The 57,671-nt window shown below is 71.3% G+C and carries 49 protein-coding genes (2 of these 49 running past the window's edge); 34 read left to right on the forward strand and 15 right to left on the reverse strand.

The window, feature by feature from the left end; genetic code table 11:
* Positions 1–116 carry the final stretch of a DNA polymerase III subunit delta gene (gene holA, locus ACFYXM_RS14960; RefSeq protein WP_389289409.1) on the forward strand. Its footprint begins 871 nt before the window's first position, so only the last 116 of its 987 coding nucleotides appear in the window; its start codon lies off the left edge, out of view; the stop codon is at positions 114–116.
* 624 nt (positions 117–740) lie between these two features.
* On the opposite strand, the gene rpsT is transcribed toward holA, so the two are convergent.
* Positions 741–1,007, reverse strand: coding sequence for a 30S ribosomal protein S20 (rpsT, locus tag ACFYXM_RS14965; protein ID WP_073787504.1), 267 nt, complete (start codon positions 1,005–1,007; stop codon positions 741–743).
* A 215-nt stretch (positions 1,008–1,222) separates the two neighbouring features.
* On the opposite strand from rpsT, the gene lepA reads away from it, so the two are divergent.
* The 4 genes from lepA (at position 1,223) to hemW (ending at position 9,238) form a co-directional block, all read left to right on the forward strand.
* The gene (gene lepA / locus ACFYXM_RS14970) at positions 1,223–3,097 is read left to right on the forward strand and encodes a translation elongation factor 4 (protein WP_389289410.1); all 1,875 of its coding nucleotides are present in this window, start codon (positions 1,223–1,225) and stop codon (positions 3,095–3,097) included.
* Between the two features lie 489 nt (positions 3,098–3,586).
* Entirely contained in the window at positions 3,587–5,476 is a 1,890-nt protein-coding gene (locus ACFYXM_RS14975) for an AMP-dependent synthetase/ligase (RefSeq protein ID WP_389289411.1), read from the forward strand.
* A 501-nt stretch (positions 5,477–5,977) separates the two neighbouring features.
* Positions 5,978–7,903: a SpoIIE family protein phosphatase gene (locus ACFYXM_RS14980; RefSeq protein ID WP_389289498.1), complete on the forward strand. Its 1,926-nt coding sequence runs from the start codon at positions 5,978–5,980 to the stop codon at positions 7,901–7,903.
* Positions 7,904–7,996: 93 nt separating this feature from the next.
* Positions 7,997–9,238 (forward strand): radical SAM family heme chaperone HemW, encoded by a 1,242-nt coding sequence (hemW, locus tag ACFYXM_RS14985; protein ID WP_389289412.1) that lies wholly within the window; start codon positions 7,997–7,999, stop codon positions 9,236–9,238.
* Between the two features lie 52 nt (positions 9,239–9,290).
* Here hemW and ACFYXM_RS14990 read toward each other — a convergent pair whose 3' ends face one another.
* Both ACFYXM_RS14990 and ACFYXM_RS14995 read right to left on the reverse strand, forming a co-directional pair.
* Positions 9,291–10,109 carry a DUF3097 domain-containing protein gene (locus ACFYXM_RS14990; protein WP_389289413.1) on the reverse strand — a complete coding sequence of 273 codons (819 nt, stop codon included), beginning with the start codon at positions 10,107–10,109 and terminating at the stop codon, positions 9,291–9,293.
* 107 nt (positions 10,110–10,216) lie between these two features.
* Positions 10,217–10,972, reverse strand: a complete 756-nt coding sequence (locus ACFYXM_RS14995) for an MBL fold metallo-hydrolase (RefSeq protein WP_389289414.1) — start codon at positions 10,970–10,972, stop codon at positions 10,217–10,219.
* Positions 10,973–11,174: 202 nt separating this feature from the next.
* Between ACFYXM_RS14995 and hrcA the strand changes: the two genes are divergently transcribed.
* The 9 genes from hrcA to ACFYXM_RS15040 all read left to right on the forward strand — a co-directional run bounded on the left by hrcA (position 11,175) and on the right by ACFYXM_RS15040 (position 22,422).
* The gene (gene hrcA, locus ACFYXM_RS15000) at positions 11,175–12,191 is read left to right on the forward strand and encodes a heat-inducible transcriptional repressor HrcA (RefSeq protein ID WP_389289415.1); all 1,017 of its coding nucleotides are present in this window, start codon (positions 11,175–11,177) and stop codon (positions 12,189–12,191) included.
* Positions 12,192–13,331 carry a molecular chaperone DnaJ gene (gene dnaJ / locus ACFYXM_RS15005; protein WP_362624429.1) on the forward strand — a complete coding sequence of 380 codons (1,140 nt, stop codon included), beginning with the start codon at positions 12,192–12,194 and terminating at the stop codon, positions 13,329–13,331.
* A 136-nt stretch (positions 13,332–13,467) separates the two neighbouring features.
* Entirely contained in the window at positions 13,468–14,544 is a 1,077-nt protein-coding gene (locus ACFYXM_RS15010) for a nitronate monooxygenase (RefSeq protein WP_389289416.1), read from the forward strand.
* Complete coding sequence (locus ACFYXM_RS15015) at positions 14,541–15,287, forward strand: 16S rRNA (uracil(1498)-N(3))-methyltransferase (RefSeq protein WP_389289417.1); 747 nt, start codon at positions 14,541–14,543, stop codon at positions 15,285–15,287. The genes ACFYXM_RS15010 and ACFYXM_RS15015 overlap by 4 nt, the downstream gene beginning before the upstream one ends.
* Before the next feature lie 84 nt (positions 15,288–15,371).
* Positions 15,372–15,911, forward strand: a complete 540-nt coding sequence (locus ACFYXM_RS15020; protein WP_389289418.1) for a hypothetical protein — start codon at positions 15,372–15,374, stop codon at positions 15,909–15,911.
* 459 nt (positions 15,912–16,370) lie between these two features.
* Positions 16,371–19,610, forward strand: coding sequence for a S41 family peptidase (locus ACFYXM_RS15025; RefSeq protein WP_389289419.1), 3,240 nt, complete (start codon positions 16,371–16,373; stop codon positions 19,608–19,610).
* 344 nt (positions 19,611–19,954) lie between these two features.
* Positions 19,955–20,314, forward strand: coding sequence for a histidine triad nucleotide-binding protein (locus tag ACFYXM_RS15030; protein WP_389289420.1), 360 nt, complete (start codon positions 19,955–19,957; stop codon positions 20,312–20,314).
* 43 nt (positions 20,315–20,357) lie between these two features.
* Positions 20,358–21,281 (forward strand): ribonuclease Z, encoded by a 924-nt coding sequence (locus ACFYXM_RS15035; RefSeq protein ID WP_389289422.1) that lies wholly within the window; start codon positions 20,358–20,360, stop codon positions 21,279–21,281.
* Between the two features lie 145 nt (positions 21,282–21,426).
* A complete protein-coding gene (locus tag ACFYXM_RS15040; RefSeq protein WP_389289500.1) occupies positions 21,427–22,422 on the forward strand; it encodes an adenosine deaminase in 996 nt (331 codons plus the stop codon).
* A 239-nt stretch (positions 22,423–22,661) separates the two neighbouring features.
* Here the strand turns inward: ACFYXM_RS15040 and ACFYXM_RS15045 are convergent, their stop codons facing one another.
* A complete protein-coding gene (locus ACFYXM_RS15045; protein WP_389289424.1) occupies positions 22,662–24,008 on the reverse strand; it encodes an MFS transporter in 1,347 nt (448 codons plus the stop codon).
* 353 nt (positions 24,009–24,361) lie between these two features.
* Between ACFYXM_RS15045 and ACFYXM_RS15050 the strand changes: the two genes are divergently transcribed.
* The 9 genes from ACFYXM_RS15050 to era all read left to right on the forward strand — a co-directional run bounded on the left by ACFYXM_RS15050 (position 24,362) and on the right by era (position 33,118).
* Positions 24,362–25,573, forward strand: coding sequence for a carbohydrate kinase family protein (locus ACFYXM_RS15050; protein ID WP_389289502.1), 1,212 nt, complete (start codon positions 24,362–24,364; stop codon positions 25,571–25,573).
* 139 nt (positions 25,574–25,712) lie between these two features.
* Positions 25,713–26,735, forward strand: a complete 1,023-nt coding sequence (locus ACFYXM_RS15055) for a PhoH family protein (protein ID WP_389289426.1) — start codon at positions 25,713–25,715, stop codon at positions 26,733–26,735.
* Between the two features lie 12 nt (positions 26,736–26,747).
* Complete coding sequence (ybeY, locus tag ACFYXM_RS15060; protein WP_389289428.1) at positions 26,748–27,245, forward strand: rRNA maturation RNase YbeY; 498 nt, start codon at positions 26,748–26,750, stop codon at positions 27,243–27,245.
* Positions 27,242–28,534, forward strand: a complete 1,293-nt coding sequence (locus ACFYXM_RS15065) for a hemolysin family protein (protein WP_389289430.1) — start codon at positions 27,242–27,244, stop codon at positions 28,532–28,534. Before ybeY ends, ACFYXM_RS15065 begins: the two co-directional genes overlap by 4 nt.
* Positions 28,531–28,884: an MmcQ/YjbR family DNA-binding protein gene (locus ACFYXM_RS15070; RefSeq protein WP_389289431.1), complete on the forward strand. Its 354-nt coding sequence runs from the start codon at positions 28,531–28,533 to the stop codon at positions 28,882–28,884. Before ACFYXM_RS15065 ends, ACFYXM_RS15070 begins: the two co-directional genes overlap by 4 nt.
* A 209-nt stretch (positions 28,885–29,093) precedes the next feature.
* Positions 29,094–29,447 carry a cytidine deaminase gene (locus tag ACFYXM_RS15075; protein WP_351522015.1) on the forward strand — a complete coding sequence of 118 codons (354 nt, stop codon included), beginning with the start codon at positions 29,094–29,096 and terminating at the stop codon, positions 29,445–29,447.
* Positions 29,448–29,613: 166 nt separating this feature from the next.
* Positions 29,614–30,990, forward strand: coding sequence for a beta-xylosidase (locus ACFYXM_RS15080; RefSeq protein WP_389289433.1), 1,377 nt, complete (start codon positions 29,614–29,616; stop codon positions 30,988–30,990).
* A 144-nt stretch (positions 30,991–31,134) separates the two neighbouring features.
* On the forward strand, positions 31,135–32,082 hold the full coding sequence (locus ACFYXM_RS15085; protein WP_389289434.1) for a WxL protein peptidoglycan domain-containing protein: 948 nt from the start codon (positions 31,135–31,137) through the stop codon (positions 32,080–32,082).
* A 61-nt stretch (positions 32,083–32,143) separates the two neighbouring features.
* On the forward strand, positions 32,144–33,118 hold the full coding sequence (gene era / locus ACFYXM_RS15090) for a GTPase Era (RefSeq protein ID WP_384420039.1): 975 nt from the start codon (positions 32,144–32,146) through the stop codon (positions 33,116–33,118).
* A gap of 107 nt (positions 33,119–33,225) precedes the next feature.
* Here the strand turns inward: era and ACFYXM_RS15095 are convergent, their stop codons facing one another.
* Both ACFYXM_RS15095 and ACFYXM_RS15100 read right to left on the reverse strand, forming a co-directional pair.
* Positions 33,226–33,492, reverse strand: coding sequence for a protealysin inhibitor emfourin (locus ACFYXM_RS15095; protein ID WP_389289436.1), 267 nt, complete (start codon positions 33,490–33,492; stop codon positions 33,226–33,228).
* Between the two features lie 72 nt (positions 33,493–33,564).
* Complete coding sequence (locus ACFYXM_RS15100; protein ID WP_389289438.1) at positions 33,565–34,635, reverse strand: M4 family metallopeptidase; 1,071 nt, start codon at positions 34,633–34,635, stop codon at positions 33,565–33,567.
* 366 nt (positions 34,636–35,001) lie between these two features.
* Between ACFYXM_RS15100 and leuA the strand changes: the two genes are divergently transcribed.
* The 4 genes from leuA (at position 35,002) to ACFYXM_RS15120 (ending at position 39,415) form a co-directional block, all read left to right on the forward strand.
* Positions 35,002–36,789: a 2-isopropylmalate synthase gene (gene leuA, locus ACFYXM_RS15105; protein ID WP_389289439.1), complete on the forward strand. Its 1,788-nt coding sequence runs from the start codon at positions 35,002–35,004 to the stop codon at positions 36,787–36,789.
* A 240-nt stretch (positions 36,790–37,029) separates the two neighbouring features.
* On the forward strand, positions 37,030–37,707 hold the full coding sequence (locus tag ACFYXM_RS15110; RefSeq protein ID WP_389289503.1) for a TerB family tellurite resistance protein: 678 nt from the start codon (positions 37,030–37,032) through the stop codon (positions 37,705–37,707).
* Between the two features lie 82 nt (positions 37,708–37,789).
* Positions 37,790–38,536: a DNA repair protein RecO gene (gene recO / locus ACFYXM_RS15115; protein WP_362023033.1), complete on the forward strand. Its 747-nt coding sequence runs from the start codon at positions 37,790–37,792 to the stop codon at positions 38,534–38,536.
* A 57-nt stretch (positions 38,537–38,593) separates the two neighbouring features.
* Entirely contained in the window at positions 38,594–39,415 is an 822-nt protein-coding gene (locus tag ACFYXM_RS15120; protein ID WP_389289442.1) for an isoprenyl transferase, read from the forward strand.
* Between the two features lie 49 nt (positions 39,416–39,464).
* On the opposite strand, the gene ACFYXM_RS15125 is transcribed toward ACFYXM_RS15120, so the two are convergent.
* The 4 genes from ACFYXM_RS15125 to ACFYXM_RS15140 all read right to left on the reverse strand — a co-directional run bounded on the left by ACFYXM_RS15125 (position 39,465) and on the right by ACFYXM_RS15140 (position 42,756).
* Positions 39,465–39,908, reverse strand: a complete 444-nt coding sequence (locus ACFYXM_RS15125; RefSeq protein ID WP_389289443.1) for a Fur family transcriptional regulator — start codon at positions 39,906–39,908, stop codon at positions 39,465–39,467.
* A 66-nt stretch (positions 39,909–39,974) separates the two neighbouring features.
* Positions 39,975–40,868, reverse strand: a complete 894-nt coding sequence (locus tag ACFYXM_RS15130; RefSeq protein WP_389289445.1) for a metal ABC transporter permease — start codon at positions 40,866–40,868, stop codon at positions 39,975–39,977.
* 2 nt (positions 40,869–40,870) lie between these two features.
* The gene (locus ACFYXM_RS15135) at positions 40,871–41,653 is read right to left on the reverse strand and encodes a metal ABC transporter ATP-binding protein (RefSeq protein WP_389289447.1); all 783 of its coding nucleotides are present in this window, start codon (positions 41,651–41,653) and stop codon (positions 40,871–40,873) included.
* Positions 41,654–41,790: 137 nt separating this feature from the next.
* The gene (locus ACFYXM_RS15140) at positions 41,791–42,756 is read right to left on the reverse strand and encodes a metal ABC transporter substrate-binding protein (protein WP_389289449.1); all 966 of its coding nucleotides are present in this window, start codon (positions 42,754–42,756) and stop codon (positions 41,791–41,793) included.
* Positions 42,757–42,908: 152 nt separating this feature from the next.
* On the opposite strand from ACFYXM_RS15140, the gene ACFYXM_RS15145 reads away from it, so the two are divergent.
* Entirely contained in the window at positions 42,909–44,291 is a 1,383-nt protein-coding gene (locus tag ACFYXM_RS15145) for a glycine--tRNA ligase (protein ID WP_362023021.1), read from the forward strand.
* Between the two features lie 316 nt (positions 44,292–44,607).
* The gene (locus tag ACFYXM_RS15150) at positions 44,608–44,856 is read left to right on the forward strand and encodes a DUF6243 family protein (protein ID WP_389289450.1); all 249 of its coding nucleotides are present in this window, start codon (positions 44,608–44,610) and stop codon (positions 44,854–44,856) included.
* A gap of 187 nt (positions 44,857–45,043) precedes the next feature.
* On the opposite strand, the gene ACFYXM_RS15155 is transcribed toward ACFYXM_RS15150, so the two are convergent.
* From ACFYXM_RS15155 to ACFYXM_RS15175, 5 genes are all read right to left on the reverse strand, one after another.
* Positions 45,044–45,826 carry an ABC transporter permease gene (locus tag ACFYXM_RS15155; protein ID WP_389289451.1) on the reverse strand — a complete coding sequence of 261 codons (783 nt, stop codon included), beginning with the start codon at positions 45,824–45,826 and terminating at the stop codon, positions 45,044–45,046.
* On the reverse strand, positions 45,823–46,839 hold the full coding sequence (locus ACFYXM_RS15160; RefSeq protein ID WP_389289453.1) for an ATP-binding cassette domain-containing protein: 1,017 nt from the start codon (positions 46,837–46,839) through the stop codon (positions 45,823–45,825). The genes ACFYXM_RS15155 and ACFYXM_RS15160 overlap by 4 nt, the downstream gene beginning before the upstream one ends.
* Positions 46,840–46,899: 60 nt before the next feature.
* The gene (locus tag ACFYXM_RS15165) at positions 46,900–47,745 is read right to left on the reverse strand and encodes a DUF4097 domain-containing protein (RefSeq protein ID WP_389289455.1); all 846 of its coding nucleotides are present in this window, start codon (positions 47,743–47,745) and stop codon (positions 46,900–46,902) included.
* 240 nt (positions 47,746–47,985) lie between these two features.
* Positions 47,986–48,498 (reverse strand): toxin-antitoxin system HicB family antitoxin, encoded by a 513-nt coding sequence (locus tag ACFYXM_RS15170; RefSeq protein ID WP_389289457.1) that lies wholly within the window; start codon positions 48,496–48,498, stop codon positions 47,986–47,988.
* A 235-nt stretch (positions 48,499–48,733) separates the two neighbouring features.
* Positions 48,734–50,218 carry an MFS transporter gene (locus tag ACFYXM_RS15175; protein WP_389289460.1) on the reverse strand — a complete coding sequence of 495 codons (1,485 nt, stop codon included), beginning with the start codon at positions 50,216–50,218 and terminating at the stop codon, positions 48,734–48,736.
* A 124-nt stretch (positions 50,219–50,342) separates the two neighbouring features.
* Here ACFYXM_RS15175 and dusB point away from each other — a divergent pair, with 124 nt between their 5' ends.
* The 5 genes from dusB to ACFYXM_RS15200 form a co-directional block, all read left to right on the forward strand.
* Positions 50,343–51,491 (forward strand): tRNA dihydrouridine synthase DusB, encoded by a 1,149-nt coding sequence (gene dusB / locus ACFYXM_RS15180; RefSeq protein WP_389289461.1) that lies wholly within the window; start codon positions 50,343–50,345, stop codon positions 51,489–51,491.
* A 693-nt stretch (positions 51,492–52,184) separates the two neighbouring features.
* The gene (ppdK, locus tag ACFYXM_RS15185) at positions 52,185–54,932 is read left to right on the forward strand and encodes a pyruvate, phosphate dikinase (protein WP_389289463.1); all 2,748 of its coding nucleotides are present in this window, start codon (positions 52,185–52,187) and stop codon (positions 54,930–54,932) included.
* A 725-nt stretch (positions 54,933–55,657) separates the two neighbouring features.
* Positions 55,658–56,632, forward strand: coding sequence for an ArsR/SmtB family transcription factor (locus ACFYXM_RS15190; RefSeq protein WP_389289465.1), 975 nt, complete (start codon positions 55,658–55,660; stop codon positions 56,630–56,632).
* 191 nt (positions 56,633–56,823) lie between these two features.
* Positions 56,824–57,237, forward strand: coding sequence for a VOC family protein (locus ACFYXM_RS15195; RefSeq protein WP_073787424.1), 414 nt, complete (start codon positions 56,824–56,826; stop codon positions 57,235–57,237).
* Between the two features lie 205 nt (positions 57,238–57,442).
* Positions 57,443–57,671 carry the 5' end (the start) of a TSUP family transporter gene (locus tag ACFYXM_RS15200; protein WP_389289467.1) on the forward strand. Its footprint extends 566 nt past the window's final position, so 229 of the gene's 795 nt are visible here — the first part of the coding sequence; it begins with the start codon at positions 57,443–57,445; its stop codon lies off the right edge, out of view.

Raw genomic sequence — 57,671 nt, forward strand, 5'->3', positions numbered from 1 at the left:
CGCTGCGGGCGGTCGCGGACGCGGACGCCGGGGTAAAGGGCGGCGGCGACGACCCGGAGTACGCGTTGGAGAAGGCCGTCGTGGCAGTCGCCAGGGCGGCGCGGTCGAGGCGCTGACCGGTACGGACGCGCCGACAGACGCCGACACGGGCCGGTCGCTCGCGGGGCCCGGTTCGAGGCGCCGCCGGGTACGGGACGGCCGGCCGTTCGCGGGGCCGGGCACGAGGCGCTGACCGGAGCGAACACCGGAACCGGGCCGGCTGACGGCACACAAGGGACCGGGGGCGGGCCGGGGCGTGGCCCCGGGCCGCGCCTCGACGACGCCGGGCCCGGGCGGGGGAGGGCGGAGCCTCCGAGTGAGCGGGACCAGAACCTTGCGGGGAGTGGAGCGCGGGAGCGGCCCCCCCCCGGGCACGCGAAAGGCCGTACCACCGGGCGCTCAGAAAGTCCGAAGCGCAGAAGCGCAGAAGCGCAGAAGCGCAGAAGCGCAGAAGGGAAGAAGCGCAGAAGCGCAGAAGCGCAGAAGGGAAGAAGCGCAGAAGTAACGCCGAAAAGCAGAGAAGCACGGAAACACCGAGGGCCCCGGTCCCGCTCCGGGGAAGAGCGGGACCGGGGCCCTCGGGTCACATCTGGTGCGCCGCACCCGCGTGGCGAACGCAGGTTCGGTGTGCGGCGCGGGGGCCGGGCAGGGGCGGGAGAGAGGGCCCGCTGATCCGTTCCGGCAGGTGGATCTCAGACAGCTCAGCCCTGGAGGGAGGCAACCTTGGAGGCCAGCGCCGACTTCTTGTTGGCGGCGGCGTTCTTGTGGATGACACCCTTCGAGACGGCCTTGTCGAGCGCACGGGAGGCGTCGCGAGCGGCCGTGGTGGCCTTCTCGACGTCACCGGCGGCGACGGCCTCACGGGCCTTGCGGATAGCGGTCTTGAGCGAGGACTTGACGGCCTTGTTGCGCAGGCGCGCCTTCTCGTTCGTCTTGTTCCGCTTGATCTGGGACTTGATGTTCGCCACGAAAGAGCCTTTTCAGGTTCGTTGGATCTTCGATGCGTGCCCCGTGGCCCGGGAGAGCCGCGAAGCACAGCTGTCAACGGTACCAGCCGTGCTCCGACCGGCCCAAACCGGTCTCCGCCCCGCAACCATGGGACGATGGAGGCTACGTATCGATCCGACCGAACCGACATCGACCCGAGACACGGCGTTCGGCGTCTCAAGAATCAGGACCCTGCGTGCCCGCGACTCCTACCAACGTGCCCGAGCCGAGCCGTACCGACCCGGCGCTGATCCGCAACTTCTGCATCATCGCGCACATCGACCACGGCAAGTCGACCCTTGCCGACCGGATGCTCCAGCTGACGGGCGTGGTCGACCAGCGGCAGATGCGCGCCCAGTACCTCGACCGCATGGACATCGAGCGCGAGCGCGGCATCACCATCAAGTCCCAGGCGGTCCGTCTGCCCTGGGCCCCGACCACGGGCGAGGACCAGGGCCGCACCCACGTCCTCAACATGATCGACACCCCGGGCCACGTGGACTTCACCTACGAGGTCTCCCGCTCGCTCGCCGCCTGCGAGGGCACGGTCCTGCTGGTCGACGCCGCGCAGGGGATCGAGGCCCAGACGCTGGCCAACCTCTACCTGGCGATGGAGAACGACCTCACCATCGTCCCGGTGCTCAACAAGATCGACCTCCCGGCCGCGCAGCCGGAGAAGTTCTCCGAGGAGCTGGCCAACCTCATCGGCTGCCAGCCGGAGGACGTGCTCAAGGTCTCCGCGAAGACCGGCGTCGGCGTGGACGCGCTGCTCGACCGGGTGGTCCAGGACATCCCGGCCCCGGTCGGCCGGGCCGACGCCCCCGCCCGCGCGATGATCTTCGACTCGGTCTACGACTCGTACCGCGGCGTGGTCACGTATGTCCGTGTCGTCGACGGCCAGCTCAACAAGCGCGAGCGGATCCGGATGATGTCCACCGGCGCCACCCACGAGCTGCTGGAGATCGGGGTCTCCTCCCCGGAGATGACCGCGGCCGACGGCCTCGGCGTCGGTGAGGTGGGATACCTCATCACCGGTGTGAAGGATGTCCGGCAGTCCAAGGTCGGTGACACGATCACCTCCCAGAGCAAGGGCGCGGACGAGCCGCTGGGCGGTTACAAGGACCCCAAGCCGATGGTGTTCTCGGGGCTGTACCCGCTGGACGGCTCGGACTACCCGGACCTGCGCGAGGCGCTCGACAAGCTCCAGCTCAACGACGCCGCCCTCGTGTACGAGCCGGAGACCTCCGCCGCGCTCGGCTTCGGCTTCCGCGTCGGCTTCCTCGGCCTGCTCCACCTCGACGTGATCCGCGAGCGCCTGGAGCGCGAGTTCGGGCTCGAACTCATCGCCACCGCGCCCAACGTGGTCTACCGCGTCGACATGGAGGACGGCACCGAGCACACCGTCACCAACCCGAGCGAATTCCCCGAGGGCAAGATCGACCAGGTGCACGAGCCCGTCGTGCGCGCCACGATCCTCGCGCCCAGCGAGTTCATCGGCGCGATCATGGAGCTCTGCCAGAGCCGGCGCGGCACCCTGCTCGGCATGGACTACCTCTCCGAGGACCGGGTCGAGATCCGCTACACCCTGCCGCTGGCCGAGATCGTCTTCGACTTCTTCGACCAGCTGAAGTCCAAGACGCGCGGCTACGCCTCCCTCGACTACGAGCCCACCGGCGAGCAGACCGCCCAGCTCGTCAAGGTCGACATCCTGCTGCACGGCGACAAGGTCGACGCGTTCTCCGCCGTCACGCACAAGGACAAGGCGTACGCGTACGGCGTGCGGCTGGTCGCCAAGCTGCGTGAGCTGATCCCGCGGCAGAACTTCGAGGTGCCGATCCAGGCGGCCATCGGTTCCCGGGTGATCGCCCGTGAGACCGTCCGCGCCATCCGCAAGGACGTCCTCGCCAAGTGCTACGGCGGTGACATCTCCCGTAAGCGGAAGCTGCTGGAGAAGCAGAAGGAAGGCAAGAAGCGGATGAAGATGGTCGGCAGCGTGGAGGTGCCGCAGGAGGCCTTCATCGCGGTGCTGTCCACGGACGAGTCCGGCGGGGAGAGCAAGGGCAAGAAGTAGCCCCCGCCCTTCCCCCGCCCGGGGTGGCACCCCGTGAGGTCCCGACGGGCCCCCGTGTCGCCGCGCACCGCGCGACACGGGGGCCCGTTCGTTATGAAGCGGCGGCCCCTTGCCTCTTACGCGGCGGACGCGGGCGCTCTACCCTGATCACGGCCTCGTAGTTACTCACCAGTTAAACAAGTGGGACCGGGTAGCGCGGGGTGAGCAGCGCGGGACGGGTGTCGCGGCCGCGCGGAACGCGTCCGGCTCGCGCGGGACGTGCGCCCCACGTGGACGTGCGGCCCGGGCGGGACGGCGAGCACGCGGACGCACGAAGGAACGCGGTACCGGCCCGAGGGAACGGAACAGCAGCCCGCAGGAAACAAACAGCCCCCAGGAAACAAGCAGTTCAGCAGGAAACAAGCTCAGCAGGAAACAAGCAGCCACACATAGCCACCAGCAGCGACCAGCAGCCGGTCGTGAAGTACTGCCGCAGGCCCGGAGGATGTCGTGAGCGACACACAGACCCAGATCGAGAACCGACCGCCCTCCGTGGCGAACCTCTTCATCGACCGCGTGGCGGCGACTCCGAACGGGGAGGCGTACCGCTACCCGGTCCCCTCGGCCACCGGCGAGGGGCCCGATGAGTGGAAGTCGCTGAGCTGGGCCGAGGCCGCCGAGCGGGTGTACGCGATCGCGGCGGGACTCATCGACCTGGGCGTGCGGCCGGAGGAGAGGGTCGCGCTCGCCTCCAGCACCCGGGTGGAGTGGATCCTCGCCGACCTCGGCGTGATGTGCGCGGGCGCCGCCACCACCACGGTCTATCCGTCGACCAACACGGACGAGTCCGCGTTCATCCTCTCCGACTCCGAGAGCCGGGTGCTGATCGCGGAGAACGCGGAGCAGTTGGCCAAGGCCCGCGAACGCCGCGAAGGGCTGCCGAACCTCGCCCATGTCGTCGTCGTCGACCCCGAGGGCGCCGGAACCGCCGAGGGCGACCCCGAGGGCTGGGTGCTCACCCTCGCCGATCTGGAGGCCCGGGGCGCGCGGTACCTGGCCGAGCATTCCGACGCGGTCGAGAAGCGGGTCGCCTCCATCACGTCCGACCAACTGGCCACCCTGATCTACACGTCCGGCACCACCGGCCGCCCCAAGGGCGTGCGGCTGCCGCACGACAGCTGGTCGTACATGGCCAGGGCCACCGTGGCGACCGGTCTGATCACCAAGGACGACGTCCAGTACCTCTGGCTGCCGCTCGCGCACGTCTTCGGCAAGGTCCTCACTTCCGGTCAGATCGAGGTCGGTCACGTCACCGCCGTGGACGGCCGGGTCGACAAGATCATCGAGAACCTGCCGGTGGTCCAGCCGACGTACATGGCCGCCGTGCCCCGCATCTTCGAGAAGGTCTACAACGGTGTCGCCGCCAAGGCACGGGCCGGCGGAGGGGCGAAGTACAAGATCTTCCAGTGGGCGGCCGGGGTCGCCCGCGAGTACGCGATGGTCTCGCAGGACAACTTCCGGCGCACCGGAGCGTCCTCCGTCCCGTTCGCCCTCGGGGCCCGGCACAAGATCGCCGACACCCTCGTGTTCGCCAAGATCCGCGAGGCCTTCGGCGGCCGGCTGCGCGCCTGCGTCTCCGGTTCTGCGGCGCTCGCCCCCGACATCGGCTACTTCTTCGCGGGCGCCGGCATCCACATCCTGGAGGGCTACGGCCTCACCGAGACCAGCGCCGCCTCCTTCGTCAACCCGGGCGAGGCGTACCGCACCGGCACCGTCGGCAAGCCACTTCCCGGCACCGAGGTACGGATCGCCGACGACGGTGAGATCCTGCTGCGCGGCCCCGGCGTGATGCAGGGCTACCACGGGCAGCCGGAGAAGACCGCCGAGGTGCTGGAGGCGGACGGCTGGTTCCACACCGGGGACATCGGTGAACTGTCCGTGGACGGCTACCTCCGGATCACCGACCGCAAGAAGGACCTGATCAAGACGTCCGGCGGCAAGTACATCGCCCCGGCGGAGATCGAGGGGCGGTTCAAGGCGGTCTGCCCGTTCGTCTCGAACATCCTGGTGCACGGCGCGAACCGCAACTACTGCACCGCCCTCATCGCACTCGACGAGCCGACCATCCTCGGCTGGGCCGCCGAGAACGGTCTGGACGGGAAGCCGTACGCCGAGGTGGTGGCCTCGGCGCAGGTCGTCGAGCTCATCGAGGGCTATGTGCGGCGGCTCAACGAGAGGCTGCAACGCTGGCAGACCATCAAGACGTTCCGGCTGCTGCCCCGCGATCTGGACATCGAGCACGGCGAACTGACGCCGAGTCTGAAGCTGAAGCGGCCCGTCGTCGAGCGCGAGTACAAGGACCTCATCGAGGACATGTACGTGGGGGCCCGCGAGGTGTAACGACCTGGGGAGCAATAGGGGGGCGGGCTCCCGACGCCGTGCGACTCCGCCTCCCGCGTTGTCGCCGGTCACCGACGCTCGTTCCCCGAGCTCTCAGCTGCTTTCGAGCAGGGGAGGCCCCATCCGGCTCCCTCCTCCGCCTTGGATTCGAAGCCGCATGACGCCGCTCGCTGATCCACTCCCTCTTGTTCCCCAGGTCGTAACCGCGCAATCTCGCCAGGGCGCGGCGGCATCCGCAGGGCGCCCGGCGCAGCCGCCCCTCACCGCACCCCGTGAGGCCCGGTACCCGGGCCCGCAGAGTGCGGTGACAGGGGCTTTCGGACCGGCCGCGCCGTGCGGCCGGTCCGAATTCTTCTGCGCTCACTTCGGCAACTCGCCGCTTATGGACCTGGTCCATCTGTCAGTCTGTCGGTGTCGTCAGAGGCTTCCAGCGAGAACAGACAGCAACGAGAACAGCCAGAGCGAGAACAGGTCAGGAGCTGCGCCGTGGGGTCCATTCCCTTGCAGCGGGACATCGTTCAGCGTCCCGGTATCACCGTCGGCCGTGCGGATGAGCGGCCGGTGGCCCGTACATCTCTGCCCGGAAATCTCCTTGCCCCTTCCGCCGGCCGCCGGTTCGTGCGGGCCGCGCTCACCGAGTGGACCGGGAGCGGACTGCCTGCGGCCGTGGGCGTCAGCGAGCGGCTGGCCGACGACGCCTCGGTCGTCGCCAGCGAACTGGTCACCAACGCGGTGGTGCACGCCGGGACCAACGTCGAGCTGCTGTGCCGGCTGGAGGAGGCCACCGAGGACGAGGCCGCGGCCCTGGTGCTGGAGGTCTCCGACCACCACCCCGCCCGTGCCGTGCGCGGCGAACGCCCGGAGGACGGCGGCCCGGCGGACGGCCCGGCCGTCACCGGCTTCGCCGCGCCCACCGATCCCGCCGAGTACGGCCGCGGGCTCCAGCTCGTCGGCACCCTCGCCGAGCGCTGGGGCATCACGTACCGCACCGGTCTCAAGACCGTCTGGGCCCGGCTCCCCGTCGACGACTGGAACCCCTTCCCCGAACCGTCCGCCGAGACCGGGTTCCAGCACGGGCTGCGCGCCGCCGAACTGCTCGCCCCCACGGCCCGGCGCGCCCTGCGCGACGACGCGGACTGGGCCGGCCGGGGCGCGCTCTCGTTCCTCGCCGAGGCCTCGGACCTGCTCGCCGGTCAGCTCGACGAGGACATCGTCGCGGCGCTCGCCGGACAGTTACTGGTGCCCAGGCTCGCCGACTGGTGCGCGATATGGCTGGAGCCGGAGAACGGCGGCCCGGTGGCCGTGCCCCGGCTCGCCAGCGTCTGGCACCGGGACGAGACAGAGACCGCGCCGCTGCGCACGATGCTCGAACAGGACCCCATCCGGCTGCCCGAGCGGGTCGGCACCGGTCCCATCTGCCTGCCCTGGCCCTGGGGCGAGGAGGGAGGGGAGGAGCCGGAGGCGCACGCCCGGGCCGCCCTCGCCTACCGCATCACGGCGGGCGGCCGCACGCTCGGCGCCGTGCTCCTCGGCCGGGAGGGCGCGGGGCGCGTCCCCGACGAAGTGACCGCCCTGATCGAGGACTTCGTCCGCCGGGTCGGCCTCGCCGTCGGCGCCGCCCGCGCCTACAGCCGGCAGGCCACGATCAGCCGCATCCTGCAACGGGCGCTGCTGCCCGGCAAGGTCGCCGACATACCCGGGGTGACCAGCGCGCTGGTGTACGAACCCAGCGACGACGGGGTCGTCGGCGGCGACTTCTACGACATCTTCCCGTGCCCCGGCGACCGCTGGTGCTTCGTCCTCGGCGACGTTCAGGGCAGCGGCCCCGAGGCCGCCGTCGTCACCGGCCTGGCCCGGCCCTGGCTGCGGCTGCTGGCCCGCGAGGGCTTCGGCGTCGGCGAGGTGCTGGACCGGCTCAACCGGCTGCTCCTCGACGACGCGATGGAGGCCGCCGAGGCGGCCGCCCTCATGGTGGCCGCGGCGGGCGGCCAGCAGACCGCGGACACCGGGCAGTCCCGCTTCCTCTCCCTGCTGTACGGGGAGCTCGTCCCGCTGCCGGAGGGCGGCGTGCGCTGCACCCTGGCCAGCGCCGGCCATCCGCTGCCGTTGCTGCTGCGGCCCGACGGCGAGGTGCGCCCGGCCGCCGAGCCGCAGATGCTGCTCGGCCTCTTCGACGACGTCGCGTACGAGAGCCAGAGCTTCGACCTGACACCGGGCGACAGCCTGCTGTGTGTCACGGACGGGGTGACCGAGCGGCGGTCCGGAACGCTGATGTTCGACGACGGGGACGGTCTGGCCCGGGCGCTGGCCGACTGCACGGGCCTGTCGGCGGACGGCATCGCGGACCGGATCAAACGGGCCGTGCACGAGTTCGCCGAGCGCCCGCCGGACGACGACCTGGCGCTGCTGGTGCTCCGGGCGGGGTGAGCGCGGGCGCCCGCCGTCACGGTCGTGCGTCATGGGCATGCCTCTGGGCTTGCGTCATGGGCATGGCCGGGCGTTGCCGTTCGACGGGGGACAATGGGCGGTATGCCTTCCGTACTTCCCGATGGTGAACCCGTGCCCGACGACGGGGCGCTGCCCCGCCATGCCCTGGAAGGCGCCGCCGACCGTCCGCTCGGCTTCTACCTGCACGTGCCCTACTGCGCGACCCGCTGCGGCTACTGCGACTTCAACACCTACACCGCGACCGAGCTGCGCGGCTCCGGCGGCGCCCTGGCCTCCCGGGACAACTACGCCACTCATCTGATCGGCGAGGTCCGCCGGGCCCGCGAGGTCCTCGGCGACGACCCGCGCCGGGTCCGTACGGTCTTCGTCGGAGGCGGGACGCCGACCCTGCTGGCCGCCGCCGACCTGGTCCGGATGCTGGGGGCGATCCGCGACGAGTTCGGTCTCGCGGACGACGCCGAGATCACCACCGAGGCGAACCCGGAATCCGTCGGTCCGGCGTATCTCGCCGAACTGCGGGAGGGCGGCTTCAACCGGATCTCGTTCGGCATGCAGAGCGCCCGGCAGCACGTGCTGAAGGTCCTGGACCGCACACACACCCCCGGACGGCCGGAGGCGTGTGTCGCCGAGGCGCAGGCGGCGGGCTTCGACCACGTCAACCTCGACCTGATCTACGGCACGCCCGGCGAGTCCGACGACGACTGGCGGGCCTCCCTGGACGCGGCGATCGGGGCCGGTCCGGACCATGTGTCCGCGTACGCGCTGATCGTCGAGGAGGGCACCGGGCTGGCCCGACGCATCCGGCGCGGCGAGATCCCGATGACCGACGACGACGCCCACGCGGACCGGTACCTGATCGCGGACGAGGCGATGACCGCGGCGGGCTTCTCCTGGTACGAGGTGTCGAACTGGGCCCGCACGCCCGAGGCCCGCTGTCTGCACAACGAGCTGTACTGGCGCGGGGCCGACTGGTGGGGCGCTGGACCGGGGGCGCACAGCCATGTCGGAGGCGTGCGCTGGTGGAATGTGAAGCACCCCGGGGCGTACGCGCAGGCGCTGGCCGAGGGACGCTCACCCGGCGCCGGGCGCGAGATCCTCTCCGCCGAGGACCGGCGGGTCGAGCGGATCCTGCTGGAACTGCGCCTCGCGGACGGTTGCCCGCTGTCCCTGCTGAAGCCGGCGGGTCTGGCCGCGGCCGACCGCGCGGTCGAGGACGGGCTGTTGCAGCCGGAGCCGTACGAGCGGGGGAGGGCGGTGCTCACCCTGCGCGGACGGCTGCTGGCCGACGCGGTGGTGCGGGACCTGGTGGACTGAGGACCCCGCTCCTCAGCCGCCGGAGGGACCGGATCCGGGGGCCGTCACGCACTCATTCGGGCGCCGTCACAAAATCGATCAGGTGTTCCACTGAACCCAGAAGTGTCGGCTCCAGGTCCCGGTACGAGCGCACCGAGGACAGAATGCGCTGCCAGGCGGCGCCGGTGTTCTCCTCCCAGCCCAGCGCCCGGCACACGCCCGTCTTCCAGTCCTGGCCGCGCGGCACCACCGGCCAGCCGGCGATGCCCACGGACGACGGCTTCACGGCCTCCCACACGTCGATGTAGGGATGGCCGACCACCAGCACGTTCGCGTCCGACACCCGCTCCGCGATCCGGGACTCCTTGGACCCCGGTACCAGGTGGTCCACCAGGACGCCGAGCCGGGCGTCCGGGCCGGGGGAGAACTCGCGCACGACGGCCGGAAGGTCGTCGACACCCTCCAGGTACTCGACGACCACGCCCTCGATCCGCAGGTCGTCGCCCCAGACCCGCTCGACCAGTTCCGCGTCGTGCCGGCCCTCCACATAGATCCGCCCCGCCCGTGCGACCCGGGCACGCGCCCCGGGGACCGCGATCGATCCCGAGGCCGTGCGCGCGGGGCGCGCCGGTGAAGCCGCCGACGGCCGCACCAGCGTGACCACCCTGCCCTCCAGCAGGAAGCCGCGCGGCTCCATCGGAAACACCCGGTGCTTGCCGAAACGGTCCTCCAGGGTCACTGTCGGTCCTTGGGCCGTCTTCTCGCAGCGGATCACCGCACCGCAGAACCCGGTGGAGACCTCCTCCACGACCAGATCGGCTTCGGCGGGGACCTCGGGAACGGGGGCGGACCTCTTCCACGGCGGGGTCAGGTCCGGCTGGTAGCTGCGCATCGGACGACGATAGGACGGGAACGGCCCACGACACGCCGAGGGGCCGGCCCGCACGCCGAGGAGCCCGCCTCGCACGCCGACGAGGCCCCCCGTCCTCCCGCTGCCTTTCAGGGGCCCGTGAGTCCCCCGTACAGCGCCGCCAGCCGGTCGCGCTGGTCCCTGACGAACGCGGCGTCCACGACCGCTCCGTGCCCGGGGACGTACACCGCGTCCTCGCCCCCCAGCGCCAGCAGCCGGTCCAGCGCGGCCGGCCAGCGGGCCAAGGCCGCGTCCGGGCCCGCCTGAGGTTCACCGGACTCCTCGACCAGATCGCCGCAGAACACCACGGCGGGGGAACCCGGCACGACCGCCACCAGATCGTGGCCGCTGTGCGCGGGGCCCAGATTCGCCAGCAGCACCCGCCGGCCGCCGCCCAGATCGACTGTCCGTTCATCGCGCACCTCGTGATCCGGCGCCACCAGCGCGGCGACGGCCTCGGTCGCCTCGTGCTCGGGCACCCCGTGGCGTACCGCGTCGGAGCGCAGATCCGCAGCCCCGCCCGCGCTCCTCAGCAGGTCCGCCGTACCGGCCGCCCCGTAGACCCGGACGCCCCCGGCCGCCCGGACACCCGGGAACGCCGCGGTGCCCAGAACGTGATCGAAATGGGGGTGGGTGAGTGCGATATGCGTCACCTCACGGCCGAGCAGGGCTCGTGCCCCGTCCCGGATCCCGGCCCCCTCGCGGAGCGTGGACCCGGTGTCGACGAGCAGCACGCCCTCCGCCCCGGCCACCAGCGCGGTCGTCGCGTCCCAGCCGGGCAGGCGGCGCCGTCCCGTACCGTGACCGATCCGCTCCCAGCCGAACTCTTCCCAAGAGGTGTCCATACCGGGACGCTATCGGCAGCGGACCGGTACGGTCTCGCGACCGCGTGGCCGGTCGCCCTTGCTAGGTCCCCAGTCGGCCGCCGTACACTGACCGGGGGATGGCTGGCACTCGCGCTGACAGAGTGCCAGGCGGATCCCTGGGGAAAGAAGTCGGGTACGGCCCGGGAACCACCGCTGAACCAGCTACCTGGAGGTGCGCGCGATGCTCAGCGAACGCAGACTCGAAGTGCTGCGCGCCATCGTTCAGGACTACGTGGGCACCGAGGAGCCGGTCGGCTCCAAGGCGCTCACCGAGCGGCACAAGCTCGGGGTTTCCCCGGCCACCGTCCGCAACGACATGGCGGTGCTGGAGGACGAGGGCTTCATCGCCCAGCCCCACACCAGTGCCGGGCGCATCCCGACGGACAAGGGTTACCGGCTCTTCGTCGACAGGCTGGCGGGCGTCAAGCCCCTCTCGTCGCCGGAGCGCCGCGCCATCCACAATTTCCTCGACGGTGCGGTCGACCTCGACGACGTCGTGAGCCGCACCGTCCGGCTGCTCGCGCAGCTGACCCGGCAGGTCGCCATCGTGCAGTACCCCTCGCTGACCCGGTCGACGGTGCGGCACGTGGAACTGCTGTCGCTGGCCCCCGCCCGGCTGATGCTCGTGCTGATCACGGACACCGGCCGGGTCGAACAGCGCATGATCGACTGCCCCGCCCCGATGGGCGAGACCTCGCTGGCCGATCTGCGGGCCCGTCTCAACAGCCGGGTCGTCGGGCGCCGTTTCTCGGACGTCCCGCAGCTGGTGCAGGACCTGCCGGAATCCTTCGAGAGCGAGGACCGGGGGACCGTGTCCACCGTGCTCTCCACCCTGCTCGAAACCCTGGTCGAGGACACGGAGGAGCGCCTGATGATCGGCGGCACCTCCAACCTCACCCGCTTCGGACACGACTTCCCCGTGATGATCCGGCCGGTGCTGGAGGCGTTGGAGGAGCAGGTCGTGCTGCTGAAGCTGCTCGGTGAGGCCAAGGACTCGGGCATGACCGTACGCATCGGGCACGAGAACGACTACGAGGGACTGAACTCCACGTCCGTCGTCACAGTCGGCTACGGTTCGGGCGGCGAGGCAGTCGCCAAACTCGGCGTGGTCGGACCGACCCGCATGGACTACCCCGGAACGATGGGAGCGGTACGCGCAGTGGCACGTTACGTCGGACAGATCCTGGCGGAGTCGTAAGTGGCCACGGACTACTACGCCGTACTCGGCGTGCGCCGCGACGCGTCCCAGGACGAGATCAAGAAGGCATTCCGGAGGCTCGCCCGCGAGCTGCACCCGGATGTGAATCCCGATCCGAAGACACAGGAGCGGTTCAAGGAGATCAACGCCGCCTACGAAGTGCTGTCGGACCCGCAGAAGAAGCAGGTCTACGACCTCGGCGGCGACCCGCTGTCCGCTTCCGGCGGCGGTGGCGGCGCGGGCGGCTTCGGACAGGGCGGCTTCGGCAACTTCTCCGACATCATGGACGCGTTCTTCGGTACGTCGTCGCAGCGCGGGCCCCGCTCGCGCACCCGGCGCGGCCAGGACGCGATGATCCGGCTGGAGGTCGATCTCGCCGAGGCGGCGTTCGGCACCACCAAGGACATCCAGGTCGACACCGCCGTCGTCTGCACCACGTGCAGCGGCGAGGGTGCCGCTCCCGGCACCTCCGCCCAGACCTGTGACATGTGCCGCGGACGCGGCGAGGTCTCCCAGGTCACCCGGTCCTTCCTGGGCCAGGTCATGACCTCGCGGCCCTGCCCGCAGTGCCAGGGCTTCGGCACGGTCGTGCCGACCCCGTGCCCGGAGTGCGCCGGGGACGGCCGCGTCCGGTCGCGCCGCACGCTCACCGTGAAGATCCCGGCGGGTGTCGACAACGGCACCCGCATCCAGCTCGCGGGCGAGGGCGAGGTCGGCCCCGGCGGCGGCCCGGCCGGCGACCTGTACGTGGAGATCCATGAACTGCCGCACCCGGTGTTCCAGCGCCGCGGTGACGACCTGCACTGCACCGTCACGATCCCCATGACGGCGGGCGCGCTCGGCACGAAGGTGCCGCTGGAGACGCTCGACGGCCTGGAGGAGGTCGACATCAGGCCCGGCACCCAGTCCGGCCAGTCGGTCCCGCTGCACGGACGCGGCATCACTCATCTGAGGGGCGGCGGACGCGGCGACCTGGTCGTGCACGTCGAGGTGATGACCCCGACGAAGCTCGACCCGGAGCAGGAACGACTGCTGCGCGAACTGGCGAAGATGCGGGGCGAGGAGCGGCCCACCGGCCAGTTCCAGCCGGGGCAGCAGGGGCTGTTCTCCCGGCTGAAGGACGCCTTCAACGGCCGCTGACGGGCCTCGCGCGGGTCGTCGAGCGGCCCCGCGCGGGCTGACGCGGACCTTGTGGGCCGTTCTCCGTCCGACGGAGAACGGCCCACGGTCGCGTCCCGCGCGCGCCTGGGTGCACCGGACGTGACACGATGCGGTCATGTCATCCGTGTTGACCGATCTCTGCCGGTATCCGATCGTGCAGGCCCCCATGGCGGGCGGTACGTCCCGTCCGGAGCTCGCCGCAGCCGTCTCGGAAGCGGGCGGGCTGGGCTTCCTCGCCGCCGGGTACAAGACGGCCGACGGCATGTACAACGAGATCAAGCGGCTGCGCACGCTCACCGGCCGGCCCTTCGGCGTCAATCTCTTCATGCCGCAGCCCGACCTCGCCGACCCGAGCGCCGTCGACGTGTACCGGCATCAGCTCGCGGGCGAGGGTGCCTGGTACGAGACCCCGCTCGGCGACCCGGACGCCGACGGGGGCGACGACGGCTACGAGGCCAAGCTCGCCATCCTTCTGGACGACCCCGTCCCGGCCGTCTCGTTCACCTTCGGCTGCCCGACCCGCGACACCCTCGACGCGCTCGCGAACGTCGGCACGTACACCGTCGTGACGGTGACCACGCCGGAGGAGGCCCAGGCGGCCCAGTGGGCGGGCGCCGACGCGGTCTGCGCGCAGGGCGTGGAGGCGGGCGGCCACCAGTCCACCCACCGCGACGACCCGCTGAACGACGGCACCGGCATCGGCCTGCTCTCCCTGGTCGCGCAGGTCCGCGAGACCGTGGAGCTGCCGATCGTCGCCGCGGGCGGACTGATGCGCGGCTCCCAGATCGCCGCGGTGCTCGCCGCGGGCGCCCAGGCGGCGCAGCTCGGCACGGCGTTCCTCGTCTGCCCCGAGTCCGGCGCGACCCCGCTGCACAAGCAGGCGCTGACCAATCCGCTGTTCGCGGGGACCGCCCTGACCCGGGCGTTCTCCGGCCGCCCCGCCCGAGGGCTGCTCAACCGTTTCATGCGCGAACACGGTCCGTACGCCCCCGCCGCCTACCCCCAGGTCCACTACCTGACCTCCGGACTGCGCAAGGCGGCGGCCACGTCCGGGGACGCCCAGGGCATGGCACTGTGGGCGGGGCAGGGACACCGGATGGCACGCGAGGTGCCCGCCGGCCGGCTGGTCGGCCTCCTCGTCGAGGAACTGGACGCCGCGCGGGCGGCACTGAACGCGGGGGGCACGCGATGACCGCACCGGTCTTCGTCGTCGAAGCGGTCCCCGACGGGCCGGAGTTCGTGCTGGAAGGGCCCGAAGGGCGGCACGCCGTCTCGGTGAAGCGGCTGCGCCCCGGCGAGGACGTCGTGCTGACGGACGGCGCGGGCCGCTGGACCGAGGGCGTCGTCAGGGCCGCCGAGGGCAAGGACCGGCTCGTGGTCATGGATCTGACGGAGATCCACGAGGAGCCCCCGCCCGCGCCCCGGATCACCGTCGTCCAGGCGCTGCCCAAGGGTGACCGGGGCGAGGTCGCCGTGGAGACGATGACGGAGACCGGCGTCGACGCGATCGTGCCCTGGCAGGCATCGCGCTGCATCACCCAGTGGAAGGGCGAGCGCGGCCTCAAGTCCCTCGCGAAATGGCGCAACACCGCCCGCGAGGCGGGCAAGCAGTCGCGCCGGGTGCGATTCCCCGAGGTGGCGGACACGCTGACGACCAAACAGGTGGCCGCGCTCCTGGGCGCGGCGGACTTCGCCGCCGTCCTGCACGAGGACCGCGACCACGACAGCGAACCGCTGGCCACCGTTCAACTCCCCGCCCAGGGCGAGATCTTGCTCGTCGTCGGCCCCGAAGGCGGCGTGTCCCCGGACGAACTGGGCCTCTTCGCCGAGGCCGGCGCCCGCACCTGCCGTCTCGGCGCGAGCGTGCTGCGCACCTCCACGGCCGGAACGGCGGCGACGGCCCTGCTGATGGGGCGCACCGGCCGCTGGTCGTGAGCGCCCTCCCGCGCGCCGGTGCCACCCCTGAAGAGGCCGCGAGCCGTCTACCGTCTCGCGATCGAACGGTGGGAAGCTGCCCGTATGGGGACAACAAGGGCATGGTGTCGTAGCGGAATCCGTCGACTTCTGGCCGCGTCCGCACTCACGGGCGCGGCGGTCGCGGCGCTCGTCGCCTGTGACCCGGCGGGCGGTCTGAACTCCGCGTCCATTGCCGTGACCACCGACCGGACCGGCACCAGCGCCCTGGAGCGCAACGGGGTCGACGTGCGCTGGCTGAGCTGCTCGGCCGGTGTCGACCGCCTGGACGGGGGCGGGGCGGTGAACGGTTCACCGGCCGCCTCCCCGCCCCGGACGGGGCACGTCGAGTGCACCGGAAGGACCGGGGGCGGACAGGACATCTCGATCAGCGGCAAGGTGACCCAGGCCCTCGACGGGCGGTGCGTGCGGGGCGACCTGACCGCTCGGGCCGACGGCAGGGACGTGTTCCGGACAGACGTGCTCGGCGACTGCGACGCCAGACCGACGTTCGGGGCGGTGTACCCGCCCGGGAACAGCGGCCAGGGCGGCGCCCGGCCCGCGGTCACCGTGACGGTCACGGTGACCGGCACACCCTGGGGCTGAAGCCTGTTGCAGAACGGGTTCAGCGCTGGTTTCCCGCTGTGATCCGACGCACCGAGGGCTTGCTCCTGTCCGGCTTCCTGTCGACTGACCGTGCGTGTCGATCCCGCGCATGAGGTGCCGCACGATCCTCCGGGCCGTTGTGCAACAGGCGTCAGGCCCTGTCGTCGAACTGCCGTCTGCCGTGCGGCGCCTGGCCGGCACGCTCGCGGTGCTGTCGCAGTCGGCCTCGTAGGTCCTGGTACGAGGGCGAACCTCCGCCTCGCGCCCAATGGGGTCTCCCCTGTTCGAGCGGAGCCGAGAACTCGGGGAAGTACCGGACGCCGCACGGCCCGGCCTCCGGCCGGACGACGGCAGTTCGACGACAGGGCCCGGTGACCGGCGCGGTGCGCCGCCGCGGGCCCCGACGTACTCCGGCCAACCCGGTACCGCCGGGCACGCCCGCGGCCTAGGGTGATCGGTGTGACGCAGTCTGCCTATCTCCGATACCCCCATGTCCAGGGCGATGTGATCGCCTTCACCGCCGAGGACGACGTCTGGCTGGCACCGCTGGACGGCGGCCGGGCCTGGCGCGTCAGCGCCGACAACCGGCCCGTCACCCACCCGCGGATATCCCCCGACGGGACGCGGGTCGCCTGGACGTCCACCCGGGACGGGGCACCCGAGGTGCACGTCGCGCCCGTCGACGGCGGCCCGTCCCGGCGGCTCACCTACTGGGGCGACGCCACCACCTCCGTACGCGGCTGGACGCCGGAGGGCGACGTACTGGCCATCAGCGCCCACGATCAGGCGTCGTTGAGACGCAGTTGGGCCAGGGCCGTCCCGGCCGACGGCGGGCCCGCGCGGACCCTGCCGTACGGACCGGTCGGCTCCGTCGCGTACGGCCCCGGCGGACGGGTCCTGCTGCTCTCGGCCACCATGGGGCGCGAGGCCGCCGCGTGGAAGCGCTACCGGGGCGGCACCGCGGGCAAGTTGTGGCTCGAACGGGAAGAGCGACCGGAAACCGCAGACGGGGCCGCGGAGTTCATACGCGTCCACGAGGACCTCGACGGCAACATCGAGGCCCCGATGTGGGTGGGCGGCCGTCTCGCGTTCCTCTCCGACTACGAGGGCGTCGGCGCGGTCTACTCCTCCCTCCCCGACGGTTCCGACCTGCGCCGCCACACCGGCGTCGAGGGCTTCTACGCCCGGCACGCGACCACCGACGGCACCCGCGTCTGCTACGCGTCGGCCGGTGAACTGTGGCTGCTGGACGACCTCGACGGGGCCGAGCCCCGCCGCCTCGACATCCGGCTCGGCGGCCAGCGCGCCGACCTCCAGCCGCACCCCCTGCACGCGGGCGGCCACCTGGAGAGCGCGTCCCCGGACCGCACCGGCCGCGGCAGCGCGGTCGCCACGCGCGGCGCCGTCCACTGGGTCACCCACCGCGACGGCCCGGTCCGCGCGCTCGCCGTCGAACCCGGCGTACGGGCCAGGCTGCCCCGCACCTTCCAGGCCGACGGCGACCAGCACGTCGTGTGGGTCACCGACGCCGAGGGCGACGACGCCCTGGAGTGCGCCCCCGCCACCGGCATCGCGCCGGGCGCCGTGCCGCGCCGCCTCGCCGCGGGACGCCTGGGCCGGGTGCTCGGCCTCGCTGCGGCGCCGGACGGCAGCAGGTTCGCCGTCGCCGCCCACGACGGGCGGGTGCTGCTCGTCGAGCGGGAGAGCGGCGAGGTCCACGAGGTGGACCGCAGCGAACACGGCGACGTCTCCGGTCTGGTCTTCTCGCCCGACTCCGCCTGGCTCGCCTGGTCGCACCCCGGGCCCGACCCGCTCCGCCAGCTCAAGCTGGCGCACCTCGCCGACCTGTCGGTGGCCGAGGCGACCCCGCTGCGCTTCCGGGACTTCGCCCCCGCGTTCACCACCGACGGCAAGCACCTCGCGTTCCTCTCCGAGCGGTCCTTCGACCCGATCTACGACACCCACGTCTTCGACCTGGCGTTCATCGGCGCCTGCCGCCCGCACCTGCTGACGCTCGCCGCCACCACGCCCTCCCCGTTCGGGCCGCAGCGCCACGGCCGCCCGGCCGAGAAGGAGAAGGGCGGCGGGGAGGGCGAGGACAACCCGACCGCGCTGCCCGTCACCCGCATCGACCTCGAAGGGCTGGCCGACCGGATCGTGCCGGTGCCCGTCGAGGCCGCCAGGTACTCCACGCTGCGCGCCGCGAAGGACGGGCTGCTGTGGCTGTGCCACCCGGTGACCGGGGTGCTCGGCACCAGCGGCGCCACGCCCGACTCCCGCGAGCCCGAGACCGTCCTGGAGCGGTACGACCTGGAGAAGCTGCGCTGCGAGGAACTCGCCTCCGACGTCGGCGCCTTCGCGGTCAGCGGCGACGGCAGGCGCCTCGTCCTGCACACCGGGGGCAAGCTGCGCGTCGTGCCGTCCGACAGCCGGGTTTCGGCCGGGGACGACGACCACGACGGCGACACGAGCGTCACCGTCGATCTCACCCGGATCCGCCGCACCCTCGACCCGGCGGCCGAATGGCGCCAGATGTACGACGAGGCCGGGCGCGTCATGCGGGACAACTTCTGGCGCCCCGACATGGGCGGCGTCGACTGGGACGGGGTCCTGGACCGCTACCGCCCGGTGCTGGACCGCGTCGCCACCCACGACGACCTGGTCGACCTGCTGTGGGAGGTGCAGGGCGAACTCGGCGCCTCGCACGCCTATGTGAGGCCCACCGCCTGGTGGCGCGACGAGATCGCCCGCCAGGGACTGCTCGGCGCGGACATCTCCCGTACGGACGAGGGCGCGTGGCGCATCGACCGCATCCTGCCGTCCGAGACCTCCGACCCCGAAGCCCGCTCGCCGCTCGCGGCGCCGGGGGTGGCGGCGCGCGTCGGGGACACGATCCTGGCCGTCGACGGATACCCCGTCGAGCCGGTGACCGGGCCGGGACCGCTGCTCACCGGATCGGCCGGAAAGCCGGTCGAGCTGACCGTCTCGCCCGTTGACGGCGGCGACCCGCGCCATGTCGTCGTCGTGCCCGTCGCCGACGAGGAGGCGCTGCGCTACCACGCCTGGGTCGCCGACCGCCGGGCGTACGTCCACGAGCGGTCCGGCGGACGCCTGGGCTACCTCCACGTCCCCGACATGGTCGGCTCGGGCTGGGCGCAGCTCCACCGCGACCTGCGCGTCGAGGTGGCCCGCGAGGGCCTGATCGTGGACGTCCGGGAGAACCGCGGCGGCCACACCTCGCAGCTGGTCGTGGAGAAGCTCGGCCGACGCATCGTCGGCTGGGACGTGCCGCGCGACATGCAGCCGTACAGCTACCCGGGGGACGCGCCGCGCGGCCCGGTGGTCGCCGTCGCCAACGAGTTCTCCGGCTCGGACGGCGACATCGTGAACGCCGCGATCAAGGCACTGGGCATCGGTCCGGTCGTCGGCACGCGCACCTGGGGCGGTGTGATCGGCATCGACAGCCGGTACACGCTCGTCGACGGGACGCTGGTCACCCAGCCCAAGTACGCGTTCTGGTTCGAGAACTACGGCTGGGGCGTGGAGAACCACGGGGTCGACCCCGACGTCGAGGTCGTGATGGCCCCGCAGGACCACGCGGCGGGACGCGACCCGCAGTTGGACGAGGCGATCAGGATCGCGCTGGCGTCGCTGGCCGAGACCCCGGCCAAGCGCGCGCCGCAGCGGCCGGGGGCGTAGGGCGTGTTCCGAAAGTCCCGTCCGGCCTGCGACGCCTGGCACGGCGCCTCGCCACGGTGTCGGGATCGTCCACGTACGCCCAGTACGTGGACGACCCTCCGCCTTGCGATCGCACGCACCGGACGACGCTCCTTACGGGCAAACCTTGCCGGTCACGGCACTAGCGCCTCCCCGGGCGGTCCGGACCGCGGCTTCGGCCCGGACCGCCCGGTCCCCCCGACCCGTTCCGGGCGGCGACCTCCCGTGCCCCACCCGGGCTCGCGGGCGGTGTCGGCCGCCCGGATACCATGCCGTACAACGATCACCACCCCACAGCGACCAGCACCGACCGAGGAGCCGAGCCCATGGCGGGAGAACCGCAGCCCGACTGCCTGTTCTGCAAGATCGTTTCGGGTGATGTCCCGGCGACCATCGTCCGGGAGACCGAGACCACCGTGGCCTTCCGGGACATAAACCCGCAGGCACCCACCCACGTTCTCGTCATCCCGCGTCTGCACTACCCGGACGCCGCCTCGCTCGCCGCCGCCGCGCCGGAGGTCGCCGCCGACATACTCCGCGAGGCGGGGAACGTCGCCGCGGACGAGAAGCTCGTGGAGACCGGGTACCGGATCGTCCTCAACACCGGCTCCGGCGCCGGACAGACCGTGTTCCACGCGCACGCCCACATCCTGGGCGGCCGCGGCATGCAGTGGCCTCCCGGCTGACACTCCCGGCACCGGGAAACACGGGAACGAGCGAGAACACACCATGTCCGTACGCGAATTCGTGGCCCTCGGCACCGCCAGCCAGGTCCCGACCCGACACCGCAACCACAACGGCTATCTGCTGCGCTGGGACGGCGAGGGCATCCTCTTCGACCCCGGTGAGGGCACCCAGCGCCAGATGCTGCGCGCCGGTGTCGCCGCGCACGACATCGACCGGATCTGCGTGACGCACTTCCACGGCGACCACTCGCTCGGCCTGGCCGGGGTGATCCAGCGGATCAACCTCGACCAGGTGCCGCACCCGGTCACCGCGCACTACCCGGCGAGCGGCCGGCGCTTCTTCGAACGGCTGCGGTACGCCACCGCCTACCGCGAGTCCGTCGAACTGACCGAGGCGCCGGTCGCCACCGACGGCGTGCTCGCCGTCACGGACGCGTACACGCTCAGCGCCCACCGCCTCTCGCACCCCGTCGAGTCGTACGGCTACCGGCTCGTCGAACCCGACGGGCGCCGCATGCTGCCCGACCGGCTCGCCGCGCACGGCATCAAGGGCCCCGACATCGGACGGATCCAGCGCGAGGGCGCCCTCGGCGGCGTCACGCTCGACGACGTCTCCGAGCACCGGCCCGGCCAGCGGTTCGCGTTCGTCATGGACACCCGGCTCTGCGACGGCGTCCACGTCCTCGCCGAGGGGTGCGACCTGCTGGTCATCGAGTCGACCTTCCTCGACGAGGACGAGCGGCTCGCCGCCGACCACGGGCATCTGACCGCCGGACAGGCCGCCCGGGCCGCCCGGGACGCGGGCGTGCGACACCTCGTGCTGACCCACTTCTCCCAGCGGTACGACGACCCGGCCGTCTTCGAGGTCCAGGCCCGCGCCGCGGGGTTCGAGGGCGGGCTGACCATCGCCCGCGACCTCGACCGGATCCCTGTGCCCACCCGGCACCACCCGCCGGCCGCTTCGTGACCCGGCGGACCCGGGGCGATCGGGCGTCGCTCCCTGATCCACGCCCCGTCGCCCCAGGTCGATAGCCTGGTGGTGACCCGGCACCGCCTGCCGCGAACCGGCAGCCGCGGCCCCACGAGCACCAGCCCCTGTGAGCGAGAATCCCGTGCACCACCTCCCCAAGGCCGAACTCCACCTCCACATCGAGGGGACCCTCGAACCCGAGCTGGCCTTCGCGCTCGCCGAGCGCAACGGCGTGCGGCTGCCGTACGCGGACACCGAGGAGCTCCGCACCGCCTACCGCTTCGAGGACCTGCAGAGCTTCCTCGACCTGTACTACGCGCTGATGACGGTGCTCCGGACCGAGCGGGACTTCGAGGAACTCGCCGATGCCTATCTCGCCCGCGCCGCCGCCCAGGGCGTCCGGCACGCGGAGATCTTCTTCGACCCGCAGGCGCACACCGCCCGCGGCGTCCCGATCGGCACCGTCGTGGAGGGACTCGGCCGGGCGCTGGAGCGCAGCGAGGAGAGGCACGGCATCTCCACCCAGCTGATCATGTGCTTCCTGCGCGACCAGTCCGCCGAGTCGGCCATGGAGACCCTGGAGTCCGCGAAGCCGTATCTGCACCGGATCAGCGCCGTCGGCCTCGACTCGGCGGAGGTCGGGCACCCGCCCGTCAAGTTCCGAGAGGTGTACGAGGCGGCCGGGGCGCTCGGGCTGCGCAAGGTCGCCCATGCGGGCGAGGAGGGCCCCGCCGCGTACATCCGGGAGAGCCTGGACGTACTCGGCGTCGAGCGCATCGACCACGGACTGCGCTGTATGGAGGACCCGGAGCTGGTGGAGCGGCTGGTCGCGGAGCGCGTTCCGCTCACCCTCTGCCCGCTGTCCAACGTGCGGCTGCGCGCCATCGACACCCTGGAGCGGCACCCGCTGCGGGAGATGATGGCCGCCGGGCTGCTCTGCACGGTGAACTCGGACGACCCGGCCTACTTCGGCGGCTACGTCGCCGACACCTTCCACGCGGTCCACGAGGCCCTCGGCCTGGACCGCGAGCAGCTGCGCACCCTGGCCCGCAACTCCTTCGAGGCCGCCTTCCTCGACCACGACGAGGAGCGCAGGGCCCGCTACCTGGCCGAGGTCGAGGCGTACGTGTTCGACTGAGAGCCTGTCGGACGACCTTTGATCAGAAAGCGGTCACGGCACGGTGCGTGTGATCAGAAGGCGGACACGGCACGGTGCGTGCCTTGCCAAGCCGCCGGGACGTTCTTGGGCGGGGTCTCCCCTGCTCGAACTGAGCTGAGAGCTCGGGGGAAGGAGCCGCCAGGACATTTCGGCAACGCCGGCGGGGGTCCCCTGGCCCTCAAGGCCTCGGGGGAGTGCGCGCCGGCGTAGCCGCCCGGTCAGGGGTTCCCCGACAGGCTCTGGACGGCCCCGGCCGACGGGCCGGCCGTCCGGAACGCGTCCCGGTCCGGACGGCCGCCGCGCAGCGCGGGCGGGCTGATCTCCGCGACGGCCTGCTCCGGCGCGCCCAGTTCGGGTACCGGGCCGGGCACCGCGCCGCTGCTGGCGGCGAGCAGCGCGGCCGGGGCACCGCCCCTGCGGCGCACCGCGCCCGGCAGCAGCGGCCGGCCGCCGGTGTGCAGGGCGACGGCCGTGAACGGGACGGCGACCAGGAGCGTGAGGGAGCCGAGCAGCAGGCCCATGACCGGGTACCCGACGCGCTCGGACAGCACGCTGCCGAGCACCGGCCCGCAGGCCACGCCGACGGACGAGGCGGAGCCCGCGAGGACCGCCCACCGGCCGCGCACGTCCAGGGACGCGGCCAGACCGATCAGGTACGACAGGACCACCGGGTAGACGGTGTTCCACAGGATCTCGCCGGTCGCGAACGAGCCGAGGTCCCCGGCCGACGAGCTGAGCACGATGCTCGCCGCGATGACCACCGTGCCCAGGCCGACCGGCACCGCCCGGCCGAGCCGGCCCCCCAGCACCCCGGCGCCCGTCACCCCGAGCAGGCCCGCACCGAGCGCGGCGGCGAACACCGCCCCGACGGTGACTTCGGAGAGCCCGACCTGCACCGTGCCGATCCGGCCGCTGACGCCCCACAGCGCGTTCTGCGCCATGGACCAGACGAGCATGCCGCCCGCCAGCACCAGCCCGGAGCGGCGGTGCGGCAGCCGACGGGCGACCGGGGCGGCGGTCCCGCCCCGAGTGGCCCCGCCGAGCCGGGCGGTGGCGGGGCAGACGAGCAGGGCGACCAGGGCGATCGACGCGAACGGCAGCCGGTGGCCGCCGCCGAGGTGCGGGATCGTCAGATAGAGGGCGCCGGCCGTCGCGGAGACGCTCAGCAGACCGAGCGACGAGGTCCGGTGCGGGTCGTGCCGTGCGGCGATACCCGCAGCGGCCACCGCGGTCGCCGTACCGGAACCGAGTCCGCCGACCATCGCACCGGCGACCACCAGCGGCACGGAGCCCGCCAGCGCCGCGCAGCCGTAGCCCGCCGCGGCGAGCACCAGCCCGGTCCGGGCGGCCCTGCGCGGGCCGAACGACTCGACCCGGCCCGCCAGCGTGAATCCGGCGACCGCCGAACTCAGCAGCAGGGCGCTGCCCACCAGGCCCGCCCGGGCCGGGCCCAGGCCCAGATGGACGGAGAGCCGCCCGACGACGGTGGGGAGCAGGTAGGCGGCGAGGTAGCCGGCGGTGAAGACGGCGACCAGGGGCCACGCGGCGCGCGGGCGCGGGGACATGGGCGTTCCTGAGGACACGAGGGCATGCCGAGGACGGCAGGGAGACAGGGGGATGGTGGTGCGGGGGAGATAAGGGGCACGCGTCGGCAAGAGTCGCCAACCGGGCTCGCGGCCCAATTTGTATCAACTGGTTCCGGCTCCCAGGAAGTCGCCCTGATGTGATCTGGGCCACAAATTGGTTTGCGTTTCGGTTGGCCGGGTAGACGCGGACTTTTTCGCAGGTCGGGGCCCTGGTGGTGGCGCGGCCTCAGGGGAGAAGTGGCGCGGACCCCTCCGCTTGATGGCCGGGATCGGGCAGACTGGCCAGATCTGCCACGACCGGGGAGTGCAAGGTGAGCGCGGACCATCCGGATATCGCCCCGCTGGACGAGGCCGCCCGGCGCGATGGCACCGCCCCGTCGGACGGGGTCGACCCGCTGGACGGGCTGCGTGCCCCGCACGACCCCGACTGCGACGTCTTCCTCACCGGAACGGTCTTCCTCGACATCATCTTCACCGGCCTGGACAGCGCCCCGGTGCGTGGCACCGAGTCCTGGGCGCGCGGCATGGGCTCCAGCCCCGGCGGGGTCGCCAACATGGCCACCGCCCTGGCCCGGCTGGGCCTGCACACCTCCCTGGCCGCGGCGTTCGGCGACGACCACTACGGGGAGTACTGCTGGGACGCCCTGGAGCACGGCGAGGGCATCGATCTGTCCATGTCGCACACCGTTCCCGGCTGGCACTCGCCGGTGACCGTGTCGATGGCGTACGAGGGCGAGCGCACGATGGTCTCGCACGGTCACGAGGCCCCGCCCCCCGCGGTCGTCCCGGGCGCTCCCCGGGCCAGGGGGCCCGCGGGCGCTCCCGGCCCCGCCGGAGCCGTCGGCGCCGCGCCGCCCGACGCGGGAACCACGTTCCCGTGCTGCCCGCCCCGCGCCCGCGCCGCCATCGCCTCGCTCACCCCCGGACGCGGCGAGCCGTGGGTCGCCGCCGCGGCCCGCAACGGGGCCAGGATCTTCGCCGACATCGGCTGGGACGAGACCGGCCACTGGGACCTGGACGCCCTCGTCGACCTGGAGCACTGCCGGGCGTTCCTGCCCAACGCCGAGGAGGCCATGCGCTACACCCGCACCGACTGCCCCCGCGCCGCCGCCCACGCCCTGGCCGAGCGGGTGCCGCTCGCCGTGGTCACCCTCGGCGCGGAGGGCGCGTACGCGGTGGACGCGGCGACCGGGGCGAGCGCCGAGGTGCCCGCCATCGAGGTCGAGGCCCTGGACCCGACCGGCGCCGGTGACGTCTTCGTCGCCGGATTCGTCACCGGCACCCTGGCGGACTGGCCGCTGGCCGACCGGCTGGCCTTCGCCGGACTGACCGCCGCGCTCTCGGTGCAGGAGTTCGGCGGGTCGCTGTCGGCCCCGGACTGGGACGAGATCGCCGCCTGGTGGCAGCGGGTGCGCACCTTCCCCGACCAGGACCCGGCGGCGCTGAGGCGGTACGCGTTCCTGGAGGACCTGCTGCCCGCCGCCGCCCGGCCGTGGCCGCTGCGCCGGGCCGTGCCGACGATCGGCTTCCGCCACCCGGCGTGACCGGCGGCACGCGTGTTCGTGGCGGGTACGAAAAAGCTGTCGGCGTTGTCCGCGGCGAGTCGTAGTCTTGGTATTCGAGAGGTTGTCGATCGGCGAGAACCCTGCAACGGGAGGTATGTGCAGGCCACAGGGCCGGCCCATGACGCAGACACCCATAGCCCAGACCCCCGCGCCCGGGCAGGCGCGAGCCCAGTTCACCGTCCCGGCCAAGCACCCGATGGTGACCGTTCTGGGCTCCGGCGACTCCCTGTTGCGCGTGATCGAGAAAGCCTTCCCCGCGGCCGACATCCACGTCCGGGGCAATGAGGTCAGCGCCGCCGGAGACGCGAGGGAAGTCGCCCTCATCCAGCGCCTGTTCAACGAAATGATGCTGGTGCTCCGCACCGGTCAGCCGATGACGGAGGACGCAGTGGAACGCTCGATCGCCATGCTCAGGGCGAGCGAGAGCGGCGAGGCGGAGGAGACGCCGGCGGAGGTGCTCACCCAGAACATCCTCTCCAGCCGCGGTCGCACGATCCGCCCCAAGACGCTCAACCAGAAGCGGTACGTCGACGCCATCGACAAGCACACGGTCGTCTTCGGCATCGGCCCGGCGGGCACCGGAAAGACCTACCTCGCCATGGCGAAGGCGGTCCAGGCACTCCAGTCCAAGCAGGTCAACCGGATCATCCTGACCCGGCCCGCGGTCGAGGCGGGCGAACGCCTCGGCTTCCTGCCGGGCACCCTCTACGAGAAGATCGACCCCTACCTGCGCCCGCTGTACGACGCGTTGCACGACATGCTCGACCCCGACTCGATCCCCCGGCTCATGGCGGCGGGCACGATCGAGGTCGCGCCGCTGGCCTATATGCGCGGTCGGACGCTCAACGACGCCTTCATCATTCTCGACGAGGCTCAGAACACCAATCCCGAGCAGATGAAGATGTTCCTCACCCGTCTCGGCTTCGACTCGAAGATCGTCATCACCGGTGACATCACCCAGGTCGACCTGCCGAACGGGACCAAGAGCGGTCTGCGCCAGGTCCAGGACATCCTGGAAGGCGTCGAGGACGTGCATTTCTCCTGGCTCACCTCCCACGACGTGGTCCGGCACAGGCTCGTCGGCCGTATCGTCGACGCGTACGAGAAGTACGACAGCCGAAACAGCCACCACGGGAAGTAGTCGCAGCACGCCATGTCGATCGACGTCAACAACGAGTCCGGAACCGAGGTCGACGAGCGGGCGATCCTCGACATCGCCCGCTACGCGCTCGCGCGGATGCGGATCCACCCCCTCTCCGAGCTCTCGGTGATCGTGGTGGACTCCGACGCCATGGAGCAGCTCCACATCCAGTGGATGGACCTGCCGGGCCCGACGGACGTCATGTCCTTCCCGATGGACGAACTGCGCCCGCCGTCCAAGGACGCCGAGGAGTCCCCGCAGGGGCTCCTCGGCGACATCGTGCTCTGCCCCGAGGTCGCGAAGAAGCAGGGCGAGGAGGCGGAGACCCGGCACTCCATGGACGAGGAGCTCCAGCTGCTCACCGTCCACGGGGTCCTGCACCTTCTCGGGTACGACCACGAGGAGCCGGACGAGAAGGCCGAGATGTTCGGCCTGCAGGCCGCGATCGTCGACGGCTGGCGCGCCGAGCGGGGTCTCACCGGTCCCTCGCCCGCCCCCACGATCTCGTGAGCGTTCCCCTCGTCCTGGGCGCCGTCCTGCTGGTCGTCGTCGGCTGGCTGGCGGCCTGCGCCGAGGCGGGCATCGCCCGCGTGTCGAGCTTCCGGGCCGCCGAGGCGGTCCGCTCCGGGCGGCGCGGCGCCCAGAAGCTGGAGCAGGTCGCGGCGGATCCGACCCGCTATCTCAACGTCGCCCTGCTGGTGCGGGTCGCCTGCGAGATGTCGGCCGCCGTCCTCGTCACGTACGCCTGTCTCCAGGAGTTCCCGAGGACCTGGGAGGCGCTGGCCGTCGCCGTGGCCGTGATGGTCCTCGTCTCCTACGTCGCCATCGGTGTCTCGCCGCGCACCATCGGCCGCCAGCACCCGCTGAACACCGCCACGGCCGCCGCGTACGCGCTGCTGCCGCTGGCCAGGGTGATGGGCCCGATCCCGCAGCTGCTGATCCTCATCGGGAACGCCCTGACCCCGGGCAAGGGGTTCCGCAAGGGACCGTTCGCCAGCGAGGCCGAACTGCGGGCGATGGTCGACCTCGCCGAGGCGGAGTCGCTGATCGAGGACGAGGAGCGCCGCATGGTGCACTCCGTCTTCGAACTCGGCGACACGCTCGTGCGCGAGGTCATGGTGCCGCGCACCGACCTGGTCTGCATCGAGCGCTACAAGACGATCCGGCAGGCGCTGACCCTGGCCCTGCGCTCCGGCTTCTCCCGCATCCCCGTCACAGGGGAGAACGAGGACGACATCGTCGGCATCGTCTACCTCAAGGACCTGGTCCGCAAGACGCACATCAACCGCGAGTCGGAGGCCGACCTCGTCTCCACGGCGATGCGCCCGGCGGCGTTCGTGCCCGACACGAAGAACGCCGGCGACCTGCTGCGCGAGATGCAGCAGGAGCGCAGCCACGTCGCCGTCGTGATCGACGAGTACGGCGGCACGGCGGGCATCGTCACCATCGAGGACATTCTGGAGGAGATCGTCGGCGAGATCACCGACGAGTACGACCGGGAACTCCCGCCCGTCCAGGAGCTGGAGAACGGCTGCTACCGGGTGACCGCCCGCCTCGACATCGGCGACCTGGGGGAGCTGTTCGACCTCGGAGAGTACGACGACGAGGACGTGGAGACGGTCGGCGGACTGCTGGCCAAGGCGCTCGGGCGGGTGCCGATCGCCGGTGCCTCCGCAGTGGTCGACCTGCCCGACGGGCGGCGGATCCGGCTAACCGCCGAGTCCACGGCGGGCCGCCGCAACAAGATCGTCACGGTGCTGGTGGAGCCCGTGGATCCGGAGGGGGAGGAAGAGGAGTGACTCCGCAGCAGCTGAGGGATTTCTGCCTGGAGTTCAACGCGAGCGTGGAGGAGTTCCCCTTCGGTCCGGAGATCTCCGTCTTCAAGGTGCTCGGCAAGATGTTCGCGCTCAGCACGCTGGAAGCGCGCCCGCTGACGGTGAACCTCAAGTGCGACCCCGACGACGCGGTGCGGCTGCGGGAGGAATACGAGGCAGTGGTGCCGGGCTGGCACATGAACAAGCGCCACTGGAACACCGTGACGGTCTCCGGCGTGCCGGACCGGCTGCTCCGCGAACTGATCGAGGACTCCTACGACCTGGTGGTGGCGGGGCTGCCCAGGACCCAGCGGCTGCGGCTGGACCGGGCCTGAGGGCCGTCCCGCCGTCCCTGGCGGGCGCACGACGACGGCCGCGGCACCTCGCCGCGTCGTCGGAACGCCCGCATGCGCCCGGCATGCGGGCGCTCCTCCGCCTCGCGCTGCACCGCACCGGACGCCGCGAGCTTTCCGGCAGACCCTTCCGGTCACAGCACCGGGGATCACGGGGGAGGGGCGTGCACCGGGGCTCGTATGCTCGGCACATGACTGAGAGCACCGAACTCGGCCCCGAGGACCGCAAGATCGTCACGCTGGCGCGCAGCGCCCGCGCCCGTAACGGCGTGCCGGAGGGCGCGGCCGTCCGGGACGAGACCGGGCGCACGTATGTCGCGGGCACCGTACGGCTGGAGTCGCTGAGGCTCAGCGCGCTCCGGACCGCCGTGGCCATGGCCGTGGCCAGCGGTGCCACCTCGCTGGAGGCGGCGGCGGTCGTCTCCGAGGCCGAGACCCCGTCGGACGAGGACCGGGCCGCGGTGCGGGACCTGGGCGGCCCGGAGACCCCGGTGCTGCTCGCCGGACCCGACGGCACCCTGCGGGTCAGCGTGACGGCGGGCTGACACCAGGGCCGGTCGAGGCCCCGCGCGGGCAGCGGGACCTCGACATCATCTGATGGGCCATCAGTCGGGGTGTTCCGTCGTCCTTGACTTCTTCTCGGCCGGAGCCGTCAATGAGCCCCCGTCGGCGCGGAGGAGCCGCTGCGCCGAGTCCCGCAGGAGGGGGCCCATGCGTCCGATCACGCATCCGACCATCCGAAGATCCGCCGCTCGAAGAAGCTTTGGCCGCGGACGCCGCTGGGCCGCCGCGCTGGGCGTGGGCGCGCTCGTCGTCGCCGGGGGAGGCGGGCTCGCGACGCCCGCGCAGGCCACGGTGACGGCCTCCGTGCCGGTCGACTTTCCCACCCACTGCATCCCGCCGGACATCGCGGGCATCCCGCCGATCGACGGGACGACGAGGGCCGAGATCACCGTCGACAACGCCGTGCCGGAAGTGGGCGACACGGTCACGGTCACGTACACCGTCGTCCAGCCGGCCGCGGGCAACCCGGTCGATCTGCCGCTGCCCGCCGACATCATGACGCCCACCGGCCGGGTCGCCGTCGGCGGAGCCCAGAGCGCGAGTGTCACCGTCACCGGGCCGAAGAAGAACGCGCCGGTGCCCGGCAAGGGCGCCTTCCCGTCGTTCTCGATGACCGGCACCTTCACGGTCACCGCGCCCGGCCGGATCACCCTGTCGCCCGGCGACTACAACATCCACACCAGCTACATCATGGAGCTGGACACCCCGTGCACGGTGACGGATCCGCCCGCCCCCGTCTCCGAGACGATCATCGCGACGGACGGTGGCGGACAGGTCAACGAGCGCTCCATCCGGCTCGGGGCCGCGTCCGGCGCGGTGGGTGACGCGGTCACCGTGACCGGGGCGAAGTTCACCCCGGGCGCGGCCGTCACGCTCGCGGGCCGGGCGGGCGACCGCCAGACCGCCGACACCGCCACCGTCACGGCGGACGCCACCGGCGGCTTCAGCGGCCGGATCACCGTCGACGACCCGGCGACCACCGGGATCGTCGCCTACGAGGGCGATGCCTGGGACGCGGCCAGGGGCGCGGGCCCGCAGGCGTACACCGTCACCGGGGGCGGCGAGGTCCCGGACGGCAGCCAGCGGCTCACCACCTCCGTCCGGGCGGGCACCCTGTCCATGGTCCAGGACGGGGACACCGTCGACCTGTCGGCGGTCGACTTCGGGCGCGGCGGCGCGGCCCGGGGCTCGCTGCGCACGGTGACGGTCGAGGACTACCGCGGCGGACCCGCCGGCTGGTCCCTGACCGGAAAGGTCACCGACTTCACCGGCCCCGGCGGCGCGGTCATCGGCGCGTCCGCGCTGCGCTGGACCCCGGCCTGCGCGACGAAGCCCGGCAGTCCCAGCACCTGTGCGGCCGGTTCGGCGGGACCGGTCGGCGGCGCGGGCGCCACCCTGGCGTCCACGCCGAACGGGACGGCCACCGGCGGTGAGTTCACCGTCGACGCGCGGCTCGCCCTGGACGTACCGGCGTACACCGCCCCCGGCGCGTACTCCGGCGTGCTCACCCTCACCCTCACCTGAGAGGGCCCGGCCGGTGGCCCGGGGCGCGCACCCGCCCGGGCCCACCGGCCCCGGCCCGCCCCTGCCGGTCAGCCGATCCTGGACCGGTCCGGCACCCACCGCCCCGGCACCCGCCTGTCCCGACCGATCCGGAGGCTCCGCACCATGCGCAAGCTGTATGTCCCCCTCCTGGCAGGCGCCCTCCTGCTCACCGGCGCCCCCGCCGCCCACGCCGCGGACAACGGCAGCTGGTCGGTCTACCCGGCCGCGGCGCAGAGCGGCCGGCGCCCGTACTTCTACCTCTCCGCCGACCCCGGGGCCACTCTCCATGACACGGTCACCGTCGCCAACAAGACGGACCGGTCGCGAACCTTCCGGCTGTACGCCGCCGACGCCTACAACACCGCCCGCGACGGCGGGTTCGCCGTCCGCTCGCGAGACGAGCGGCAGCGTTCGGTCGGCGCCTGGGCGAGACCCGGCCGCGACCAGGTCACCGTCCCCCCGCACGGGTCGGTCGGCGTCCCGGTCACCATCACCGTTCCCCGCGACGCCGAGCCGGGGGACCACCCCGGGGCCCTCGTCGCCCTCGACGACCGCGTCGAACCCGCCGCCGGGGGAGCCGTCGCCGTCGGCATCCGGCAAGCGGTCGGCGCCCGGATCCACCTGCGGGTGAACGGGCCGACGCTGCCCGCGCTCTCCGTGGACGACATCGAGGTCGAGCACACCCGGCCGCTGGTCCCGGGCACCGGCCGGAGCAGCGCCGTCATCTCGTACACCCTCCACAACCGGGGCAACGTCACCCTCGATCCCAAGGTCGCCCTCCGGGCCGAGGGACTCTTCGGCCGCACCCTGCTCGCCCGCGACCTGAAACGGATCCCGTCCGAACTGCTGCCCCGCCAGCGGGTCCGTCTGACCGAGCGGTGGGCCGACGCGCCCCAGCTGGAATGGGGCGAGATCGAGCTGACAGCGAGCGCCCGAGGCACCCGCGAGTCCGCCTCCGTCCCGTACATCGCGCTGCCCTGGCTGATGGCCGGGGTCCTGCTGGCGGTCGTCGCCGCCGGGAGTGCGGGGATCCTGCTGCGGATCCGCCGGAGGCGCGCGCGAAGCACCTGAGCCGGCACCCGGCGGGCGCGCCGCAGCCCTCGGTACGGCGGGACCGCCGGGATCGGGGACAATGGGCGCCATGAGCGTTCGACCTGACACAGAAGCCGCCGCACAGCAGGGCGCGGACCACGCACCCCACCGGGCCGGTTTCGCCTGCTTCGTGGGCCGCCCCAACGCGGGCAAGTCCACCCTCACGAACGCTCTGGTCGGCCGGAAGGTGGCGATCACCTCCAACCGGCCCCAGACCACCCGGCACACCGTGCGCGGCATCGTGCACCGGGAGGACGCGCAGCTGGTCCTGGTCGACACGCCCGGCCTCCACAAGCCGCGCACGCTGCTGGGCGAGCGGCTCAACGACATCGTGCGGACCACCTGGGCCGAGGTCGACGTCATCGGCTTCTGTCTGCCCGCCGATCAGAAGCTCGGCCCCGGCGACCGGTTCATCGCCAAGGAACTCGCGGGCATCAGGAAGACCCCGAAGATCGCCATCGTCACCAAGACCGACCTCGTCGACTCCAAGCAGCTCGCCGAACAGCTCCTCGCCGTCTCCCGCCTCGCCGAGGAACTCGGCTTCGAATGGGCCGAGATCGTCCCGGTCTCGGCGGTCAAGGACAACCAGGTCGGTCTGCTGGCCGATCTGATCGCCCCGCTGCTCCCGGAGAGCCCCCCGCTCTACCCGGAGGGCGACCTCACCGACGAGCCCGAGATGGTCATGGTCGCGGAGCTGATCCGGGAGGCCGCGCTCGAAGGCGTGCGCGACGAGCTGCCGCACTCCATCGCCGTCGTCGTCGAGGAGATGCTGCCCCGCGAGGGCCGCCCGGCGGACCGGCCGCTGCTCGACATCCATGCCAACGTCTACATCGAACGTCCCAGCCAGAAGGGCATCATCATCGGCCCGAAGGGCAGGCGGCTGAAGGAAGTCGGTACGAAGTCCCGCAAGCACATCGAGGCGCTGCTCGGCACGCCCGTCTTCCTGGACCTGCACGTGAAGGTTGCCAAGGACTGGCAGCGCGACCCCAAGCAGCTGCGGAAGCTGGGCTTCTGACCCTGGTGGGCCGAGGGCCCGGAGTCGAGAGCCCCAGGCCGACGCCGCAGGAGCCGTCGGCCGGGCGCCCGGTCAGCAGCCGTACGCCCGGTCCCCTCCCGGCCGGCTCACGCGCCCTCCTTCAGGACGCGTGAGACCAGGGAGCGCTGCGCGTCGGTCAGCCGGGGGTCCGCGCAGTGCACCGAACGGCCGTCCACCGTGATCCGGTACTGGAAGCCGTCCGGCACGCCCCGGGGCGGGGAGCCCTGGCCCGCGGCGAGTGCGGATTCGGCCAGCGCCTCCCACTCCGCGGCATCGGCCCGTCCGGAGGTGTCGACCTCGCCGTTGCGTGCGACACCGGCGAAGCCGCCGGTCCTGCTGACCTGAATTCGCATGCGCTTGTCCTCCATCGCCGGACGCCGCGGGCCCCGCCCTTCGGGCGGACGACGCTGCTTTCGAAACACGCCCTAAGCGGTCGGAACGCCCACCTCCGACCACGCCTTCAGCACTGCCTCGGTCTCGTCGCCCTCCCCGAAGCGGCCACGGGCGGCGTCCACCGTCAGCCGGGCGAAGTCCGCGAAGTCCGCGTCCACGGCCAGCCGGCCGCCCGTGAGCACATCGAACCAGATCTGCCCGGCCCGTTCCCACGCGTTGCCGCCGAGCGCCGTCGCCAGCACGTAGAACGCGCGGTTCGGAATGCCGGAGTTGAGGTGCACCCCGCCGTTGTCCTGACCGGTGTGGACGTAGTCCTCCATCTTCCCCGGCTGCGGGTCCTTGCCGAGCACGTCGTCGTCGTACGCCGTGCCCGGCTCCTTCATCGAGCGCAGCGCGACGCCCTGGACCTCGGGGGCCAGCAGACCGGCGCCGATCAGCCAGTCCGCCTGGTCCGCGCTCTGGCCCAGCGTGTACTGCTTCACCAGCGAGCCGAAGACGTCGGACACCGACTCGTTGAGCGCTCCGGACTGGCCGTAGTAGCTCAGATTGGCGGTGTACTGGGTCAGGCCGTGCGTCAGCTCGTGGGCGATCACGTCGATCGGGAGGGTGAAGTCCAGGAAGATTTCGCCGTCGCCGTCGCCGAACACCATCTGCTCGCCGTCGAAGAAGGCGTTGTTGTACTTCTCGTCGTAGTGCACGGAACCGATCAGCGGCAGTCCGTTGTCGTCGATCGAACGGCGGCCGTACACCTTGAACAGGAGGTCGAAGGTGGCGCCGAGCCCCGCGTACGCGCGGTTGACGCTCGCGTCCTGCGTCGGCTCCTCGCCCTCGGCGCGGACCTTGGTGCCGGGCAGCGTGGTGCCGTTCCGGCAGTCGTACAGCGTCCGGTCGGGCGTGTCGGACGGCTCGGCCGCGCGGGTCGCGGACGGGGCGGTGACCGTCGCCAGATGGCGGCGGGTGCGGCGGGCGGCGTCGCTCTCCAGCGTGCGCCGGGCGCGCCCGGCGAGATCGGGATTGTCCGAGCGGGAGAGCTTGTCGAGGACATGAGGCGGCACGATGGTGCAGAAGACGGGGCGGAACCCGTTCTGGGAGTGAGGCTGCATACCCCCGACTGTGGCAGCACGTAACCAGCTTGTCGCTGGTTGCGACGGCGGTTGGTCAGATGGGGTGATCGGCCGCGCCCGGGTGTTTCGAGTACCCGACCGCGCAAAGCGGCTCCGGCCCCGTACGGCCTCGATTCCGCACGGTGATCCCGATCCCGTACGGCGGTCGCGATTCCGCATAGTGATACGGCTCGGACGCATCAGGCGTATCTCGGTTACTCTCGTCGCATCATGCGTTTCGGGCTGCTTCTTCTTAGCTGCCGCGGCGAGGGCCTGTAGTCGTAGGCCGACCCCCTCCCCGCGGAGTCTGGTGGTGCAGCGACACGTCGGCCGTCCCATTGGTTGGACCCCGAGGAGCCGCACGCCATGACCGCCGACCGCCCCGCCCCGATGCCCGCCGCGACCGCTGTCGGACGTCCGACGCCGATCACCAACGCCACCGGGATGCAGAAGCCGTCCGGGATGCCGATCCACAAGTACGGCCGGTACGAGGCCGTCGACATCCCCGACCGCACCTGGCCGGACAAGCGGATCACTGTCGCGCCCCGCTGGCTCTCCACCGACCTGCGCGACGGCAACCAGGCCCTGATCGACCCGATGTCGCCGGCCCGCAAGCGCGAGATGTTCGACCTGCTCGTCCGCATGGGCTACAAGGAGATCGAGGTCGGCTTCCCGTCCTCCGGAGAGACCGACTTCGCGTTCGTCCGCTCGATCATCGAGGAGGGCGCGATCCCCGAGGACGTAACGATCTCCGTCCTGACGCAGGCCCGTGAGGACCTGATCGAGCGGACCATCGAGTCCCTGGTCGGCGCACGCCGCGCCACCGTGCACCTGTACAACGCCACGGCCCCCACCTTCCGCCGGGTCGTCTTCCGCGGCTCCAAGGACGACATCAAGCAGATCGCCGTCGACGGCACCCGGCTGGTCATGGAGTACGCGGAGAAGCTGCTGGGCCCGGAGACGACCTTCGGCTACCAGTACAGCCCGGAGATCTTCACCGACACCGAGCTGGACTTCGCCCTGGAGGTCTGCGAGGCGGTCTGCGACGTCTGGCAGCCGGAGGAGGGGCGCGAGATCATCCTCAACCTGCCCGCCACCGTGGAGCGGTCGACCCCGTCCACGCACGCGGACCGCTTCGAATGGATGTCGCGGAACCTGACCCGCCGCGAGCACATCTGCCTGTCCGTCCACCCGCACAACGACCGCGGCACCGCCGTCGCCGCCGCCGAACTGGCCCTCATGGCCGGCGCGGACCGGATCGAGGGCTGTCTGTTCGGCCAGGGCGAGCGCACCGGCAACGTCGACCTGGTCACCCTGGGCATGAACCTCTTCTCGCAGGGGGTCGACCCGCAGATCGACTTCTCGCAGATCGACGAGATCCGCCGCACCAGCGAGTACTGCAACCAGATGGAGGTCCACCCGCGCCACCCCTACGCGGGCGACCTCGTCTACACCGCCTTCTCCGGCTCCCACCAGGACGCCATCAAGAAGGGCTTCGACGCCATGGAGGCCGACGCGGCCGCCCGGGGCACGACCGTCGACGAGATCGAGTGGGCCGTGCCGTACCTGCCGATCGACCCGAAGGACGTCGGCCGCAGCTACGAGGCCGTCATCCGGGTCAACTCGCAGTCCGGCAAGGGCGGCATCGCCTACGTCCTGAAGAACGACCACAAGCTCGACCTGCCGCGCCGGATGCAGATCGAGTTCTCCCGGATCATTCAGGCCAAGACCGACGCCGAGGGCGGTGAGGTCACGCCGAAGCAGATCTGGTCCGTCTTCCAGGACGAGTACCTGCCCAACCCGGAAAACCCCTGGGGGCGCGTACAGATCCGCTCCGGTCAGACCACGACCGGCTCCGACGGCCAGGACACGATCACCGTCGAGGCGACCGTGGACGGCACCGACACCGTGCTGACCGGCACCGGCAACGGCCCGATCTCCGCGTTCTTCGAAGCGCTGCAGGCCATCGGCATCGATGCCCGCCTCCTCGACTACACCGAGCACACCATGAGCGAGGGCGCCAGCTCCCAGGCCGCCTCGTACATCGAGTGCGCCATCGACGGACGGGTGCTGTGGGGCATCGGCATCGACGCCAACACCACGCGCGCCTCGCTGAAGGCGGTCGTCTCCGCGGTCAACCGCGCCGGCCGCTGACCCGGCCCGCCCGACGGCGTCCGCGACCGCACGGCCCAGGACCCCGCCCCCGCTCCGGCCGGGGGCGGGGTTCGGCCATCTCCGGGGTTGTGACGATCGGGGTACTGACGGCACCTCGCGAATGTGGTTAACATCACGTCCACGCGGCAATGCTGCCGGAGGGGGCACCTCCCGTGCCCTTGGGGCCACGGGGGAGTTACGGAGGTGTGCGACGTGCGGTCAGCCCTGGGACAACGCGCCATGAAGCTGCGTATCTGCGGCATCCGCACCGTCTGGGACGCCGTCGGCGACGGCGAGTTCTTCTGCCCCGGCTGCGGCGGCGACCGCAACTACCGCAGGCTCACCGGACGCCGCCGCTTCGCCGTGCTCGGTGTGCCGATGCTGCGCCGCGGTACCACCGGACCCGTCGTCGAATGCGCCGCCTGCCGGAGTCGCTTCGACACCGACGTGCTCGACCACCCCACCACCACCCGGCTCTCCGCGATGCTCCGGGACGCCGTCCACACGGTCGCCCTCGGCGTCCTCGCGGCCGGCGGCACCACTTCCCGCACGGTCCTGCGGACCGCCGCCGCCACCGTGCGCGGTGCCGGCTTCGACGACTGCACGGAGGAACAGCTCTCCACCGTCGTCGAGGTCCTCTCCGCCGACATCGGCCACGGCTCCGTCTTCGACCCGGCGGCCGAGGCGTGCGGCGCCGCCCTCGCCATCGAACTGCACGAGGCGCTGGAGCCCCTCGCCCCGCACCTGGCCCCCGCCGGACGCGAGGCGATCCTCCTCCAGGGCGCCAGGATCGCCCTCGCCGACGGCCCCTACGGCCCGTCCGAGCGCGAGGTGCTGACCACGGTGGGCGGGGCGCTGCGGATCTGCGCCGAGGACACCGCCCGGCTGCTGGCCGCGGCGGCCCGCACCCCCTCCTGACCGCTCCTGCCGCACGCCCCTCCGGGAGCCCCACCCGGGAGTGCGGGTGAGAGGCTCCGTCCCCGTACCGGACAATGGACGCATGAGCTTGTTCCGGGACGACGGCGTGGTGCTGCGCACGCAGAAGCTGGGCGAGGCCGACCGGATCATCACGATCCTCACCCGCGGCCACGGCCGGGTACGGGCCGTCGCGCGCGGGGTGCGGCGCACCAAGTCCAAGTTCGGCGCCCGGCTGGAACCCTTCTCCCACGTCGACGTGCAGTTCTTCGCCCGGGGCAGCGAGCTGGTCGGCCGGGGGCTGCCGCTCTGCACGCAGAGCGAGACGATCGCCCCGTACGGTGGCGGCATCGTCACCGACTACGCCCGCTACACCGCCGGCACCGCGATGCTGGAGACCGCGGAGCGGTTCACCGACCACGAGGGCGAGCCCGCGGTCCAGCAGTATCTGCTGCTCGTCGGAGGGCTGCGCACCCTCGCCCGCGGCGAGCACGAACCACACCTCGTCCTCGACGCCTTCCTGCTGCGCTCGCTCGCCGTCAACGGCTACGCGCCCAGCTTCGAGGACTGCGCGAAGTGCGGCATGCCCGGGCCGAACCGGTTCTTCTCCGTCGCGGCGGGCGGCATCATATGCGGCGACTGCCGGGTGCCCGGCAGCGTCGTACCCTCGACCGAGGCCGTCGGCCTGCTGAGCGCGCTGCTCACCGGCGACTGGGAGACGGCGGACGCGTGCGAGGCGCGTCATGTCAGGGAGGGGAGCGGACTGGTGTCCGCCTATCTGCACTGGCATCTGGAGCGCGGGCTGCGCTCACTGCGGTACGTAGAGAAGTGACACAGGCGGATCAGGCACGGATCCGGCATGGAACAGGCACAGGGAGCGAGACAGTTCATGGCAGTACGCGGGATGCTGGGCGGCCGTAACCGACGCGACTACAGGACCCCGGAGCCGCACCCCTCCGGTGCCACGCCCCCGAGGATCCCCGGCGAGCTGGTGCCCAAGCACGTGGCCATCGTGATGGACGGCAACGGCCGCTGGGCCAAGGAGCGCGGCCTGCCGCGCACCGAGGGGCACAAGGTCGGCGAGGGCGTCGTCATGGACGTCCTCAAGGGCTGCATAGAGATGGGCGTCAAGAACCTCTCGCTGTACGCGTTCTCCACGGAGAACTGGAAGCGGTCCCCGGAGGAGGTGAAGTTCCTGATGAACTTCAACCGGGACGTGATCCGTCGCCGCCGCGACGAGATGGACGAGCTGGGCATCCGCATCCGCTGGGTGGGGCGCATGCCGAAGCTGTGGAAGTCCGTGGTCCAGGAGCTCCAGGTCGCCCAGGAGCAGACGAAGGACAACGACCGGATGACGCTGTACTTCTGCGTCAACTACGGCGGCCGGGCCGAGATCGCCGACGCCGCGCAACGCATCGCGCAGGACGTCGCGGCCGGGAAGCTGGACCCGTCCAAGGTCAACGAGAAGACGTTCGCGAAGTACATCTACTACCCGGACATGCCGGACGTCGACCTGTTCGTCCGCCCCAGCGGTGAGCAGCGCACGTCCAACTACCTGATCTGGCAGAGCGCCTACGCCGAGATGGTCTTCCAGGACGTGCTGTGGCCGGACTTCGACCGCCGCGACCTGTGGCGGGCCTGCCTGGAGTACGCCCAGCGGGACCGGCGGTTCGGCGGCGCCGTGGAGACGCCCCCCGCGCCCAAGGGCTGAGCGGACGGCGGGGGCCGGCGCGCACCGCCGACCCCCGCCGCCCGGGCCCTCACTCCTTCGTGTCGGCGCGCCCGGCGCACTCCGCGCAGGTGCCGAAGATCTCCACCGTGTGCGCCACGTTCACGTATCCGTGCTGCGTGGCGATCGACTCCGCCCACTGCTCCACGGCGGGGCCCTCGACCTCGACGGCCTTGCCGCACATCCGGCACACCAGGTGATGGTGGTGCTCGCCGGTCGAGCAGCGGCGGTACACGGACTCGCCGTCCGTGGTGCGCAGCACGTCCACCTCGCCCGCGTCGGCGAGGGACTGGAGGGTGCGGTAGACGGTGGTCAGCCCGACCGAGTCGCCGCGGTGCTTGAGCACGTCGTGCAGCTCCTGGGCACTGCGGAACTCGTCCACCTCGTCGAGCGCCGCCGCCACCGCCGCCCGCTGCCGGGTCGACCGGCCACGTACCGGGGCCGCGTTCGTTCCACTGATCGGCGCCGTCGCCACAGCCGCCTCCTCGTGTCGCCCGTACCTGTGTCGGGCCCATTGTGCCAGTCCGCCCGGTTCTCGTGGTCACACCCGGAGCTCGTCCTCCGCGGGCCGGCGGGCCACTGCTTCAAGGGTGCACTCGCCGGACGCCTCCTCGCTCCGGCGGGCCCGCCGCCGGGCCAGCGGGGTCGCGAGCAGCGTCAGGGCGACGAAGACCACGATGGCCAGCAGCACGATCGTCGCACCGGGCGGTACGTCCTGGTAGTACGAGGTGACGGTGCCGGCCAGGGTCACCGCCGTACCGATGACGACCGACAGCACGAACGTCAGCCGGAACGACCGGGAGATCTGCTGCGCCGCCGCGACCGGCACCACCATCAGGGCGCTGACCAGCAGCAGCCCGACGACCCGCATCGCCACGGTGACGGTCACCGCCGCGGTCACGGCGACCAGCAGGTTCAGCGCGCGCACCGGCAGCCCGGTGACGCGGGCGAACTCCTCGTCCTGGCTGACCGCGAACAGCTGTCGCCGCAGCCCCAGCGTCACCAGCAGGACGAAGGCGGCCAGCAGGCAGATCGCGGTGATGTCCTCGGTGGAGACGGTGGCGAGCGAGCCGAAGAGGTACGAGGTGAGGTTGGCGTTGGAGCCGGTGTCGGAGAGGTTGATCAGCAGGACGCCGCCCGCCATGCCGCCGTAGAACAGCATGGCCAGGGCGATGTCGCCGCGGGTGCGTCCGTACCAGCGGATCAGCTCCATCACCACGGAGCCGGCGACGGCGACCGCCGTGGCCATCCACACCGGGTTGGTGGACAGCAGGAAGCCGAGGCCGACGCCGGTCATCGCGATGTGACCGATGCCGTCGCCCATCAGGGCCTGGCGGCGCTGGACGAGGTAGACGCCGACGGAGGGGGCGATGACGCCGACCAGGACGGCGGCGAGCAGGGCCCGCTGCATGAAGGGGGGATCGAGGAATTCCATGATCAGCTCAGCAGTCCGGTCCGGACGGGCTCGGTGGCCGCGTGGGGGTGTACATGGTCGTGTCCCGGCAGGGCATGCTGGCCCACCGCCTTCGGGGGCGCCCCGTCGTGCGTCACGCAGCCGTCGCGCAGCACGACCGCGCGGTCGATCAGCGGCTCCAGCGGGCCGAGTTCGTGGAGCACCAGCAGCACGGTGGCACCGGTGGCGACCTGTTCGCTGAGCGTCGTGGCGAGGATCTCCTGGCTGCCCAGGTCGACGCCGGCCATCGGCTCGTCCATGATCAGCAGCTCCGGTTCGGCGGCCAGCGCCCGGGCGATCAGCACGCGCTGGTGCTGTCCGCCGGAGAGCGCGTTCACCGAGTCCCCGGCCCGGTCGCTCAGGCCGACCAGTTCGATGGCCCGGTCGACGGCGGCCCGGTCCGCCCTGCGGAGCGGGCCCAGCCGCCTACGGGAGAGGCGCCCGGACGAGACGACCTCGCGGATCGTGGCGGGCACGCCGCCCGAGGCGGTGGTGCGCTGGGGCACGTAGCCGACGCGGGACCAGGTGCGGAAGCGGCGCAGCGGGGTGCCGAACAGTTCGACGGAGCCGCCGGTGAGCGGGACCTGGCCGATGACGGAGCGCACGGCGGTCGACTTGCCCGAGCCGTTGGCGCCGAGCAGCGCGACGACCTCGCCGCGGCGGACCGTCAGGTCGATGCCGCGCAGCACCGCACGCGCGCCGAGCGTGGCCGTGGCGCCCCTGAGGGCTATCACGGGGTCTGTGGTGGTGCTCCCGGACTTGGGCATGAGCGCCTCCGATGCTGCTGTGGCGGTTGTCGCGTGGGCCACGGGGGACGCGGTCGCCGCTTCTGCCGTGTGGGCTGCGTGCGCCGTGCGGGCTGCGTGGGCCGTGGAGGGCGTGTGGGCCGTGGGGGTCGTGTGGGTCACTTCGCGCCGAGCGCCTTCTGCAGCGCGGCGAGGTTGGACCGCATGACCTCGAGGTAGTCGTCGCCCTTGGACTTGTCCGTGATTCCCTCCAGCGGGTCCAGGACGTCCGTCTTCAGACCGGTGTCCCGGGCGAGGGTCTTCGCGGTCCGGTCGCTCGCGAGGGTCTCGAAGAACACGGTGGTGACCTTGTTCTTCTTCGCGACGGCGTGGATCTCGTTGATCCGGGCGGGGCTGGGCTCGGCCTCGGGGTCGATGCCGGCGATGCCCTCCTGGGTGAGGCCGTAGCGCTCGGCGAGGTAGCCGAAGGCGGAGTGGGTGGTGATGAAGGTCCTGGTCGCGGTGGACTTCAGGCCCGTCTCGTACGCCGTGTTCAACGCGTCGATCTCGCCGACCAGCGCTTCCGTGTTCTTGCGGTAGTCGGCGGCATGCTCCGGGTCCGCCTTCTCCAGCGACTTCCCGACGCCCTCGGCGACCTCGGCGTACTTCACCGGGTCCAGCCAGATGTGGGGGTCGGCCCCGGCCTCGTCGCCGTGGTGCTCGTGGCCGTGCTCGTCGCTCCCGGCGTGGTCGTGGTCGCCGCCTGCCTCGGTGCCGTGTTCCTCCAGCTTCGTGAGCTCGGAGGCGTCGACGACGTTCTTGACACCGGACTGCTTGACGGCGTCGTCGACAGCGGGCTGGAGGCCCTTGAGATAGAGGACGTAGTCGGCGTCGCTCAGCCCGCCGATCTGCCTCGGGCTGAGTTCCAGGTCGTGCGGCTCGACGCCCGGCTTGGTCAGCGTGGTGACCGAGACGTGCTTTCCGCCGATCTGCTCGGCCAGGAACTGCATCGGATAGAACGAGGCCACCACGTCGAGCTTGTCGCCGTTCTTGTGGTCGGCGGCGTCCGAGGCGGAGCAGGCCGTGAGGCCGAGGGTGACCGCTCCGGCGAGGGTGATGGTGGGTATGAGGCGGCTGACGTTCATGACACTCATTTTCAATGAAATTGGAAACGATTGTCAACAAGGATGATGAGATGGTCATGCGGCCGACCGGACCGCCACCGATTTGATCCGAGGGGCGGGCCCGCCGGTAATCTGTAGCATTCGACGTTCGTCCTCGTAATGAAGAGAGCACCGTGGCCGCCGACAAGATCGACTCCATCGTCAGCCTGAGCAAGCGCCGTGGCTTCGTCTATCCCTGCAGTGAGATCTACGGTGGTCAGCGGGCCGCCTGGGACTACGGACCGCTGGGCGTCGAGCTGAAGGAGAACCTCAAGCGCCAGTGGTGGCGCTACATGGTCACCTCGCGCGAGGACGTGGTCGGAATCGACTCGTCGGTCATCCTGGCCTCCGAGGTGTGGGCCGCCTCCGGTCACATCGCCACGTTCACCGACCCGCTGACCGAGTGCACCTCCTGCCACAAGCGCTTCCGCGCCGACCACCTGGAGGAGGCGTACGAGGAGAAGCACGGCCACCTCCCCGCGAACGGCCTGACCGACCTCAACTGCCCCAACTGCGGCAACAAGGGCACGTTCACCGAGCCCAAGCAGTTCTCCGGTCTGCTCTCCACCCACCTCGGCCCGACCCAGGACTCCGGCTCGGTCGCCTACCTGCGCCCCGAGACCGCCCAGGGCATCTTCACCAACTTCGCCCAGGTCCAGCAGACCTCGCGCCGGAAGCCGCCGTTCGGCATCGCCCAGATGGGCAAGTCCTTCCGCAACGAGATCACTCCGGGCAACTTCATCTTCCGCACCCGTGAGTTCGAGCAGATGGAGATGGAGTTCTTCGTCAAGCCGGGCGAGGACGAGAAGTGGCACGAGTACTGGATGGAGCAGCGCTGGAACTGGTACACCGGCCTGGGCCTGCGCGAGGAGAACATGCGGTGGTTCGAGCACCCGCAGGAGAAGCTCTCGCACTACTCCAAGCGCACCGCCGACATCGAGTACCGCTTCCGCTTCGGCGGCAGCGAGTGGGGTGAGCTGGAGGGCGTCGCCAACCGCACGGACTACGACCTCAAGGCGCACTCCAAGGCGTCCGGCACCGACCTGTCGTTCTTCGACCAGGAGGCCGGCGAGCGCTGGACCCCGTTCGTCATCGAGCCGGCAGCCGGTGTCGGCCGCGCGATGCTCGCCTTCCTCCTCGACGCCTACATCGAGGACGAGGCGCCCAACGCGAAGGGCGTCATGGAGAAGCGCACCGTGATGCGCCTCGACCCGCGCCTCGCGCCGGTCAAGGTCGCCGTGCTGCCGCTGTCCCGCAACCCGCAGCTGTCGCCGAAGGCCAAGGGCCTCGCCGCCGACCTGCGGCAGAACTGGAACATCGAGTTCGACGACGCGGGCGCCATCGGCCGCCGCTACCGCCGGCAGGACGAGATCGGTACGCCGTTCTGCGTCACCGTCGACTTCGACACCCTGGACGACAACGCGGTGACCGTGCGCGAGCGCGACACCATGAAGCAGGAGCGCGTCTCCCTGGACCAGATCCAGGCCTACCTCGGCGCCCGTCTGCTCGGCTGCTGACGCCCGCTCGCACCGCTCGGTCCGTAGCGGCGGCCTGGTCCGTGGCACCGGCCGGAGCCCCCGGTTCCCCGCACCCCGTGGGGTGGAGCCGGGGGCTCCGCCGTATGCCGCCGTGCGCGGTTTTGGGCCGACGCGCGGGAAAAGCGGGTGCGGTGGCGGACGGGGGCGCAGTACGGTGCCGCCATGTCTTCTTCGTTCTTCCAGATCTACGAGTGAGAGCGCGGCGGGTCCGAGCACCCGCCGCCCACCGGATCGATCAGAGGCCGAATCGGGCCTCCTTCCCCCTCTCGCCCTTCACCATGAATGGGAGAACACCGTGGCCAAGAGCCGCAACAGCCTCCTCGGCGTGGGCGGACAGCGCAAGAAGCTGTCCCGCGCCGACCAGCAGGGCATGGGCCCCGCACGTCAGGCCGACCGCAAGGCGGCCGCCGACCAGAAGCAGGAACTGCTGCGCAGGATGCGCGAGCGTACGCAGTCGGCTCCGGACCATGCGCGGGAGGAGCCGTCGTCGGACAGTTCGTCGCAGCCGGACATGACCGAGCAGGACGGCCAGGCGCAGAGCTGACCGCTCCCCGATCCCCGTACGAACGCGCACCGTTCGCCGACGGCATCGGCCGGGACGCGTGAGGACGCCCCGTCGGCCGACGGGCGTCCGGGAATGGAAACCGGACCGCCACGGCCAAGGCCCCGAGTGGATCGGGGCCTTGGCCGTGGCGCGTTTTCGGCGTCGATCGAAGTGGCGAGACGGGATCTCAGCGCTTGGTGGTGCTGTTGAACAGCGAGCGCGACCAGACGTAGCCGACCAGGGCGATGCCGACGCACCAGGCGAGCGAGATCCAGGCGTTGTTCCCGATCTCCGAGCCGGAGAGCAGGCCGCGCAGGGTCTCGGTCATCGGGGTGAACGGCTGGTTCTCGGCGAACCAGCGCAGGCCCGGCGACATCGAGTCGGCCGGCACGAAGGCGGAGCCGAGGAACGGCAGGAACTGGATCAGCAGTGGCTTGTTGCTCGCGGACTCGACGGTCTTGGAGATCAGGCCGAGTGCCACCGACAGCCAGGTGACGGCGAACGCGATCGCCGCGAGCAGGCCGGCCGCGGCCAGCCACTCCAGCGGGCTCGCTCCCGAGCGGAAGCCGACGGCGAGCGCCACGCCCACGACCAGCACGGTGCACACCATCGTCTGGATGACGCTGCCGATGACATGGCCCGTCATGAACGACGAGCGCGTGATGCTCATGGTGCGGAAGCGGTTGATGATTCCCTCGGTCATGTCGGAGCAGACCGCGATCGAGGTCGACATCGAGCCGGCGGCCACCCCCATGACGATGATGCCCGGGGTCAGATAGTCGAGATACGCGTCCCGGCCGCCGCCGATGCCTGCGCCGATCGAGTCGCCGAAGGCGTACACGAACAGCAGCAGCATCAGGATCGGCGTCATGGCGCTGCCGAACCCCACGCTCGGATAGCGGATCGCGTGCTTGAGGTTGCGCCGCAGCATCGTCATCGAGTCGTGCACGGCGTAGGCGAGGGTACTCATCGCAGGGTCTCCTTGACGTGAAGCGCGGAGGTGGTGCCGGTGCTGGTGGTGCCGTCGCCGGTCAGGGCGAGGAACACGTCGTCGAGGTCGGGGGTGTGCACGGAGAAGTCGGCGGCCCGGATGCCGGCGGCGTCGAGCCGGTCGAGCAGGGCGCGCAGCGCGTCGATGCCGCCGTCGCCCGCGACGCGCAGGGCGAGGTTCTCGTCGTCGCGGGCCGCGCCGGGGAAGGCGGCGGCCGCGCGCTCGTACTCGGCGGGGTCGGTGAACCGCAGCCGTACGTGGCTGCCGGGGATCCGCGCCTTGAGCTCGTCGGCGGTGCCCTCGGCGATGATCCGGCCGCCGTCGAGCACGGCGATCCGGTCGGCGAGCTGGTCGGCCTCCTCCAGGTACTGGGTGGTGAGGAAGACGGTGGTGCCGCCCGCGACCAGCGAGCGCACCGTGTCCCACATGGTGCGGCGGCTGCGCGGGTCGAGCCCGGTCGTCGGCTCGTCCAGGAAGATCACCTGGGGGTCGCCGACCAGCGTCATGGCGATGTCGAGCCGACGCCGCATACCGCCGGAGAAGGTCGCGGCCCGCTTGTGCGCGACGTCCGCGATGTCGAACCGCTGAAGCAGCTCCCGGGTACGGGACCGGCCTTCGGGCTTGCCGAGGCGCAGCAGGTCGGCCATGAGGAGCAGATTCTCCTCGGCGGTGAGCAGGTCGTCGAGCGCGGCGAACTGCCCGGTGACGCCGATCGCGGCGCGCACCTTGTCCGGTGACGTGGCGATGTCGTGGCCCGCGATCAGGGCCTGCCCGCCGTCGGCGGCGACGAGCGTGGACAGGATCTGCACGGTGGTGGTCTTGCCAGCGCCGTTCGGTCCGAGCAGTGCGAACACGGACCCGGCCGGGATGTGCAGATCGATGCCGTCGAGCACGGTCCTGTCGCCGTACGACTTGCGCAGACCGACGGTGGAGACGGCAGCGGGCAGTCGCGAACCGGCCGGCCTTGGTGTGAGCATGACAGAAGAGCGCATGGGGTCCTCCCGTTCGAGGGCTGAGGTGACTGGGGAGCGGGCGAGTCGGCGGGCAGGTGCTCAGACCCGGGCGCGGCGGATGTCGATGTTGCCCCAGCGGGTCCGGGCACGGACCTCGACGGTGTTCTCGGTCTCCGTCGGCGGGGCGGAGTCGGCGAGTGCGTTGTGCACCTGCCCGCGCTCGGAGCTGACGTCGAGCCAGGCGGCGGTGCCCTCGCGGATGCCGACCTCGATGGCGCCGTAGGAGGTCTCCAGTTGGACGGTGCCGCGAGTGACCTCGGCGACGCGCAGGGTGCCGTGGGCCGTGGTAGCGGCGACCGAGCCCTCGGCACACGTGATGTGGATGTCGCCGTTGGAGCCGCTCACCCGTAGGTCGCCGGTCGCTGTGCCGACGGTCGTGGTGCCGTGCGAGTTCTTCAGGACGGCGGGACCGTCGACGGTGCCGACGCGCAGGCTGCCGGAGCTGGTGCTGATCTCGGCCGTGCCCTCGACGCGGTCAACGGTGATCGACCCGTGCGCCGCGGTCAGGTGCAGCGGCCCGCTGGCGTCGAGGCGCACGTCGCCCGAGGAGGTCTTGATCCGGACCTCGCCGAGCCGTCCCTCGCCGAGCACCTGGGCCCAGGCGCCGGTCATGTCGATCCGCGAGCCCGCGGGCAGGTCGACCGTCACGTCGACGCAGCCGGTGCGCCCGACGAGATAGCGCGGCTTGGGGGTCCTGACGGTCAGCGCGCCGTTCGCGTACGTGACCTCGGTCTGCTCGGCCGCCCGCACATCCAGGTCCTTCTTCGGGTCGCGGGGCCGCACGTCTACGACGGTGTCGTAGCGGTCGCCCGCGGTGAACTGGATGGAACCGGCTTCCACGTGCGCGGTGGCGGTGATCGGCTCAGGAGTGTCGAAAGAAGGCATGACTGTACCGTCCTCATGGGTCTCGTGGGTGTCCCCGCTGGTGGGACGTGGTGTGGGTGAAGCGGAGCGGGAGCGGCCAGTGCTGTGACCGGGAAGGTTTGCCGGGTGGTTCGCGGCGTCCGGTGCGGTGCGTCGCAAGGCGGAGCATCGTCCGCGTACTGGACGTACGCGGGTGATGCGACAACGCCGCGAGGTGCCGTGCCGGGCGTTGCGACCCGGTGAACCTTCCCGGTCACAGCACTAGCGCACCCAGCCCGTGAAGCTCTGTCCGGTGGTGCGGGACTTCTCCGGGGTGCGCGCTCGCGCGCCGCCGTCGACCGCGGCCGACACAGCCCGCACCAGCCACGCGTTGACCGACAGGCCCTCGCGGCTCGCGGCCTCCTCGGCGCGTGCCTTGAGGTGTGCCGGCAGGCGCAGATTGACGCGTGCGGTGCCGCCTTCGTCACCGTCGGCGGGCGCCTGCGCCCTGACCGGTTCGACGGGTGCGACGGCCGCTTCCGTGACGCCGCCGGGCGGTGGCGTCACCACGAAGTCGGGGTCCAGCCCGCGCAGTCGTACGTCGACCGAACCGGGGGCGAGCTCGCGGGTGATCTCGTCCATCGCGGCGGAGAGGACATTGAGCATGGTCAGGCGGGTCGCCGACTCCAGAGGAGCGGTGAGCCGCTCGGCCAGCTCGCGGGCGTCTTCCCCGCCGGCTTCGGCGGCCACCGCGAGTTCGCGGCGCAGGGTGTCGACATACGGGGTGAGGTCCATGACGCCATGGTGGCATCACTGTGGCGCCATGCGCAAGCCCTGAGGGTGTCTCGCGCGGGGATCGCGTGAGCGTGCCTGCTCTGACCTGCGGAAACGTGGTGAGGGAGAGCTGAGTCGCGGTGGCGCCATGCCTGCTCATGTGCTTGCGAGGGCACGGGATGGCGCCAGATGGTGCCAAGTGGTGCCACTTGATGGCGTCGCCCCGCCCGGCGGCCGGAGCGGGGCCGGAGCGGCTTCAGGCCCGGGAACTCGCCGAGGGCTGCTTCCCGACACGGGCGGCCGTCCGGGTCTCCAGGCGTACGGCGGTCCGGCACGCCGTCTCCCGTGCCCAGCGCCCGCTCGTCAGCGCCCCCACCAGCAGGACGCACAGCCCGCATCCGGTGATGATCCACCAGGCGGGCCTGCCCGCGTCCACGAAGGCGGCCGCGTACGCGGAGCCGCTCGGCGACCCGGTCCCGGCCACGCCCGCCGCGAGCACCGCGCCGATCACGGCGACCCCGAGCGTCCCGCCGACCTGCCGGCTGGTCGAGGCGACGGCCGCCGCCACCCCGGCTTGGGCGCGGGGCATCCCGGAGACGGCCGTGTTGGTGATCGGCGCGTTCACCATGCCGAAGCCGATGCCGAACAGCACGTACCCGGTGAACAGCAGGACGTTGTCCGTCTCCGCCTCGAACGCGGCGAACATCAGCCCGCACGCCGTCATGGCCGTCCCGGCCACGAGCAGCGGCAGCCGCGGACCCCGGCCGCCGACGAGCCGTCCGGACAGCGGGGCGCAGACGAAGGTCAGGGCCGCCATCGGCAGCATGTACAGACCGGCGTGCAGCGCGCTCAGTCCGCGCACGTTCTGCAGGTAGAGCGTGTTGAGGAACAGGAACCCGCTCAGCGCGGCGAACGCGCAGACCGCTATGGCGGTGGCCCCGCTGAACGGGGCGCTGCGGAAGAACCGCAGGTCGACGAGAGGTTCGGCGCGCCGCGGCTCGTACAGCAACAGCCCGGCGAGGGCTGCGACGGCGAGCACGGCGAGTCCCAGGACATGCGGCGCGGCCCAGCCCGCCGTCGGCGTCTCGATGATCACGTACGTCAGCGAGCCGAGCAGCGCCATCACCAGCAGCTGCCCCACCGGGTCCGGGCGGCGCGGCTCGGGGGCGCGGGACTCGGGGACGTAGCGCCAGGTGAGCAGCAGCGCGAGGAGGCCGACGGGCAGATTGACCCAGAAGATCGAGCGCCAGCCGACCGAGTCCACCAGCAGCCCGCCGACCAGCGGACCCGCTGCCATCGAGATGCCGACCACACCGCCCCACACCCCGATGGCACGGGCCCGTTCGCGCGGATCGGTGAAGGTGTTGGTGATGATCGACATCGCGACCGGGTTCAGCATCGAACCGCCCACCGCCTGCACCATCCGGAACGCCACCAGCGACTCCAGGTTCGGCGCCAGGGAACAGAGCAACGAGCCGAGGGTGAAGAGGACCAGCCCGGTTTGGAACACCCGGCGGCGCCCGATCCGGTCGGCGGTGGACCCCGCGAGCATCAGCAGCGAGGCCAGCACCAGGGTGTAGGCGTCGATCGTCCATTGCATGCCCGCGACGGTGGCGTGCAGTTCCTTCTGGATGGAGGGGAGGGCGACGTTCAGGACGGTGTTGTCGAGACTGACGATCAGCAGACTCATGCAGCAGATCGCCAGCACCAGTTGCCGTCTGCGGTGGCTGAGCTCGGGCATGCATCGATAGTACGGTTAACTAATGAATTCCGCCGACCGGGCGGGCCGGACGGGGTACTTCAGGCCACGGACGGCGGTGGACCGCTCCGCGCCGTAGGCGACAGCCGTACGCGACAATGGAGCAATGACCACGCTCGCCCCCTCGCTCCCGCAGCTCCGGATCGGCCCGCACCTGGTGCAGCCGCCGGTGGTGCTCGCCCCCATGGCCGGCATCACCAACGCCCCGTTCCGCACCCTGTGCCGGGAGTTCTCCGGAGGCAAGGGACTGTTCGTCAGCGAGATGATCACCACCCGGGCGCTGGTCGAGCGCAACGAGAAGACCATGCAGCTGATCCACTTCGACGCGAGCGAGACCCCGCGCTCGATCCAGCTGTACGGAGTGGACCCGGTCACCGTCGGCAAGGCCGTCCGCATGATCGTCGACGAGGACCTCGCCGACCACATCGATCTGAACTTCGGCTGTCCGGTCCCCAAGGTGACCCGCAAGGGCGGTGGCTCCGCGCTCCCGTACAAGCGGCCGCTGCTGCGCGCCATCCTCAACCAGGCGGTCTCCAACGCGGGCGATCTGCCGGTCACCATCAAGATGCGCAAGGGCATCGACGACGACCACCTCACCTACCTCGACGCCGGCCGGATAGCCGTCGAGGAGGGCGTCAAGGCGGTCGCCCTGCACGGCAGGACGACCGCCCAGCACTACGGCGGCACCGCCGACTGGGACGCCATCGCCCGGCTCAAGGAGCACGTCCCGGAGATCCCGGTGCTCGGCAACGGCGACATCTGGTGCGCGGACGACGCGCAGCGGATGATGCGCGAGACCGGCTGCGACGGCGTGGTCGTCGGGCGCGGCTGCCTGGGCCGTCCCTGGCTGTTCGGCGACCTGGTGAGCGCGTTCGAGGGCACGGGGACGAGGCGGGAGCCCCGGCTGCGCGAGGTCGCCGACGTGATGCTGCGGCACGCGACGCTGCTGGGGGAGTGGCTCGGCGACGAGGCGCGGGGCGTGATCGACTTCCGCAAGCACGTCGCCTGGTACCTCAAGGGCTTCTCGGTCGGCTCGGAGATGCGCAAGAAGCTGGCGGTCACCTCCTCGCTGGACGAGCTGGGCGGGCAGCTGAACGAGCTCGACCTGGACCAGCCGTGGCCGGACGGCGCCGACGGGCCGCGCGGGCGCACCTCGGGCAACAACCGCGTGGTGCTGCCGGACGGCTGGCTGAAGGACCCCTACGACTGCGCGGGCGTGAGCGCGGACGCGGAACTGGACACATCGGGCGGCTGAGCGCTGGTCGTGGCGGGCCTCCAAGGGCCTGTGACGGCGCCGAGGGCCCGCCGGGGACGTGCTCCCCGGCGGGCCCTCGGCCTTTCCGCGGCCCGCCGCCCCGCGTCCCTCCCGGCGCCCGTGCCCCTTCCTCACATGAGGCACCGCGTGCCGCTGTAGATGGCGTACTCATCTGAGCGCCAGATCTGGCCAGATTCCGCGATATCCGGCCAGATGGGCGTGCGAGTGCGCTCGTAACACGTGCCGCGAGGCGGGTTCGCTCACGCTGAGCTACTCGTTATTGATCAACGCGTGACCGTTGACCGCTTTTCGTGTGTCCAGATGGTGACATCTGAGCGCCGCTCATAGAGTGATTCTCGCCACCCTGAGGGGCTGCCCGCTCAGATGAGCGCAATTTTGAGGGGTGCATTTCTCAAATGATGGCACTCGGTGCCAGTGGCTCGCATTTTGATCGATCGACGCTTCCGTTGCGCAGAGTGGTCATGCGAGGGACTATTGATTGCGGCGAGTGGTGATGCGTTCAAGAGGTGAACGCTTTTCTTCGGTGGGAGGACGGGCTGCGTCACTTTCGATCTGCTGGCGGAAGAGTGGCTGAGCCCCCATGACGCGCAAGTGGACGTACCCAGACACCTTCGATCTGGGTATGTTCCTCGCCGTCAGGGCAGCCACCGCGTCTTCGAGGAGTCGAGACCCGTGTCGGAAAACAAAGATCCCCACGTATCCAACCCGGAATCCCCGGAGCCCCAGGGGCAGAAGTTCGTTTACGACTTCACCGAGGGCAACAAGGATCTGAAGGACCTCCTCGGTGGGAAGGGCGCGAACCTCGCCGAGATGACCAACCTCGGTCTGCCCGTTCCTCCGGGCTTCACCATCACCACCGAGGCGTGCAAGGTCTACCTGGAGAGCGGCGCGGAGCCGGCGGAGCTGCGCGACGAGGTCAGCGCGCACCTCGACGCCCTTGAGGCGCGGATGGGCAAGAAGCTCGGCCAGGTGGACGACCCGCTGCTGGTCTCGGTCCGTTCCGGCGCGAAGTTCTCGATGCCCGGCATGATGGACACGGTCCTCAACATCGGCCTGTCCGACAAGTCCGTGGCCGGTCTCGCCACGCAGGCGGGCGACGAGCGGTTCGCGTGGGACTCCTACCGGCGCCTCATCCAGATGTTCGGCAAGACCGTGCTCGGCGTCGACGGCGACCTCTTCGAGGAGGCGCTGGAGGCGGCGAAGGAGACCAAGGGCGTCACGGTCGACGTGGATCTCGACGCGGCCGACCTGAAGAAGCTGGTCAAGCAGTTCAAGAAGATCGTTTCGAGTGAGGCCGGACGCGACTTCCCGCAGGACCCGCGCGAGCAGATGGACCTGGCCATAAAGGCGGTCTTCGATTCGTGGAACACCGACCGGGCCAAGCTCTACCGCCGCCAGGAGCGCATCCCCGGCGATCTCGGCACCGCCGTCAACGTCTGCTCGATGGTCTTCGGCAACCTCGGCCCCGACTCCGGCACGGGCGTCGCGTTCACCCGCGACCCGGCCAGCGGCCACCAGGGTGTCTACGGCGACTACCTGCAGAACGCGCAGGGCGAGGACGTCGTCGCCGGTATCCGCAACACGGTGCCGCTCGCCGATCTGGAGTCGATCGACAAGAAGTCGTACGACCAGCTGATGCAGATCATGGAAAAGCTCGAAACGCACTACAAGGACCTGTGCGACATCGAGTTCACCATCGAGCGCGGTCGGCTGTGGATGCTGCAGACCCGGGTCGGCAAGCGCACCGCAGGTGCCGCCTTCCGGATCGCGACCCAGCTCGTCGACCAGGGCCTGATCGACGAGGCCGAGGCACTCCAGCGGGTCAACGGGGCCCAGCTCGCGCAGCTGATGTTCCCGCGCTTCGACGAGGAGGCGGACACCGAGCTGCTCGGCCGGGGCATCGCGGCCTCGCCCGGCGCCGCGGTCGGAAAGGCCGTGTTCGACTCGTACACCGCGGTGAAGTGGTCCCGGTCCGGCGAGAAGGTCATCCTGATCCGCCGCGAGACCAACCCCGACGACCTCGACGGCATGATCGCGGCCGAGGGCATCCTGACCTCGCGCGGCGGCAAGACCTCGCACGCCGCCGTCGTCGCCCGCGGCATGGGCAAGACCTGCGTCTGCGGTGCCGAGGAGCTGGAGGTCGACACCAAGCGTCGCCGGATGACGGTGGGCGGCCGGGTCGTCGAGGAGGGGGATGTCGTCTCCATCGACGGCTCCACCGGCAAGGTGTACCTGGGCGAGGTGCCCGTCGTGCCGTCCCCGGTGGTCGAGTACTTCGAGGGCCGGATGCACGCGGGCGCCGACGACGCCGACGAGCTCGTCTCCGCCGTGCACCGGATCATGGCGTACGCGGACCGGGTGCGCCGGCTGCGGGTGCGCGCCAACGCCGACAACGCCGAGGACGCGTTGCGGGCCCGCCGCTTCGGTGCCCAGGGCATCGGCCTGTGCCGCACCGAGCACATGTTCCTCGGCGAGCGGCGCGGGCTGGTCGAGAAGCTGATCCTGGCGGACACCGACGACGAGCGCGAGGCCGCGCTGGCGGAGCTGCTCCCGCTCCAGAAGGCCGACTTCATCGAGCTGTTCGAGGCGATGGACGGACTGCCCGTCACCGTGCGGCTGCTGGACCCGCCGCTGCACGAGTTCCTGCCCGACATCACCGAGCTCTCGGTGCGGGTCGCGCTCGCCGAGGCCCGCCAGGACGCCAACGAGAACGATCTGCGTCTGCTCCAGGCGGTGCACAAGCTGCACGAGCAGAACCCCATGCTCGGTCTGCGCGGCGTCCGGCTCGGCCTCGTCATCCCCGGACTGTTCGCCATGCAGGTACGGGCGATCGCCGAGGCCGCGGCCGAGCGCAAGAACGCCAAGGGCGACCCGCGCGCCGAGATCATGATCCCGCTCGTCGGCACGGTGCAGGAGCTGGAGATCGTCCGCGACGAGGCCGACCAGGTCATCGCCGAGGTCGAGGCGGCCACCGGCACCCAGCTGAAGCTGTCCATCGGCACCATGATCGAGCTGCCGCGCGCCGCGCTGACCGCCGGGCAGATCGCCGAGGCCGCGCAGTTCTTCTCCTTCGGCACCAACGACCTGACCCAGACGGTGTGGGGCTTCTCCCGCGACGACGTGGAGGCGTCGTTCTTCACCGCATACCTGGAGAAGGGCATCTTCGGGGTGTCGCCGTTCGAGACGATCGACAAGGACGGCGTCGGCTCGCTGGTCCGCAGCGCCGTCGAGGCCGGCCGGGCCACCCGCCCGGACCTGAAGCTGGGCGTCTGCGGCGAACACGGCGGCGACCCGGATTCGGTGCACTTCTTCCACGAGGTGGGCCTGGACTACGTGTCCTGCTCCCCGTTCCGCATCCCCGTCGCCCGCCTCGAAGCGGGCCGGGCGGCGGCGGAGTCCGTCGGCAGCGACAGCCGCTGACGAGGTCCGTCTCCCGACTTCCGGGGCCGCCGCCCGCCGGTTCGTACCCCTCGGCGGCCCGGCGGCGGCCCCGGAACTTCCGGTACCGGGAGTTCCGGCACCGGACCTCCGGAGCCGGAACTCCTGAGGTGTGAAATCCTGGGGCGGCCGTGTGCCGCCTTCAGGCTGTGCGCGGCCGTTCCGCTGCTTCCATCCGCCCGCCCGTGTGGCTGTGCCCCTGCCCGCCTGCGTGCTCGCGCGAGCCTGTGCGGCCGTTCCGGCTGGGCACGGCGAAATGGCTGTGCGATTCTGTGCCATTTCTTTGTTCTTCAATGCAAGAAGTTTGTTCGATACAGAAAGACATGGGTCGGTTACGGATCGGGGTCCCGTAACCGGCGCGGTAACGCGGTGGTAGGGCCGAAAGGGCCACGGTGCCGCGGCGAGCGGGGCACCCGTAACGGACCGGGACACGGCCCGTGGATCCCCACCCACGGACCGCACCCCGGCTTACCCCGTCGGGTGCGGAGCCGCACCGACGCCGACCGCCGCCGAACGAGCAAAACCCCCCACGGCCTTCACTCGCTCTTCCGGTGGCTCCGGATACGCACCCGACGCCGTACAGCTTTCCGGTGGCGACGTGCGCAGGCGAGACGTTTCACCTCTGGCCGAAACCCCGTGGTGACGTGCTGTTATGGGTCGCATACCCTTGGGCGGGGGTAATTGCACGTGCAACAGGTGGGGGCCCGGTGCTGCGTATCCACATGTCCGGAGTGGACCTGTCCAAGGTGCGGATGGCCACTCGGCCGGACGCACTGTGGGAAACCATTTTGAGTTTCCACCGGCTGCGGGACCGGCGCGGTTCGACGGTGTTCGGGGAATGGCGTAAAGAAACCCGACCACGGTTGAACAATGAAGTACGCCTGTTGGCTGCCGTGATTCCACCGCGTGGCTATTTCCCGGACTTCCTGACACCTTCTCAGGAAAGCGGCGATCCGTACACCATCGACACCGGAATAGAGGCGCTGCGCGACACCCCGCCCGGCCGGATACGCGATGAACTGGCCCTGCTGGACGCCGGACGTCGCATGCCGGGCCGGGTCCCGGACGGGCGGGTCGAGCCGCTCGGCCGACTCGCCGATGCCCTGCGCGCCTATCACCGCGCCGCGATCGAACCGTACTGGCCGCACATCCGGTCCAGCGTCGAGGCCGACCGCGCCGTCCGCGGCCGCGCACTCCTGGACGGCGGGACCGAGGAACTGCTCGCCTCCCTCCCGCCCATGATCCGCTGGCGCCCGCCCGTGCTGGAGGCCGACTATCCCTTCGACCGTGAGATCCATCTGAACGACAGGGGACTGCTGCTCCAGCCGTCCTATTTCTGCCGGGTCACCCCGGTCGTCTACCGGGACCAGCGGCTCCCGCCCGTCCTCGTCTACCCGGTCACCCACTCCCGCGCCCCGGTCTTCGCCGATCCGGGCCCCTGGCTCGGCCGGCTCCTCGGGAACACCCGCTCGACCGTGCTGCGGGCCATCGGCAACGGGTGCACGACCAGCGAACTCGCCCTCCGCGCCGGCATATCGCTCGCCTCCGCGAGCCAGCACGCCTGCGTGCTGCGCGAGGCCGGTCTGATCCACACGCTGCGGCACGGCAGCTCGGTCCTGCACACGCTGACCCCGCTGGGCGGATCTCTGCTACGGGGCGGCGCGCCGCTCGCCATGTCCTGACCGCCTCCTCGCCCACCCGCCTGCCCGGCCGCGCCACGGCTCCGGTGGCGGCTCGCCGAGCCTCGCGGGGACAGCGTTCATCGGGCCTCGCGGCGGGGAAAGAAATTTTTTCGCGGACACCGATGAGTTCCGCGCAGTCGCGCGGTCTACCTGTCGTAAAGCGTTCGAACATCAGATGGAGAGGGACGGACATGTCTCAGATGATCTTCGTGAACCTGCCGGTCAAGAACCTCGAAGCGGCCAAGGCGTTCTTCGGTAAGCTCGGCTACTCCTGCAACCCGCAGTTCAGCGACGAGAACGCCGCCTGCCTCGTCATCAGCGACACCATTTTCGCCATGCTCCTCACGGAGTCCCGGTTCAAGGACTTCACCAAGAAGGAGATCGCGGACACCTCCAGGACCACCGAGGTGATTCTCGCGTTGAGCGCGGAGAGCCGCGAAAAGGTCGACGAGATGGCCGACACCGCCCTCGCCTCCGGTGGATCGCCCGCCGGCGAGACGATGGACTTCGGCCACATGTACGGCCGTTCCTTCCAGGACCCGGACGGTCACATCTGGGAGGTCATGTGGATGGACCCGGCCGCCGTCGCGGAGCAGCAGGGCTGAGCCCCGGCCGCCCGTCGGGGAGCCGGGGCCCGGACCGGAGACCGGAGACCGCAGATCGGGGAGTCCGCGGGGAGGCCCCGGGCCGAGGATCCCCGGTCCGGGGCTCCTCGGCCCGGGGCGGGGAAGCTCAGATCCTGCTCAGCTTTTCCGCGAACCGCCCCGAGCGGTTGGACGGGCGTGTGATCACGTCCTTAGTGTCGTGGCCATGCCCGACATAGCACTCACCACACTGGTCGTCCTCTGTCTCGCCGCAGCCGCCGCGGGCTGGATCGACGCGGTGGTCGGCGGCGGCGGACTGCTCCTGCTGCCCGCCCTGTTGCTGGGGCTCCCGCAGGTCCCCGCCGCGCAGGTCCTCGGCACCAACAAGGCGGTCGCGATCGTCGGTACGACGGGTGCCGCCGTGACCTACCTGCGCAAGGCGCCGGTCAGGCTCT

Source organism: Streptomyces sp. NPDC002476 (assembly GCF_042889785.1).
Taxonomy (GTDB): Bacteria; Actinomycetota; Actinomycetes; order Streptomycetales; family Streptomycetaceae; genus Streptomyces.

What these genes read in the sequence shown, in the direction of transcription:
- ACFYXM_RS15085 (WP_389289434.1), top strand. Translation starts at nt 31,135, where the DNA reads ATGCGCAAGCTGTATGTCCCCCTCCTGGCAGGCGCCCTCCTGCTCACC.
- ACFYXM_RS15155 (WP_389289451.1), bottom strand. Translation starts at nt 45,826, where the DNA reads ATGAGTACCCTCGCCTACGCCGTGCACGACTCGATGACGATGCTGCGG.
- ACFYXM_RS15035 (WP_389289422.1), top strand. Translation starts at nt 20,358, where the DNA reads ATGTCCGTACGCGAATTCGTGGCCCTCGGCACCGCCAGCCAGGTCCCG.
- ACFYXM_RS15020 (WP_389289418.1), top strand. Translation starts at nt 15,372, where the DNA reads ATGGGGACAACAAGGGCATGGTGTCGTAGCGGAATCCGTCGACTTCTG.
- ACFYXM_RS15140 (WP_389289449.1), bottom strand. Translation starts at nt 42,756, where the DNA reads ATGAACGTCAGCCGCCTCATACCCACCATCACCCTCGCCGGAGCGGTC.
- ACFYXM_RS15045 (WP_389289424.1), bottom strand. Translation starts at nt 24,008, where the DNA reads ATGTCCCCGCGCCCGCGCGCCGCGTGGCCCCTGGTCGCCGTCTTCACC.
- ACFYXM_RS15100 (WP_389289438.1), bottom strand. Translation starts at nt 34,635, where the DNA reads ATGCAGCCTCACTCCCAGAACGGGTTCCGCCCCGTCTTCTGCACCATC.
- ACFYXM_RS14990 (WP_389289413.1), bottom strand. Translation starts at nt 10,109, where the DNA reads ATGCGCAGCTACCAGCCGGACCTGACCCCGCCGTGGAAGAGGTCCGCC.
- ACFYXM_RS15130 (WP_389289445.1), bottom strand. Translation starts at nt 40,868, where the DNA reads ATGGAATTCCTCGATCCCCCCTTCATGCAGCGGGCCCTGCTCGCCGCC.
- ACFYXM_RS15030 (WP_389289420.1), top strand. Translation starts at nt 19,955, where the DNA reads ATGGCGGGAGAACCGCAGCCCGACTGCCTGTTCTGCAAGATCGTTTCG.
- ACFYXM_RS15170 (WP_389289457.1), bottom strand. Translation starts at nt 48,498, where the DNA reads ATGGACCTCACCCCGTATGTCGACACCCTGCGCCGCGAACTCGCGGTG.
- ACFYXM_RS15080 (WP_389289433.1), top strand. Translation starts at nt 29,614, where the DNA reads ATGCGTCCGATCACGCATCCGACCATCCGAAGATCCGCCGCTCGAAGA.
- hemW (WP_389289412.1), top strand. Translation starts at nt 7,997, where the DNA reads ATGGGCGGTATGCCTTCCGTACTTCCCGATGGTGAACCCGTGCCCGAC.
- ACFYXM_RS15135 (WP_389289447.1), bottom strand. Translation starts at nt 41,653, where the DNA reads ATGCCCAAGTCCGGGAGCACCACCACAGACCCCGTGATAGCCCTCAGG.
- ACFYXM_RS15175 (WP_389289460.1), bottom strand. Translation starts at nt 50,218, where the DNA reads ATGCCCGAGCTCAGCCACCGCAGACGGCAACTGGTGCTGGCGATCTGC.
- ACFYXM_RS15015 (WP_389289417.1), top strand. Translation starts at nt 14,541, where the DNA reads ATGACCGCACCGGTCTTCGTCGTCGAAGCGGTCCCCGACGGGCCGGAG.
- ACFYXM_RS15055 (WP_389289426.1), top strand. Translation starts at nt 25,713, where the DNA reads ATGACGCAGACACCCATAGCCCAGACCCCCGCGCCCGGGCAGGCGCGA.
- era (WP_384420039.1), top strand. Translation starts at nt 32,144, where the DNA reads ATGGGCGCCATGAGCGTTCGACCTGACACAGAAGCCGCCGCACAGCAG.
- ACFYXM_RS15075 (WP_351522015.1), top strand. Translation starts at nt 29,094, where the DNA reads ATGACTGAGAGCACCGAACTCGGCCCCGAGGACCGCAAGATCGTCACG.
- ACFYXM_RS15120 (WP_389289442.1), top strand. Translation starts at nt 38,594, where the DNA reads ATGGCAGTACGCGGGATGCTGGGCGGCCGTAACCGACGCGACTACAGG.
- ACFYXM_RS15095 (WP_389289436.1), bottom strand. Translation starts at nt 33,492, where the DNA reads ATGCGAATTCAGGTCAGCAGGACCGGCGGCTTCGCCGGTGTCGCACGC.
- leuA (WP_389289439.1), top strand. Translation starts at nt 35,002, where the DNA reads ATGACCGCCGACCGCCCCGCCCCGATGCCCGCCGCGACCGCTGTCGGA.
- dusB (WP_389289461.1), top strand. Translation starts at nt 50,343, where the DNA reads ATGACCACGCTCGCCCCCTCGCTCCCGCAGCTCCGGATCGGCCCGCAC.
- ybeY (WP_389289428.1), top strand. Translation starts at nt 26,748, where the DNA reads ATGTCGATCGACGTCAACAACGAGTCCGGAACCGAGGTCGACGAGCGG.
- ACFYXM_RS15195 (WP_073787424.1), top strand. Translation starts at nt 56,824, where the DNA reads ATGTCTCAGATGATCTTCGTGAACCTGCCGGTCAAGAACCTCGAAGCG.
- ACFYXM_RS14995 (WP_389289414.1), bottom strand. Translation starts at nt 10,972, where the DNA reads ATGGACACCTCTTGGGAAGAGTTCGGCTGGGAGCGGATCGGTCACGGT.
- ACFYXM_RS15160 (WP_389289453.1), bottom strand. Translation starts at nt 46,839, where the DNA reads ATGCGCTCTTCTGTCATGCTCACACCAAGGCCGGCCGGTTCGCGACTG.
- ACFYXM_RS15110 (WP_389289503.1), top strand. Translation starts at nt 37,030, where the DNA reads ATGAAGCTGCGTATCTGCGGCATCCGCACCGTCTGGGACGCCGTCGGC.
- ACFYXM_RS15010 (WP_389289416.1), top strand. Translation starts at nt 13,468, where the DNA reads ATGTCATCCGTGTTGACCGATCTCTGCCGGTATCCGATCGTGCAGGCC.
- ACFYXM_RS15165 (WP_389289455.1), bottom strand. Translation starts at nt 47,745, where the DNA reads ATGCCTTCTTTCGACACTCCTGAGCCGATCACCGCCACCGCGCACGTG.
- recO (WP_362023033.1), top strand. Translation starts at nt 37,790, where the DNA reads ATGAGCTTGTTCCGGGACGACGGCGTGGTGCTGCGCACGCAGAAGCTG.
- hrcA (WP_389289415.1), top strand. Translation starts at nt 11,175, where the DNA reads ATGCTCAGCGAACGCAGACTCGAAGTGCTGCGCGCCATCGTTCAGGAC.